Here is a 57,671-nt window from a genome sequence, read left to right as displayed (position 1 = left end):
ATGCTGGGTTCCGCAGGCTTTGATCATCAGCGCGATATCGTGGCGATCACCGTTAACCGTTGGTCGCACGGCTATTCCTACTTCCTCAACGGGTTGTTTGACGACGAGGACGAGGCGAAGAAAATCATTGAAACGGCACGTAAGCCGATCGGCAAAATCGTGATTGCCAACTCGGATTCCGACTGGAGCCCATACGCCAACTCGGCGATCGACCAAGCGTGGCGTGCGGTTAATGAACTGGCTTTCGGCCATGTTCCCGCTGCCGCCAAGGAGGGAGCATGAGCATGCGTTCACTGTATTTACTGACCTTACTGGCGGCGGGGGGCTCGGCGCAGGCGATGTCGGCCGGGGAATATGTCGCCAGGGCTGGTGACTGTACCGCCTGCCATACCACACCGGGTGGCGCGCTGTTTGCCGGTGGCATGAAGTTCCCTACGCCGCTTGGCAATATTTACGCCACCAACATTACGCCGGACAAACAGCAGGGCATCGGTGCCTATTCCTTTGACGAGTTTGACCGTGCGATGCGCCAGGGGATCGCCAAAGATGGCCATCGACTGTATCCGGCGATGCCGTACACCTCTTACGCCAAAATGAACGCGGAAGATATGCGCGCGCTGTACGACTATCTGATGAAGGAAGTTCCGGCGCAGAACACCGCCAACCGCGCCAGTGATATCAGTTGGCCGCTGTCGATGCGTTGGCCGTTGGCAATATGGAACCAGCTGTTCCATGAGGATACGCCTTATCAACCGGACAGCAGCCAGAGTAGCGAGTGGAACCGTGGTGCCTATTTGGTGCAAGGGGCGGGGCACTGCGGCAGTTGCCATACGCCGCGCGGCTGGGCGATGCAGGAGAAAGGGCTGGACAGCAAGGATCCGGCCTTCCTGAGCGGTGCCGAACTCGATGGCTGGTACGCTTCAGGATTGCGCGGGCTTAAACAGGGTGAAGTGGTAGCCTTGCTGAAAAGCGGGCGTAGCCAACATGCGGCAGTCGCAGGGCCGATGAGTGAAGTGGTTAGCAACAGCACGCAATATCTTACCGACGGCGATTTGAGCGCCATTGCCACTTACCTGCACAGTCTGGCGGCAGAGAAACCGCCGGTGGAGAAACCCGTTGCCATGGCGGTCGACAATTGGCAAGCGGGGCAACGCACCTATGCCATGTACTGTTCAACCTGCCACGGTAACAAAGGCGAGGGCAGCGACAACACCATTCCGGCACTGGCCGGTAACGCAACGGTCACGGCGGAGAACCCGTTAACCGCGCTGCGCGTGGTGTTGGAAGGAGCACATACGCCGATCACCCAGCATGCAACTGCGCTCGCCATGCCGGGTTACGCCTGGACCTTGAACGACCAGCAGGCTGCCGATCTGATGAGTTATTTACGGGGAAGCTGGGGCAACCAGGCGGCACCGGTCACGGCGCAGCAGGTAAAAGAGACACGCAAGCTGGCGGAGAAATAACGAAAGGGCGCGGTAACAGGCCGCGCCCTTTCAATTACATGACCTTGTGCGGCCCGAAGCATTCATAGTGGATGCGATCGGCCTCTACGCCCATCTCCAGCAGTTGGCTGGCCACAGACTGCATAAACGGCAGCGGCCCACAGAAGTAGTAATGCATCTGCGGCGTGGCAAGCGTTTCGCGCAGAGCACTGAGGTTCATCAGGCCACGGCTCTGGTAGTCGCGGCCTGCCACATCATCGGCGCCCGGTTGGTTGTACCACACGTGACGGCTCAGATTCGGCATGCGGCCGGCAATATCCGCCACTTCATCGGCAAAAGCGTGAACGCTGCCGTTTTCCGCTGCGTGCAGCCAGTGCACATCCGCCGGGTGTTGGTTATCGTGCAGAGTGTGGAGCATGCCAAGCATCGGCGTTTGGCCGACACCGGCGGAGATCAGTGCCACCGGGGTTTCCGGCTGCGCTTCGAGGAAGAAATCCCCGTGCGGCGGGGCGATATAAATTACGTCGCCTTCTTTGGCCTGCTGGTGCAGGAAGTTCGAAACTTTACCCTGCTCCTCTCGTTTCACCGCAATGCGATAGTATTCGCCGTTCGGTGAGGTGGTCAGTGAGTATTGGCGAATTTCCTGATTTTCCATGCTGTCGTGCTTGATGTAGACCGCCAGGTATTGGCCAGGTTTGAAGTCGATGACCTTGCCACCGTCAACCGGCGCCAATACGAAACTGCAAATCACTTCGCTCTGTGGCTGTTTTTTGACGATGCGGAATGCTCGTCGATCGCGCCAGCCACCCTCGGCAGTTTCGCTGGCCTGGTAAATCTGACCTTCGCGCTGGATAAATACGTCCGCCAACACCCCGTAGGCTTTGCCCCAGGCGTCCAGCACTTCCTGGCCCGGGCTGAACATTTCATCCAGTGTGGCAATCAGATGGCTGCCGACAATTCGATACTGATCCGGGCGAATATTCAGGCTGGTATGCTTTTGGGCGATGCGTTCCACCGCAGGCAACAGCGCCGCCAGATTCTCGATATTCACGGCATAGGCGCAGATGGCATCGAACAGGGCCTGACGCTGATCGCCATTGCGCTGGTTGTTCATGTTGAACACATCTTTTAACTCGGGATTATGCTCGAACATGCGATCGTAGAAGTGGGCGGTCAGCTTTGGCCCGGTAGCGGCCAGCAGGGGAATGGTAGATTTTACGGTGGCGATGGTTTGGCTATCCAGCATGGTGGCGCTCCTTGGTCGGACATTATTGGAATATTGTAATGATGTATTTAAAATGCATCTTTGTGTTTGAACGCATCCTAACGGTTTCTGCCGAGGCTGTAAATACCCCTGTTTTTCTTGCGGAGTCGGCTAGCGGCGATCCCGCTCACAGAACATGAAAAAACCGCATCCTCAGCATGAGTAAAAGTCGGTTGTCTAATGGGGTGCTTTATCGGATCAAAGCCTTGCCGCGCCTAATGCCAATCGTTTGCGTAAAAACCTCTGTCAAGACCTATCCTCGGTGGGGCGAAACAGTTTACACTGTGGCCCAGAACCCGAACGGGTAGTTATTTGGTGATTTTTTAGTTAGCTGATTTAGTCAGGAGAAGCCGGATGTTAAAGCGTGAAATGAACATTGCTGATTACGATGCCGAACTGTGGCGTGCAATGGAGCAAGAAGTTGTGCGTCAGGAAGAGCACATTGAGCTGATTGCGTCTGAGAACTACACCAGCCCGCGCGTAATGCAGGCTCAGGGCTCCCAGTTGACCAACAAATACGCTGAAGGTTATCCGGGCAAGCGTTATTACGGCGGCTGCGAATATGTGGATATCGTTGAGCAACTGGCCATCGACCGCGCAAAAGAGCTGTTCGGCGCAGATTATGCCAACGTCCAGCCGCACTCAGGTTCCCAGGCGAACTTCGCCGTCTATACCGCGCTGCTGCAGCCGGGCGACACCATTCTGGGCATGAACCTGGCGCACGGCGGCCACCTGACCCACGGTTCACCGGTCAACCTGTCTGGCAAGCTGTATAACGTGGTGCCTTACGGCATCGACGAAAAAGGTCAAATCGATTACGAAGATCTGGCGAAACAGGCCCAGACTCATAAACCAAAAATGATCATCGGTGGCTTCTCTGCCTTCTCCGGTATCGTTGATTGGGCAAAAATGCGCGAAATCGCTGACAGCATCGGCGCTTACCTGTTCGTTGACATGGCGCACGTAGCGGGCCTGATCGCCGCCGGCGTTTATCCGAACCCGGTCCCTCACGCACACATCGTGACCACCACCACCCACAAAACCCTGGCAGGTCCGCGCGGCGGCCTGATCCTGGCGAAAGGCGGTGATGAAGATCTGTATAAAAAGCTGAACTCCGCTGTGTTCCCTGGCGGCCAGGGCGGCCCGCTGATGCACGTGATCGCCGGTAAAGCGGTGGCGCTGAAAGAAGCGATGGAGCCTGAGTTCAAAATTTACCAGCAGCAAGTGGCCGATAACGCCAAAGCTATGGTGGAAGTGGTGCTGGAGCGCGGCTACAAAGTGGTTTCCGGCGGTACCCATAACCATCTGTTCCTGCTGGATCTGGTGGATAAGAACCTGACCGGTAAAGAAGCTGACGCTGCCCTGGGCCGCGCCAACATCACCGTGAACAAAAACAGCGTGCCAAACGATCCCAAGAGCCCGTTCGTCACCTCCGGTGTGCGTATCGGTACTCCGGCAGTGACCCGTCGCGGCTTCAAAGAAGCTGATGTGCGTGAACTGGCCGGCTGGATCTGTGACGTGTTGGACAACATCAACGATGAAGCCACCATCGAACGCACCAAGAAGAAAGTACTGGATATCTGCGCCCGCCTGCCGGTTTACGCATAATTTCCATTGCTGTAAAAAACGCTGAGGCGTCAGGCCGGTCACTTGGGTGACCGGCTTTTTTTATCTTTTTGCGAGGGTTATAGACCGAAAGTCGTATATATGTTTCTGCCCTTAATATTGGATATTAATATGTTTAATAAAAACAGGTTGTGATACTTATCGACTTTTAATTAATTGCAGATTTTTGAGAGCCTGTTATGTGATGTGAGTCTATATGATTGTTATTTACTCTCATGGTATACCTTAATAAAGGACGGTTATTATACTATGGAGTGTCGTATGACGCAGGTGATTCACTTTATCCTCTCTTGTCTGTTAGTGACGGTAATGGCCTTGCTGGTAAGCCATAACCGAAAGTTAATTAAAGTCCGCTATATTATTCAGCTGTTGGTGATAGAGGTATTACTTGCCTGGCTGTTCCTGCGTTCTGATATTGGCACCGGATTTACCGCCCAGGTCTCTACGGTGTTCAACGGGTTGATGCTGTTTGCCGGTGAAGGCACTGACTTTTTATTCGGTGGAATGCGGGCGCAAGGATTGGCATTCTTCTTTCTTAATGTGTTATGCCCCATTATTTTTATTTCTGCATTAATCGGTATTATTCAGCACATCAATTTATTGCCGGTTATCATTCGGGTGGTGGGGACGGTATTATCCAAAGTCAATGGCATGGGCAAGCTGGAGTCTTTTAATGCCGTCAGCGCATTATTACTGGGGCAGTCAGAGAACTTTATCGTTTATAAAGACGTGCTGGGCAAGATGTCCGAAAACCGTATCTACACTATGGCTGCCACCGCGATGTCAACCGTCTCGGTTTTTATGGTCGGTGCCTATATTAATATGGTCGATGCCCGCTATGTCGTAGTGTCATTGATTCTGAATATGTTTAGCACCTTTATCGTGCTTTCACTGATTAATCCTTATCGTGTCGATTTGGAGGAAGAGGTTCAGATGCAGGATCTGCATCGTGGACAAAGCCTGTTTGAAATGCTGGGTGAATATATTCTTGCCGGCTTTAAGGTTGCAGTAATCATTGCGGCCATGCTGCTGGGCTTTATTGCCCTGATTGCCGCCATCAACGCGTTGTTTAGCAGCCTGTTCGGCATCAGCTTTCAGGGGCTGCTGGGCTATCTGCTTTATCCTTTTGCCTGGGTTCTTGGCGTGCCGGCCCATGAGGCGCAGCAGGTCGGCAGTATCATGGCGACCAAGATTGTCGCCAACGAGTTCGTTGCCATGACTGACCTGCAACAGATTAAAGCCGCGTTGTCGCCACGTGCCGAAGGGATCCTGTCGGTCTTCCTGATCTCCTTCGCCAACTTCACTTCGGTGGGCATTGTGGCGGGGGCGATTAAAGCGCTGAACGAGGAGCAGGGCAATGTGGTTTCCCGTTTCAGTCTGAAACTTTTGTATGGCTCAACGTTGGTGAGTTTCTTATCAGCAGCAGTAGCGGGATTAGTCATTTAAACCCTCTGTAAAACTCGATTGAGGAAAATTGATTCCCGGCGGAATTTAAAATTAACCGACATAAGGAAGTGTTGTAATGAAGATTTTGTTTATTGGTGAGTCATGGCATATTCACATGATCCATTCCAAAGGCTTTGACAGTTTTACCTCGAGTAAATATGAAGAGGGGGCAGACTATCTGTTGTCCTGCTTACGCAGTTCTGGTATTTCCATCGACTACATGCCGGCGCATACCGTACAAACCGCCTTTCCACAAACGTTGGACGAACTGCTAATTTATGATGCTGTGGTGATTAGCGATATCGGTAGCAACACCTTCTTATTACAAAATAAAACCTTTTATCGAATGGAGGTAATGGCCAATGCCCTGTCGCTGATAAAAGACTATGTCGCCATGGGGGGCGGGGCGTTAATGATAGGCGGTTATCTTTCCTTTACCGGCATAGAAGCAAAGGCAAATTATAAAAACACTATTCTTGCCGAAGTATTACCGGTTGAAATGTTAGACCACGACGACCGCGTTGAATTACCACAAGGCTGTAAACCTCTCACTCTTAACAAGAGTCACGAGATCACTCATGGGCTAAATGAATGGCCGCCTTTACTAGGCTATAACAAATTTACGGCCAAGCCCGGCAGCGAAACCCTGGCGGAGATTAACGGCGATCCTTTGTTGGTGGTTGGTAAATATCAGAAAGGCCATGTTGCCTGTTTTGCCAGTGACTGTTCCCCCCATTGGGGCGGGCCGCAATTTATGCAATGGGAGAACTATAGCGGCTTCTGGTGCAATTTAATGAATTCAATCAAAAGGAGAAATTGAAATGGATGACAAAGTCAGGATCCAGGAAATGATCGCTGTCGCCTCTCAGGCCAGGGCGTTTTCCTATGCGCCTTATTCCAACTTTACCGTGGGCGCGGCATTAATCACCAAGAGCGGCAAGGTGTTCACCGGGTGTAATGTCGAATCCGTCTCTTATTCGCCCACCACCTGTGCAGAACGCGTTGCTATCCTGAAAGCGGTCTCCGAAGGTGAGCGCAGTTTTGAGATGATTGTGGTGATCGGCGGCCCCAGAGTGGGTGAAAGCAAGGCTAAAGGCTATTCCGGGCCCTGTGGCGTATGTCGCCAAATGATTTATGAGTTCGGCAAGGATACCCAGATCATTATCGCCAACAGCCTGGATGAGTACTATGTGCATGATATCTCAGAGCTGTTACCGTTAGGATTCGGTCCGGATCATTTACTGGGTTAGCCGGAAGATTTTCCGTCGTCAGGGCGCTGTAAGTGAACTGCGCCCTGATTGTGAGGCTCAAACTGTGAGCTGCTTTGCAGTCTATCCCTTTGAACATGAATGAACATTGCTAGCCAGTGTGAGCTCTGTCAAAGTATCGCCCTCACACCGGAGGGATCATGGTTCTGCAATCTACGCGTTGGCTAGCTCTCAGTTATTTCACCTACTTCTTTTCTTACGGCATCTTCTTACCCTTTTGGGGCGTTTGGTTAAAAGGTGAGGGCATACCGCCTGAAACCATCGGTATTTTGCTTGGTGCCGGTCTGGTTGCACGTTTCCTCGGTAGTTTGTTGATTGCTCCCCGGGTAAAAGATCCCTCTCATCTGGTGACGGCACTGCGCCTGTTAGCGTTGCTGACGTTGGCTTTTGCCATTGGGTTCTGTTTCGGCAACGGCTGGGGCTGGCTAATGCTGGTGATCGCCGGCTTCAACCTGTTCTTCTCGCCGCTGGTCCCGCTCACCGATGCGTTGGCCGGCACCTGGCAAAAACAAATCACCCTGGATTACGGCCGGGTCCGGTTATGGGGCTCGCTGGCGTTTGTGATTGGTTCGGCGTTGACCGGCCAAATGGTTTCCGTCTGGGGCCATAACGCTATCCTCTACAGCCTGATAGTCAGCATACTGGCGATGCTGTTGGGCATGATGCTCAAACCGAGCGTGATGCCGCAGGGGGAAGCGCGCACCCACAACGAAACCGAGCGTTCTTTGTGGGAGATGCTTAAGGAAGGGCCAGTCTGGCGCTTCCTGCTGTGCGTAACGCTGTTGCAGGGCGCGCATGCCGGCTATTACAGTTTCGGTTCTATCTACTGGCAGGAGGCGGGCTACTCGGCTGCGACCATTGGCTACTTGTGGTCGCTGGGCGTGGTGGCGGAAGTGATTATTTTCGCCAGCAGTAATTTCCTGTTCCGTCGCTGGAATGCGCGCAATCTGCTGCTGCTCTCTGCCTGCTGCGGAATACTGCGCTGGAGCCTGATGGCCAGTAGCACCGAGTTAGGGTGGCTGCTGGTGATCCAAATTCTGCACTGTGGCACCTTTACCGTTTGCCACCTGGCAGCGATGCGTTTTATCGCCGCGCGCAAGGGGCCGGAAGTGATCAGGCTGCAGGCAGTTTATTCAGCGCTGGCGATGGGCGGCGGCATTGCGATTATGACGGTGATTGCCGGCTTCCTGTTTGAGCATCTGCAAGGCGGGGTGTTCTGGGTGATGGCGGCAGTGGCATTGCCGGCGTTGTTTATCCGCCCGCCGGCCGTGGCGGTCAATAATAACCGTTAAGAGGTTTCCAGCAGCGCACGGATGGCTTTGCGCTGCTGGCGCTCTAGCGGTAACTCGGTATAAATCAGCGGCGGCTGCGGCGCACCGTGCTCCATGGCATAAGGGGTGATCACCAGGGTGACCCCCTGTGGCGCGCCAGAATGCAGATAGTCGCGCAGCGGCAAATACTTGATATTCAGCGGCAATAGCGTTAATTCGCGGATCTGATATTCCACTTCTTCTTCCAATTGCGGGTTGTCCAGCGTCAGCAATAACACCTGCTTTTCCTGCAACGCATTGCCCTGCATCAACCAGGCACCGAAACTGATGGCGACCAGCCCGGCTTCCTCGCTGGAGAAATGAATACCGTATTCCTGTTCGAGTGGTTCCAGTGCCTCCTGAGCGGTGCGCATCAGGCGTGGATACTTGCGTTCAACTTCTTCCAGCAAGGTGTTATCGATACCAATCTCAAAGCGACAGCGTTCAACCGCGGGGGCCAGATGGGCGAACAGCTGGCTGATCAAATCCTCTTTACTGCTGAAAGTCATGCCGGAAATCTGTTGAAAGCGCTCGACCATATTTTCAATCGCTGCCATCAATCGCAGATCTTCCGCTGAGTCATTGCTGTGGTAGCTGTGATTTTTCAACAGGGTGAACATCAGCAGCAGAAAATCGCTTTCGCTGGCTTCGGGGCGAAGGGCAAACAGCTGATTCAAGGATTGATGCAGCAAACCCACCGCCTGATGCTCCGGTTTCTGATGCAGCCAGTCACGTTGGACGGGGCTGAATGTCGGGTGCCGCTGGCGCTGTGTCTCCCATGCGCAGTAGCGCAAGAAGTGCTGGAGGAACTGGCGATCACGCCGATCAAAGCTGCAGTTGATCAGCGTTTCATACTCTCTGATGCACTGTTCCAACTGTGGTGTCAGGTCGGTGCTCACTCCCAGAGCCTGCTGTAGCCAGCGAGAAAAATGTTGATCGATAAAGTCCGGGCTGCAGCGCAGGGCTCTTCGCAGCCAATGGAGCAGGCAGAGGCGTTGATTGAGTGCGCTGCCCCTGATCCGGTAACCCTCATCGGGGTTACCGTCGATCTCCAGATGGTGGAAACGCTGGATTTCACTGGCAACCTCGGCTATATCTTGCCGGGTAACCGGGGGGGAAACGCCATTAATTTGGCTGATAGTCTCCAGTTGTACTGCGGGCACCGGCGCATACAACATCAATAACAGATGGCAGCGTCGTTGTTGACCGGAGAGCTCAGGCACGGGGGCAGTGTCCAGGCTCATATCACCTTCGGGCAGGTAACGTTTAAATTATGAATAAGCATAGCAAAAGGTGATGCGCGGCGCGGCAACGGCACCCGGTTTTACTTCGGCTTACAACTTTCGTCACAATTATTGGGCGGAAACGCGGTGGTTGAGGAACGGTTGATGTTACTTTATAACAATAATGAGTATCGTTTGATGATGAAGTTACGTTTTATTCTGGCCGGTTTTTTAATGCTTTTCAGCGTCGGCGCTACCGCACACCCGCACAGTTTTATTGATATGAACACCACCTTTGTGGCGAAGGATCAACAGCTGGTCGGTTTGAAAATGGTTTGGGTTATGGATGAAATCACCTCGGCAGATCTGCTCTACGATGCAGAAAATGCCAAACAAGACTCGGAAATATGGAAAAAGCTGGCGGCGCAAGTGATGGCCAATGTCCTGGGTCAACACTATTTCACGGATGTCTATCGCGACGGCAAGCCGGTGAAATACCTGAATCTGCCAACGGAATACCACCTGTCGCGCCAGGGGCATCAGGCGGTACTGGAGTTTGTCCTGCCGCTGGCCGAGCCGCAGCCGCTGGCGGGCAAGCCGTTTGAGATCTCCACCTACGATCCCACCTATTTTGTAGATATGACCTATAAAGATAAAACGGCACTGCATCTGCCGCCGGAGATGGCTTCGCAGTGCCAATTCAAACTGATGACGCCCAAGCCAGACTCCTCTTTACAGGCTTACGCATTGTCCCTCGATAAAAACGATTTACCCGGCGAAGATATGGCGCTGGGGCAGCAGTTCGCCCAGCGGGTCAGCCTGCAATGTCAATAAACCTCAGCCAACACAGGCCGCGTAAGCGACACTGGGCTTTCAGCCTGTGGCCGTTACTGCTGTTTGCGCTGTTACTGGCGCTGAGCGCGCAGTTGGCGTGGCACTATTGGCCGCAATTACTGATGCAAAGCGTGGTGTGGCAGAAAGGGCTGCACCTGCAGTTGGCGGGCCTGTTGCAGCAGGTAAAAGCGGCACCGCAGCAGGCCGGACTGGCGCTGATGTTGTTCAGCCTGAGTTATGGCGTGCTGCATGCCCTTGGCCCCGGCCACGGTAAAGTGGTGATTGCCACCTACCTGGCCACCCATCCGGCGCGGTTGAAAAGCAGCCTGAAACTGACCTTTGCGGCGTCGTTGGTGCAGGGACTGGTAGCGATCGCGCTGGTGACGTTGATGCTGGTGGTACTGCAACTGTCGTCCCGGCAACTGCATCAGAGCAGTTTCTGGCTGGAGAAGGGCAGTTTTATTCTGGTGATGCTGCTCGGGGTGTTGCTGAGCTGGCGAGCGCTGAAGCGTTTGTATTATGCGGTGAGAGCCATGCGTCCGTCGCCAGCGCTGCGAATCAACAGCCTGCAACCGCTGCCGGCGGATCACGTTCACAGTGAGCATTGCGGCTGTGGTCACCGCCATATGCCGAGCGACAGCGAACTGCAGGCGGGCAGTGACTGGCGTACACAGACTGCCATCGTGTTGGCGATGGGAATGCGGCCGTGCTCGGGCGCAATACTGGTGTTGCTGTTTTCCAAAGTGATTGGCGTGTTTGTCTGGGGCGTTTTCTCGGCGTTGGCCATGGCGCTGGGCACCTCACTGACCATCTCATTGTTGGCCCTGATGGTGCACTACAGTCGCCGATTGGCGGTACGTCTCAGCCAATCACGTGCACCTGCGGCCTGGAGCGCGGTGGCCTGGGGTTCGCTGGCGCTGGCCGGTGGCATGATTCTGCTGTTCGCCGGGTTGCTGCTGTATCTCACTGCCCAGTCGGAGTTTATCGGCGGCATCCGGCCTTTCTCCCGCTGACAGGCATAAAAAAAACGCTGCAATAAATTGCAGCGCTTTTTCTTTATTCATTCACTTCGCGATATTAACGCTTCAGCGCTTCGCTCAGTTCTTCACGCATGGTGGAAAGCATGGCTTTCACTACGCGCGGGTTGCCGGCTACCACGTTGCCGGAGCTGAAGTGGTTATGGCCGCCAACAAAGTCGGTCACCAGGCCGCCAGATTCACGCACCAGCAGTTCACCTGCGGCGAAATCCCATGGCTTCAGGCCAATTTCGAAGAAACCGTCAACGCGACCGGCGGCCACATAGGCCAGATCCAGCGCGGCAGAGCCGGTACGACGGAAGTCGGCACACTGGGTGAACAGTTTGCCAACCACATTAATGTAGGGAGTTGCGTGCTGCTTAACCTTGAACGGGAAGCCGGTCGCCAGGATGGTGCCATCGAGATCTTTGGCATTGGTGCCGCGCAGACGGTAACCGTTGAGCTGTGCGCCCTGGCCGCGGGTGGCGGTGAACAGTTCGTTACGCATTGGATCGTAAACCACAGCCACTTCAGTACGGCCTTTAATGCGTACGGCGATGGAAACTGAGAAGTGTGGGAAACGTTTGATGAAGTTTGATGTGCCATCCAGTGGATCGATCACCCATTGTACATCTTTGTCTTCGCCGGCCAATTCGCCGCGTTCTTCGGTAACAATAGTATGTTGCGGATAGGACTTGCGAATGACGTCGATGATCAGATGCTCTGCATCGCGATCGACGTTAGTGACAAAGTCATTGGTCCCTTTCTGGCTCGCTTCTACAGCGTCCGGGGTTTCGTAGTTTTTGGCAATCAGGTTACCGGCCTTGCGCGCAGCGCGCACGGCGATCGTCAGCATCGGATGCATGGGTATCTTCCAACTAGGATGTTAAAGAACAGGAAACGGCGCGAAGTATAGCAGGTGTTCGGCAAAATGCCTATGGCTGTGTTAAGCTGCTGTGATTTTCCGCTACGCTCAGAGTTTGTATGCTGCATAACATCCGCATTGTTCTGGTAGAAACCTCTCATACCGGTAACATGGGCTCGACCGCCAGAGCCATGAAAACCATGGGGTTAACCAACCTTTATTTGGTTAATCCGCTGATAAAACCTGATTCTCAGGCGATCGCCCTGGCCGCTGGTGCCAGCGATGTGATCGGCAACGCCACTATCGTAGACACCCTGGATGACGCCATTGCCGGCTGCAGTCTGGTCGTGGGCACCAGTGCGCGTTCACGCACCTTGCCGTGGCCGATGCTGGAACCGCGTGAATGCGGCATCCGCGCCGTGCACGAAGGTGAACATGCGCCGGTAGCGCTGGTGTTCGGCCGTGAACGTGTCGGCCTGACCAATGATGAGCTGCAAAAGTGCCATTACCATGTCGCCATTCCTGCCAACCCGGATTACAGCTCGCTGAATCTGGCGATGGCGGTGCAAATTCTGGCGTATGAAGTGCGTGTGGCTTACCTCGATCGTCAGCAGGTCGGCGCGCCGCAACTGGAAGAAACGCCGTATCCGTTGGTGGACGACCTGGAACGCTTCTATCAGCATCTTGAACAAACGCTGCAGCAGAGTGGCTTTATCCGCCCCTCTCATCCGGGGCAGGTCATGAGCCGTTTGCGTCGTTTATTCACCCGTGCGCGGCCGGAAGCTCAAGAGCTGAATATCCTGCGCGGTATGCTGACGTCGATCGAGAAACAGGACAAACATCAAGGTAATTAATTTGATGTGAAATGGCGGCTTGCGGTAATAGTATTAGTTATCTAATGGTTATAATGTGTATTTTATATGCATATTATCTGGCTTAGTCCAAAACGTGCTAATACTTGAGTAAATTACTAGGTTAAATAGTTGACTGATTTACTCAGGAATGTCAGACTTTCGGCCATGTTTGACCAACAGGTAACCACTTAGCTATGAGACTGACATCCAAAGGCCGTTATGCCGTAACCGCTATGCTTGACGTGGCATTGCACTCCCAGGAAGGGCCCGTTCCTCTGGCGGATATTTCTGAGCGCCAGGGTATCTCGCTCTCTTATCTGGAACAATTATTCTCCCGTCTGCGTAAGAATGGCCTGGTGGCCAGCGTACGTGGACCGGGCGGTGGTTATCTGCTGGGCAAAGACGCGAGTGAGATTGCCGTAGGTGCAGTCATCACTGCTGTCGATGAATCGGTAGACGCAACCCGTTGCCAGGGTAAAGAAGGCTGTCAGGGTGGCGATCGCTGCCTGACCCATACCCTGTGGCGCGATCTGAGCGAGCGCATCAGCGGGTTCCTGAACAACATTACGCTGGCTGAACTGGTGAACAACCAGGACGTGCTGGTGGTGGCGGACCGTCAAAACAACGATACCCGTCGCACGGCCAACGGTCGTCAGCAAGAAACTATCAACGTTAATCTGCGCGCATAAGCAGCTGGCGATATTTTTTTAGTTTTTGGAAGTGATGTACGGAGCACAAGAGCAATGAAATTACCGATTTATCTGGATTACTCAGCAACGACGCCGGTTGACCCGCGTGTTGCTGAGAAAATGATGCAATTTTTGACTCTGGACGGGACTTTTGGTAACCCGGCTTCCCGTTCCCACCGTTTCGGTTGGCAGGCGGAAGAGGCGGTAGATATCGCCCGTAACCAAATTGCTGAACTGGTTGGCGCTGACCCGCGCGAAATCGTGTTTACTTCCGGAGCCACCGAATCCGACAACCTGGCGATCAAAGGCGCTGCCAATTTCTATCAAAAGAAAGGCAAGCACATTATCACCAGCAAAACCGAACACAAGGCCGTGCTGGACACCTGTCGCCAGCTCGAGCGTGAAGGCTTTGAAGTGACCTATCTGGCACCGCAGAGCAACGGTATTATCAGCCTGCAGGCCCTCGAAGCTGCGATGCGCGAAGACACCATTCTGGTTTCTATCATGCACGTGAACAACGAAATTGGCGTGGTGCAGGATATCGAAGCTATCGGCGAAATGTGCCGTGCGCGCGGTATCATTTATCACGTTGATGCAACCCAGAGCGTGGGCAAACTGCCTATCGACCTGAGCAAGCTGAAAGTTGATCTGATGTCATTCTCCGGCCACAAAATTTATGGCCCGAAAGGCATTGGTGCACTGTACGTGCGTCGTAAGCCACGTATTCGTATCGAAGCCCAGATCCACGGCGGTGGCCATGAGCGCGGCATGCGTTCCGGTACCCTGCCTGTCCATCAGATCGCCGGTATGGGCGAAGCCTATCGTATCGCCAAAGAAGAAATGGCGTCGGAAATGGCACGTCTGCGCACGCTGCGCGATCGTCTGTGGAACGGCGTGAAAGATATGGAAGAAGTGTATCTGAACGGCTCGCTGGAGAACGGGGTGCCTAACATCCTGAACGTCAGCTTCAACTATGTTGAAGGCGAGTCGCTGATCATGGCGCTGAAAGACCTGGCCGTATCCTCGGGTTCTGCCTGTACCTCCGCCAGCCTTGAGCCATCTTACGTGCTGCGCGCGTTGGGCATGACTGACGAGTTGGCGCATAGCTCGATCCGTTTCTCTCTGGGGCGTTTCACCACAGAAGAAGAGATCGATTACACCATTCAACTGGTGCGTAAATCCATTGGCCGTCTGCGTGACCTGTCTCCACTGTGGGATATGTTCAAGCAGGGCGTGGATATCAACAGCATCGAATGGGCACATCATTAATTCTCAGGATTCAGGAGCAAGGTCATGGCTTACAGCGAAAAAGTAATCGATCACTATGAAAACCCGCGTAACGTGGGTTCTTTCGACAACGAAGATCCTAGCGTTGGCAGCGGCATGGTGGGTGCACCGGCCTGTGGCGACGTGATGAAGTTGCAGATCAAAGTCAACAATGAAGGTATCATTGAAGACGCCCGTTTCAAGACTTACGGCTGCGGTTCCGCCATCGCCTCCAGTTCGCTGGTGACCGAATGGATGAAAGGCAAGTCTCTTGATCAGGCCGAAGCGATCAAAAACACTCAGATCGCCGAAGAACTGGAATTACCGCCGGTAAAAATTCACTGCTCAATCCTGGCCGAAGACGCCATTAAAGCAGCGATTGCCGACTACAAGAGCAAACACAGCGCCAAGTAATTATTGTGTAGGGGCGCTGCATGCCGCGCCCGCGTTGGTCGGGGCGAATATATTCGCCCCCTACACCGGTTAGCACCCCAATACCGGTTTTGCTATAGGTTGGGGATATTGAGTATGAGGTTGTGATGTCAATTACCATGAGCGACAGCGCTGCACAGCGCGTTCAGGCATTTATGAATAACCGTGGCAAAGGCCTTGGCCTGCGTCTGGGGGTGAGAACCTCTGGCTGCTCCGGGATGGCGTACGTGCTGGAATTTGTTGACGATATGAACGATGACGACATCGTTTTTGAAAACAAAGGCGTTAAGGTGATCATTGACGGCAAGAGCCTGGTCTACCTTGACGGCACCGAGCTTGATTTCGTTAAGGAAGGCCTGAACGAAGGCTTCAAGTTCAACAACCCCAATGTCTCAAGCGAGTGCGGCTGCGGCGAAAGTTTCAACGTCTGACAGTCCATCGTGCTCCCCCGCCTGGTGCGGGGGAACTTCATCCGATAACGCCCAGAGCACGCTATGGATTACTTTACTTTATTCGGGCTGCCAGTTCGCTATCCCGTGGACGGCAGCCTGCTTGCCTCTCGCTATCAGGATCTGCAGCGCCAATTCCATCCCGATCGTTTTGCCAGTCAGCCAGAACGCGAACGCCTGATGGCGTTGCAACAGGCAGCGACTATCAATGAAGCCTACCAAACGCTGAAGCACCCATTAAAACGCGCGGAGTATATGTTATCTTTGCACGGCTTTGATTTGGGCAACGAGCAGCACACTATGCGTGATACCGCGTTCCTGATGGAACAGTTGGAACTGCGCGAAGAGCTTGATGCCATTGAGCGCAAAGCAGATGCACAAACCCAGTTGGCCAGTTTTGGCGCGCGGGTGAACGAGACGGTGAAACAGCGCAGCGCTTTGATGATTCAGCAACTCGAGAGCCAGCAGTGGATTGATGCGGCTGACACCGTGCGTAAGCTGCGCTTTTTGGACAAACTCCAGCAACAGGTTGAACAACTCGAAGAAAAATTGCTGGGTTTTGAGTAACACATTTTTGCTTGTGGAAGCTTCAATATGGCCTTATTACAAATTAGTGAGCCTGGCCTCAGCGCCGCGCCACACCAGCGCCGTCTGGCTGCCGGTATTGATTTAGGCACCACCAATTCACTGGTCGCCACGGTGCGCAGCGGGCAGGCGGAAACGCTGGCCGATGCCGAAGGGCGCGATTTACTGCCCTCGGTGGTGCATTACCAGGCTGACACACTGCGTGTCGGCTGGGATGCGCGCCGGCAGGCAGCAGAGGATCCCGCCAATACCATCAGTTCAATCAAACGCATGATGGGCCGCTCATTGGCCGACGTACTTGCGCGTTACCCGAACCTGCCGTATCAGTTTCAGGCCAGTGACAACGGCTTGCCGATGATCGTCACTGCCGCCGGTGCGGTTAACCCGGTAGGGGTTTCTGCCGATATCCTCAGAGCCCTTGCCGAGCGCGCGAAAACCGCGCTGGAAGGGGATCTGGACGGCGTGGTGATCACCGTTCCTGCCTATTTTGATGATGCACAACGTCAGGGCACCAAAGACGCTGCGCGTCTGGCCGGGTTGCACGTGCTGCGTTTGCTGAACGAACCGACGGCGGCGGCGATTGCCTATGGCCTGGATTCCGGGCAGGAAGGCATTATCGCGGTGTACGATTTGGGCGGCGGTACCTTTGATATTTCCATTCTGCGGCTGAGCCGTGGGGTGTTCGAAGTGTTGGCCACCGGCGGGGATTCCGCGCTGGGGGGCGACGATTTTGACCATCTGCTGGCCGACTGGCTGCGTGAACAGGCCGGTGTGGCTGACCGTAGCGATCACGGTGTACAGCGCCAACTGCTGGATGCGGCCATCGCGGCCAAAATTGCACTGAGCGCTGCCGACAGCACTGTCGTTGAGATTGCCGGCTGGCAGGGCGAAGTGACCCGGGCACAGTTTGATGCACTCATCGCTACTCTGGTGAAACGTACCCTGATGGCCTGCCGCCGCGCGTTGAAAGACGCGGGCGTGAGTGCCGAAGAAGTGCTGGAAGTGGTCATGGTTGGCGGTTCCACCCGCGTGCCTTTGGTGCGTGAGCAGGTGGGCACGTTCTTCGGCCGCACGCCGTTAACTTCGATCGATCCGGATAAAGTGGTCGCTATTGGCGCTGCTATCCAGGCGGACATTTTGGTGGGTAACAAGCCGGACAGTGACATGCTGCTGCTGGATGTGATCCCACTTTCGCTAGGTCTGGAAACCATGGGCGGTCTGGTAGAGAAAGTGATCCCGCGTAACACCACCATTCCGGTGGCGCGTGCGCAGGAGTTCACCACTTTTAAAGACGGCCAAAGCGCGATGATGATCCATGTGCTGCAGGGCGAACGCGAATTGGTGCAGGATTGCCGCTCGCTGGCGCGCTTCTCGCTGCGAGGCTTACCGCCGCTGCCTGCCGGTGGCGCGCATATTCGCGTAACCTTCCAGGTGGATGCCGATGGCCTGTTGAGCGTCACCGCGATGGAGAAATCCACCGGCGTTGAGGCTTCAATTCAGGTTAAACCGTCGTATGGTCTGTCCGATGCCGAAATTGCCGGGATGATCAAAGATTCGATGGCTAATGCGCAGAGCGATGTTGGCGCACGCATGCTGGCGGAACAGCGGGTTGAGGCGTCACGGGTGCTGGAAAGCCTGCAGGGCGCACTGACCAGCGACGCCGCATTGCTGAGCGAAGCAGAAAGCACCGCGATCCCCGCAGCGGTAGAAGCTTTGCAACAGGCGACGCAGGGCACCGATCCGGCCGCTATTGAAGCCGCAATAAAAACATTAGATGCACAAACGCAAGACTTTGCCGCGCGCCGTATGGATGCTTCCATTCGCCGCGCGCTGGCTGGCCATTCTGTGGATGAGGTTTAATCATGCCTAAAATTGTTTTCCTGCCCCATCAAGATTTATGCCCGGAGGGGGCAGTACTGGAAGCCGAACAAGGGGAATCAATCCTCAACGTTGCGCTGCGCAACGGCATCGAGATTGAACATGCCTGTGAGAAATCCTGCGCCTGCACCACCTGTCACTGCATCGTGCGCGAAGGTTTCGACTCTCTCGAAGAGAGCAGCGAACTGGAAGACGACATGCTGGACAAGGCCTGGGGTCTGGAGCCGGAAAGCCGGCTGAGCTGTCAGGCACTGGTGGCCGACGAAGATTTGGTGGTTGAAATGCCGCGTTATACCGTCAACCACGCGCGTGAAGGGTAAGGGAGCCGTAGAATGGGACTGAAGTGGACCGACAGCCGTGAAATCGGCGAAGCTCTGTACGACCAATACCCGGATACCGATCCGAAAACCGTACGTTTTACCGACCTGCATCAGTGGATTTGCGATCTGGAAGATTTTGACGATGATCCACAGGCTTCCAACGAAAAAATACTGGAAGCTGTTCTGCTGGTCTGGTTAGATGAAGCGGAGTAAATAGCGTAACGGGCTGCCATAGGCGGCCCGTTTATTTTGTATCCGACACGATTAATAAAAGAATAATCCGGAGTAAGAAGGCTATGACAACTGAATTCATGCTGGTAACGCTGTCGAACCAACCTGCTGACGCTCGCTGGGGCGAGAAAGCGCTGCTGAGCACCGGTACAGAAGGGATGACTATCCACCTGACCGGCAAAGATAAACTGGGCAGCATTCAACGTGCGGCTCGTAAGATTGACGGCCAGGGCATCAAAAACGTCAAACTGGCCGGTGACGACTGGGATCTGGAAAACAGTTGGGCATTCTGGCAGGGCTTCCGTGGGCCGAAAGGCAAACGCAGCGTCGAATGGGCACCATTGCCGGAAGCGGAAAGCAAAGAGCTGGAACAGCGCCTGAAGATTGTTGACTGGGTGCGTGACACCATCAACATGTCCGCGGAAGAGTTGGGGCCGGAGCAACTGGCTACCCGCGCGGTTGATCTGATGTGTGACATCGGCTGTGAAGCCGTCAGCTACCGGATTACCAAAGGTGAAGATCTGCGTGAGCAAAACTACGCCGGTATCCACACCGTGGGCCGTGGGTCAGATCGTTCACCAGTGCTGTTGGCACTGGATTTCAACCCGACCGGCAACCCGGAAGCGCCGGTATTTGCCTGCCTGGTGGGCAAGGGTATCACCTTTGACACCGGTGGCTACAGCCTGAAACAAAGCGCCTTTATGGACTCCATGAAAGCGGATATGGGCGGTGCAGCCACCATTACCGGCGCATTGGCGCTGGCGGCGGCTCGCGGCCTGAAGCAACGTGTGAAACTGTACCTGTGCTGTGCCGACAACATGGTCAGCGGCAACGCTTTCAAACTGGGCGACATCATCCGTTACCGCAACGGCAAAACCGTAGAGGTGATGAATACCGATGCGGAAGGGCGTCTGGTATTGGCCGATGGCCTGATCGATGCGTCCGCGCAGAATCCTCAGTTGATCATCGACTGCGCCACCCTGACCGGTGCGGCCAAAACGGCGGTGGGTAATGACTACCATGCGCTGTTCAGCTTCGATGACGCTCTGGCGCAAGAGCTGCTGGCCAGTGCGGCTGCAGAACAAGAGCCATTCTGGCGTCTGCCGCTGGCTGAATTCCACCGCAGCCAACTGCCGTCCAACTTTGCCGAACTGAACAACGTAGCCGGTCCGGCCTACACGGCGGGAGCCAGCACCGCGGCTGCCTTCCTGTCGCATTTTGTGACTAACTACCAGCAGGGCTGGCTGCACATTGACTGTTCCGCGACTTACCGCAAAGGTGCAGTAGATCAATGGTCAGCAGGCGCGACCGGTCTGGGTGTCCGTGCTCTGGCCAACCTGCTGCTGAGTAAAGCCAAATAATTGAACGCTCACCCAGGTGGGCGCTAGAATGTCATTTACCCTCGGGGCCCAGCATGCTGGGCCCCGTTATTTGATTGCTGGAGTTTGTCATGAGTTCTCACCATCACGAAGCCGCCGCAGGCGAAAACGAACTTGAACGCCTGTTGAAACTGGCGGTGACGGAGCCGGCCCATCGTCCGGCATTCTTCCGTGAACTGCTCGACGCTACGGTGTTGATCCTCGGTGACAGCGAACAGGTGCAACTCGGCGGTGACATCACGCTAAATGCCGATACACCGGTGAATATCCAGCACTGGGAAAAGCAGGACGGCGGCAGCATCATCCCATTCTTTACCTCGGTAGAAGCGTTGCAAAAGGCCGTTGAGGATGAACAGCCGTTCATCGCTATGCCGGCACGCGTCTTATTCGAGATTACGCAGGGTGCGGATCTGTTCCTCAACCCGAAGGCCGAGTACGGCAAAGAGTTTTATCCTGAAGAGGTGGCAATGCTGTTGGCGACTGGCGGTGTCAGCAAACCGGCAGAACGCTATATCGACAAGGATACTCAGATCCTGTTGGGCCAGCCGGAAGAATATCCGTCGGCGATGGTCGATGCCTTGACCACATTGTTCAGCCAGCGCAAGCCGGTTCGCCGCGCGTTTCTGGCGCTGATGCACGATCAGGCGGTCGACGAAAAACCCAATCTGCTGGTCGGGCTGGAAGTGGATGGCGAACAAGGTGATGTCGAGGCGCTGATCAATGAAGCGGGCAGCGTGGCCAGCGAAACCGCGCCTAACGACGAACCGGTGGATTTTTGTCTGGTATCGGAAAAGGAACGTGGCGTCAGTCATTACCTGATCACCCATACCCAACCCTTCTACCAGCGCCGCTGGGGCAGTTGGTTGCGCAATATCATTCCTTCGACCGATAAAACCCAGTAACACCGTGTTTTCTGTTTTGTGGCGAACGGCTTGTTGTATCGGGGCATAAATAAAAGAGCGGCCAGCCCGAAAGGCTGGCCGGATACAACAATGGGCGCCGGAAAACCACTGCGTCACACCAAAACAGGCGGGGCGAACCCCGCCTTCAGGTTGCCATTTAACGTTTAACGTTACAGGACAACACTGCCGCTACCTCCGTATTTCCCTGCCTGAATGTTAACTCGCAAACCGAGCCACGTATAAGCCAGATGAATACCAAGAATGTTACACAACCAACTGTAAATCCTGGTAAAAACAGTTTTCGCGACATGTCAGCCCTCCGTTGCATTTCTGCGGTTAAGAGGCTACCATGCTGGTGTTGATGCAGTATGGTGAAGCCTCATTCTGATTAAGAGTCAGTTTGGGGCTTTCTTCTTTCTGCTTCCCACCCAGGGCCTGAAGCAGAAAGCTTCAAGCGCCCATCCGCAGTCTAACAGAAGCTTTAATTTCAAAGCTATACCGTCAGGTCGTGGTAAATTTACTCAATCATTTCCGCCAGATATCGTTCAACAAAAAGACCCCGATTGGGGCCTTTCATACGCCGGTGATTGTGGTTCAGGGTTTTAGTCGGGCGAGCCCCGCGATGGCCTGTTCAAGATACTGCCGCGGGCAGCCGAGGTTGATGCGAATAAACCCTTTTCCCTGCTCGCCAAAGCTGATGCCCATCGAGGCGGCAATTTTTGACTGGTGGATCAACGCCTGCTGCAGGGCGTTATCATCCAGGCCTAAAGCGCGACAATCCAGCCAGGCAAGGTAGGTGCCCTCGGCCCGGGCCATTTTGCACCAGGGCGCGGCATAGGCTAATGCCTGCTCAAACCAACGCCGGTTGTCGGCCAGATAGCCTTGTAAATCGTCAAGCCAGGCTTCTCCCTGTTGATAAGCTGCTGTTGCGGCGGTCATCGACAGCGCATTAAAGACATCCAACCCATGAGCATTAAGGCGTTCGATGAACGCATTGCGGGTGCGAACATTGGGGATCAGGAAATTTGAGATCCTCAGCGACGACAAGCCAAAGCTCTTGCTGGCCGAGGTCGCCGAAATCAGCTGGTCATGCCAGGCTTCATCCAGGTGCAGCACCGAGGTGAAGGTTTCGCCGGGCAGCGTCAGGTCGGCCCAAATCTCATCGGAAATGACCGTCACGCCATAGCGGCTGCATAGCGTCATCAACTGCGTCAGTTCATCGCGGCTCCAGCATCGTCCGGTGGGATTATGTGGGTTGCACAGCAATAGCAATGGCGGTTTTCGTTGCTCGAAGCAAGCCTCCAGATGCTCGAAATCGAATTGATAGCCCTGCACGCTTTCCGTCAGCGGATTTTCGAGGACTTCTCGGCCATTCATGGTGATTATCTTGGCAAAAGATCCATAGTATGGCCCCTGGATCACTACCGGATCGCCAGGCTGGCTGAGCAGTTGGATCAGCATCGCCAGGCCGGGCACCACCCCTTCAATGGAGGTGAACCATTCGCGCTGCAAAGGCAGGTTGTGCCGGCTTGAGAACCAATCCATCGCCGCCTGATAATACTGGTCATCACGTTCGCTGTAGCCAAATACGCCGTGATCAACCCGGTGATGCAGTGCCTGTCGAACTTCTGCCGGGCACTGGAAGTCAAAATCAGAGACCCACATCGGCAAAAGGTCGGTTTCATCGAGATGCAGATAGCGATCAATAAAGTCCCATTTCACCGAACCGGTATGATGGCGGTCGACTATCTGATTAAAATCGGTCTGTTTCACGTCAGGCTTCCTCACGCTGTAAGTCATTTTGTGGCTGTATTCTGGCAATCCCAAACCCGGTAAAGCCATAAATCAGGGCGAATACCACGGCGGCGTAGCATTGGATGGCCCACGGCAGGAGATCCAGCGTACTGACCCCCAGAGTGGTTGCCATATAGATGCCTGCGGCGGTCCAGGGGATCAAAGGTTCGATGACGGTGCCCGCATCTTCTACGGTTCGCGACAGGTTTTTATTGTCTAACCCCATGCGACGGTAGGCGCCCTTAAACAGCTCGGCAGGAATGAGCAGCGCCAGCTTGCCGTCGCTGGTGGCGCCGGTCACCAGGATGGTGGTCGCGACCGTTGCGGCAATCAGTTGGCCGGTGGTATGCACCACTTTCAGCAAGCGGTTGATGATAACGGTCAGCGCGCCGGTCAGCGTTAAGGCTCCGGCAAAGGAAAACGCGCAAAATACCAGCAGGATAGTGCTCATCATCGAGAACATGCCGCCGCGGTTGAGCAGGCGCGGAACATCCGCGACGATGCCAGTAATGTTGTGCCCCTGAGCCGTAAACATTGAAAGATTAAAGCCATCCATCAATGCATTTAAGCCTTGCTGCAGGTTGAACCCCTGCAGGAATACGCCGATGGCGATGGCCAGGGTACAGGCTGCCAGCATGACGGGGATCACCGGTCGTTTGGTGACAGCCCCCCACAGAACCAACACCGGCGGAAGGATCAGCAGCAGGTTAAAGTGATACATGCCTTCCAGGGCGGTCACGATTTCAGTGACTTTTTCCGGCGTGGCTACGCTGCCGACGGCGCTGGTGTGCCCGGCAATCAGGTACACCAGCGCAGCTAAAACGAAGCTCGGCAATGTGGTGTACATCAGGTGCTGGATATGACTGTAGAGATCGGTATCCGCGACGATGGCCGCGAAATTGGTGGAGTCGGACAGCGGGGAGATCTTGTCACCAAAGTAGGCGCCGGAAACCACGGCACCGGCAGCGGCAGCCAGAGGCACATCCAGACCGGCGGCGACGCCCATCAGTGCGACACCCACGGTGCCAGCCGCGCCCCAGGAGGTGCCGGTACAAACGGAGATCACGCTGGTAATAAAGAACGCGGCGATCAGGATATATTGCGGGCTGATCAGTTTTAAGCCCCAGTACACCATGTAAGGAATGGTGCCGCTGAACATCCAGGTGCCAATCAACCCGCCGACGCAGATCAGTATCATGATCACCGGCATCGCCTTGGCCAGTTTGGCGACGATGGAATCGATAATGTCGTTCCAGCGGTAACCTTGCCAGTAGGCCAGTACGGCGGCAATGGCGGCCGAGGCCAGCAACAACGGCTCGATCCGCAGCCCAAGCTGGCCGTAGCCAATGATGAGCAGCAATAGCATTGCCACAATGGGCAGCATTGCCAATCCCAGGTTGAGTTTCTTTTTGTTATTCATTAACAACTCCGGTTAAGGATAAGGGTGTGACGCAAGCCTAATGAATTCGTTTTGATTGGGATGTGAGCGTGGGCAACTGTCCATGTAATCGGTTTCATGAGTAGGTGTTATGTGCGTTGCCTCTCATTTTTCAGCCTTGTTTTCTTGATTTGAGGGTTTTTTGTCGAGGGAGGCGACCGAGTCTCGCAGGACCAATTCAGCGGAAAACATATTATTCTGTGGCGCCACAGTGGCAGAAGAGTTCAGTTGCAGCGCCAAAGTAGCCGCGCGCCGTGCCATTTTCTCTACCGGATAATGCACGGTGGTCAATGCCGGGTGAAGATATTTTGCCAGGGCCACGTCATCAAAGCCGACAATCGAGATATCTTCCGGCAAGTTCATTTGGCGTTGGCGAAAGGTTCGCATCATACCGGCGGCCATCACGTCATTAAACGTCAGTGCGGCGGTAAAATGCTGATCGCTGGCCAGGATCCTTTCTGCCGCCAATTCGCCCCCTTGTTCATTGAAGGGAACGCTGATGATCCAGCTACCCGGCACAGAGATCCCGGCATCGGCCATTGCGGTTCGATAGCCTTCCAGGCGTTGTTTTCTGTCATCAATCGGCAAGTCTGTGGTGATACAGGCGATATTCCGGTGCCCGTGCCGAATCAGCATCTGGGTGGCGGCCCGGGAGGCGCTGACGTTATCGAGCCAGATGCAGCGATTGGCGATGGCGGGCAAATAGCGATTGATCACCACCATCGCCGGGGTGTGGGCGGCGTAGCGTAAAACGTCGGCATCACTCATCCGGGTCACGTGGGCCACGATGGCTTCGCAGCCCTGGTTGATCAGAAAATCGAGGCCGTTTTTCTCCAGTTCGGCCTGATGGCCGCCGCTGCAGACCATTAACTTTACGCCGCCTTTGCGCGTGATATCTTCGACTCCCCGCGCCAGCCGCGAGAAAAAAGGGTCGTCGAGATTACCGGTCAACAGCCCCAGCATATTGCCGCTTCTTTTGGCCAGCGCCAGTGCCGCGGCATTGCGGTGATAGTTAAATTCGCGCATGGCCTTTTCAACCCGTTCGCGGGTGACCGGCTCAACATAGGCGGTGTTATTGATTACCCGGCTGACGGTAGCCGTCGATACGCCTGCTCGCCGGGCAACATCTTTCATGGTGGCCATATCATTTCCTGCTTCAGGCTGATTACCCTTTCGGTTAAAGGGGAGAAAATTGGGCTGGGTCTGATGCTAACAGCACTGCTATTATTCATCCATATTTGGATATTGCGCGACGGGTGTCGTCGCGTAAAGGCTGCCAGGGAGTTAAACGATGAAACCATGCCGTTCAGGGGCATTTGCATCAGGCAAGAAACTTTGTCAGGGGATCGCATTGGCGGGAGGCCTGCTGTTGCTGGCCGCCTGTGATGACGGTGGTAAAAAGCCCACCGCAGCGCAGGCCGATGCCCAGGCCAGCAGTGTCACGCAGGCTAAATGGCCGGATGCTGCCGCGCTGGCGGCGATGGCGAAACGCGACGCCGGTAAGTCGCTGACGCTGCTTGATGCCTCCGAACTGCAACTCGACGGCGCCAGTGCCATGGTGTTGACGTTTTCTTTGCCGCTGGATCCGAATCAGGATTTTGCCGCGCGAGCGCATCTGGTCGACAGCGTTAGCGGTAAAATCGACGGTGCCTGGGAGCTGTCCGATAACCTGATGGAACTGCGGCTGCGTCATCTGCAACCCAACCGCAAGCTGGTGTTGACCCTCGAGAGCGGCCTGAAAGCGGTCAACGGTGCCGAACTGGGCAAACAGCAAGAACAGACTATTACCACCCGCGACATCAAACCGAGCGTCGGCTTTGCCGGCAAAGGCTCGCTGCTGCCGACCAAGCTGGCGCAGGGGCTGCCGGTGATGGCGTTAAACGTCGATAACGTCGACGTTAACTTCTTCCGGGTGAAGGCCGATGCCTTACCGGCATTCCTGGCCAACTGGGAATATCGCAATTCTCTCTCTAGCTGGGAGTCGGAAGAACTGCTGAAAATGGCCGGTCTGGTCTACAGCGGCCGTTTCGATCTCAACCCGCAGCGCAACACCCGCGAACGCCTGTTGTTGCCACTGAGTGGCATCGAAGCCTTGCAGCAGCCGGGAGTCTACCTGGCGGTGATGCAGCAGGCCGGGCATTACGGTTATACCAACCCGGCGACCCTGTTCACCCTTAGTGATATCGGCGTTTCACTGCACAGCTACCACGACCGTCTGGACGTGTTTACTCAGGCGCTGGACGGCGGCGCGGCATTGGGTGCGGTTGAACTGCGCCTGCTGGATGAAAAAGGTCAAACGCTGACCCAGGGCACCACCGATAAGCAAGGGCACGCCCAGTTGGTTAAAAGCGCCAAGGCGCGGTTGTTGCTGGCGACCCAACAGGGCCAGACCAGCATGATTGATCTGTCGACGCCGGCGCTGGATTTGGCCGAGTTCGATATTGCCGGGCCGGAAGGCTACAGCAAGCAATTTTTCGCCTTCGGTCCGCGTGATTTATATCGCCCTGGCGAAACGCTGATTGTTAACGGCCTGCTGCGTGACGCCGACGGCAAACCGCTGCCGGCCCAGCCGGTGAAGGTGGATATCATCAAACCGGACGATCAGGTGGCGCGCAGCTTTGTCTGGCAGCCGCAGGATGGCTTGTATCAATATCAGTATCAAATCCCCGAGGGCGGACCGACCGGTAACTGGTCGCTGCGTTTCAACTTGGGCGATAACCAGCCGCGGCTTTACAGCTTCAAGGTCGAGGATTTCCTGCCGGAACGCATGGCGCTCGACATTACCGCAGAGAAAACCCCGCTGCGCCCGGACGCACAGCTGGTATTCGACGTCAGCGGCCGCTACCTCTACGGTGCTCCGGCTTCGGGGAACCGCCTGCAGGGGCAGGTGTTCCTGCGGCCGCAGCGTGAGGCGGTCAGCAGCCTGCCGGGCTATGAATTTGGTTCGGTAACGGAAGAAAGCCTGTCGCGCAATATGGATGAATTCGATCAGGCGCTGGATAACGCCGGTAAGGCGCAGGTCGCGGTGGACAGCAGTTGGGCGGAAGTGAAATCCCCACTGAAGGCTATTTTGCAGGCCAGCCTGCTGGAGTCCGGTGGCCGCCCGGTGACGCGCCGCGCCGAACAGGCGATCTGGCCTGCCGATGCGCTGCCCGGCATTCGACCGCTGTTCAACAAACAACAGATTTATGATTATCGTAGCAACAGCTACCAGGCCCAGCCGGTGGTGGATGAAAACACCCAGGCCGGGTTTGATATCGTTTATGCCAATGCTGCCGGTGAAAAACTGGCCATCAGCGGGTTGAAGGCCCGTCTGGTACGTGAGCGTCGCGACTACTACTGGCAGTGGTCAGAAGGCGAAGGCTGGCAGTCGTTGTACGACAAGAAAGACTTGCCACTGGCGGAACAGACTATCGATATCGCCGCCAACGGCAGCGCCAAGGTCAGTTTCCCGGTGGAGTGGGGCGCGTATCGCATCGAGGTAGTGGATCCACAGAGCAATCTGATCAGCAGCCTGCGTTTCTGGGCGGGTTACAGCTGGCAGGACAACACTAATGGCAGCGGGGCGGTACGTCCGGATCAGGTGAAGCTGAAGCTGGATAAACCGGCCTACCAGCCGGGTGAGAAAGTGAAGCTGCATATCGAAGCTCCGGCGGCCGGCAAGGGTTACCTGCTGGTGGAATCCAGCGACGGCCCGCTGTGGTGGCAGGAACTGGACGTCCCGGCCAAGGGCGTTGATGTTGAAGTGCCTATCAATCAGGAGTGGAAACGCCATGATCTGTACCTCAGCGCATTGGTGATCCGCCCGGGTGACAAGCAACAGCAGTCGACGCCGAAGCGGGCGGTGGGGCTGTTGCATCTGCCGCTGGTGGATGAAGGGCGTAAGCTGGCGTTAGAGCTTGTTGCACCGCAGCGTATGCGACCGAACCAAATGCTGACGGTAAAAGTGAAGGCCGCTCACAGTAGCGGTAAAACGCCACAGCAAATCAACGTGCTGCTTTCCGCAGTGGACAGCGGCATCCTCAATATTACCAATTACACGACGCCGGATCCGTATCAGGCGTTCTTTGGCCGCAAGCGTTACAGCGCCGATCAGTACGATGTTTATGGTCAACTGATTGAAGGCAAAGGGCGTCTGGCCAACCTGCGCTACGGCGGCGACGGCGATGACGAAGACGCGTTGTCACGCGGCGGTAAAAAGCCGATCACTGCAGTCACCATTGTTGCCCAGCAGGCGCAGCCGGTTAAGCTGGATGCCAACGGCGAAGGCGAAATTCAGATTGCCATTCCTGACTTCAACGGTGAATTACGACTGATGGCGCAGGCGTGGAGCGATGAAGACTTCGGCAAGGCGGAAGCCAAGACCGTGGTGGCCGCTCCGGTAGTGGCAGAGCTGGCGACGCCGCGCTTCCTGGCCGGGGGCGACAGCACCCAATTGGCGCTGGATGTCAGCAATCTGTCAGGTCAGCCGCAAACATTAACCGTGAAGCTGGCTGCCAGCGGGTTAGTGGCGCTGCAAGGGGCAGCCGAACAACAGGTCAGCCTGGCCAACGGCGAACGCACCACGCTGCAAATCCCGGTGCAGGCGCTGGCGGGCTTTGGTCAGGGCGAGGTCGCGCTAACGGTCAGCGGCCTGGTGCTGCCTGGGGAAACGCTCAAAGACTATCAGCACAGCTGGAAGATTGGCGTGCGGCCGGCCTATCCGGCGCAAACCCGTCAGTTTGCCAGCGTGATCCACGCCGGTGAAAGTTGGGGCCTGCCGGCCGATGCCGCCGCCGGGCTGGTGCAGGCGACGACCGAAGGGCAATGGCTGTTGACCAGCCGTCCGCCAATCAACCTGGCGCGCTATATCAGCGAACTTTACGCCTATCCTTACGGTTGTCTGGAGCAGACTACCAGCGGGCTGTACCCGTCGCTGTATACCAACCGGGCGCAGCTCAGCGCGCTCGGGATCAAATCCGGCACTGATGAAAGCCGCCGCAACAGTATCGACGTCGGTATCGAGCACCTGCTCAGCATGCAGCGTTATAACGGCGGTTTTGGTCTGTGGAGCCGTGACAGTCAGGAAGAGTTCTGGCTGACGGCCTACGCGACCGACTTCCTGTTCCGTGCCAGTGAGCAGAACTACAGCGTCCCGGCGGATGCGTTGACGGCGGCCAACAATCGTCTGCAGCGCTATTTGCAGGACCGCAGCCAGATTGACGTTGCTTCCACCCAATATCCGGACCATACCCGCTTTGCGGTGCAGGCCTACGCCGGCTTGGTACTGGCACGTCAGCAACAGGCACCGCTCGGGGCATTGCGACAGCTGTTTGAGCGTCGTGCCGATGCTCGTTCGGGCTTGCCGCTGGTGCAGCTTGGCGTAGCGCTGAAGCTGATGGGCGATATGCCGCGTGCCAATCAGGCTATTGAGCAAGGGCTGGCAACGCAGCGTAATGCCAAGGATTACTGGCTGGAAGATTACGGCAGCCCGTTGCGTGATGACGCGATGATCCTGGCGCTGCTGACCGAAAATAACCTGTTGCCGGCCGCGCGCGATCAGCGGTTGCTGACCTTGTCTGAACGTCTCAACGGCGAACGGTATCTGTCTACGCAGGAGAGTAATGCTCTGTTCCTGGCCGCGCGCAATCTGATTGGCAGTGCAGAAACGCCATGGCAGGCGCAAACGGCGCAGGGCAAGACGCTGTCCGGCAGCCAGGCGCTGACGCAAAACCTGTCCGCTGAGCAGTTGGCTACCGGGTTACAGCTCACTAATACCGGCAGCGGCACGCTGTACAGCCGGGTCGATTTGGTCGGTTATCCGCAGCAGGCACCGCAACCGCAGAACAACGTGCTGAACATCCGCCGTGAATTCCTGGGGCTGGACGGTAAGCCGGTGGATCTGACCCAACTGAAAAGCGGTCAGCTGATCCTGGTGCATCTGGATGTCTGGGCCGATAACCAGGTGCCGGATGCGCTGGTGGTGGATCTGCTGCCGGCCGGGCTGGAGCTGGAGAACCAAAATCTGGGGGACAGCAGTGCCAGCCTGGGTGAAAGTGCCAGCAGCGTGACCGAATTGCTGCAGGATATGCAGCAGGCCGACATCAAACATCAGGAGTTCCGTGACGATCGCTATGTGGCAGCGGTGAATATCGACGGCTACCGTCATACCACGCTGCTGTATCTGGCACGGGCCGTGACGCCGGGGAGTTATCTGGTTCCGGCACCGCAGGTTGAGTCGATGTATGTGCCTGCCTGGCGGGCGCTGGGCGCGACGCCACAGCGGCTTGAAATCGCCAAATGATCCTCCTTGCTCCGCCCCGGTGATTTAGCCGGTGGCGGGGCAAGGGAGTGACGCCTTCCTGATGAATCGACTTCTCACCCATTTACGTCGCCGTGCAGCTCTCTGGCTGCTGGCGATTTTGCTGCCGCCCGCTTTATTGTGGCTGGCGGATCGGCTGTGGCCGTTACCGCTGAAAGATGCCGAGATGGCGCGGGTGGTGGTGGCGGAAGACGGGACTCCGCTGTGGCGCTATGCCGACAGCGACGGCGTATGGCGCTATCCGGTCAGTCTGCAGCAGGTCTCGCCCTATTATTTGCAGGCGCTGCTGACCTATGAAGACCGCTGGTTCTATCGGCATCCCGGTATTAACCCGTTGTCGTTGGCCCGTGCCGCCTGGCAAGATCTGCGCAACGGGCAGATTGTTTCCGGCGGCAGCACGCTGTCGATGCAGGTGGCACGCCTGATTGATCCCCATCCGCGTACGCTGGGTGGCAAACTGAGGCAGGTATGGCGTACTGCCCAGTTGGAATGGCATCTATCCAAGGATCAAATCCTCGAAATCTACCTTAACCGGGCACCTTACGGCGGCACGCTACAGGGGATTGGTGCGGCCAGCTGGACTTATCTGGGCAAACCGCCTTCGGCGCTAACGCGTGGAGAAGCGGCGCTGCTGGCGGTGTTGCCGCAGGCTCCCAGCCGCTTGCGGCCGGATCGCTACCCGGAACGGGCGCAGGCCGCGCGTGACAAGGTGCTGGAACGGCTGGCGTATTATCAGGTTTGGCCGGCGCAACAGGTGGCTGAAATTCGTCAGGAAGCGTTGTGGCTAGCCCCGCGTCAGGTGCCGCAGTTGGCCCCGTTACTGGCGAGACGGATGACACAGGGCAATCGTAGCCAGGTGGTGACCACCACGCTGGACGCCACTTTGCAACGGCGGCTGGAAGAGCTGGCGCGCGGCTGGAAGAGCCAACTGCCGGAAAAAACCTCGGTCGGCGTATTGGTGGTTGATCACACCAATATGAAAGTACGTGCCTACCTGGGCTCGCTGGATTTGAACGATAACAGCCGTTTTGGCCATGTCGATATGGTCGCTGCCTGGCGTTCGCCGGGCTCGACGCTAAAACCTTTTTTGTATGGCCTGGCGCTGGACGACGGCCTGATCCACGCCGAATCGCTGTTGCAGGACGTGCCGCGCCGTTTCGGGGATTATCGGCCGGGCAATTTTGATACCGGTTTTCATGGCCCGGTTAGCGCCAGTGAAGCGTTGTCGCGTTCGCTTAATTTACCGGCGGTACAACTGCTGGAGGCCTATGGGCCGAAGCGCTTTGCCGCCAATCTGCGTAACGTCGGCGTTGAACTGCGGCTGCCGGCACATGCCGAGCCGAGCCTGGCGCTGATCCTGGGTGGGGCCGGTGCGCGGCTGGATCAATTGGTCTCCGGCTTTAGTGCTCTGGCTCGGCAGGGCCGGGTGGCGCCGCTGCGCTTTACGCCTCAGCAAGGGATTTACGATCGTCAGTTAATGTCGCCAGGTGCCGCCTGGATTGTACGGCGAATACTGGCGGGAGAGGCACGTCCATTGCCGGATGACGCGTTACCTGCCAGCGTGCCGCTGGCGTGGAAGACCGGCACCAGTTACGGCTACCGCGATGCCTGGGCCATTGGCGTTAACGCGCGCTATACGATAGGTATTTGGGTGGGGCGCCCGGACGGAACTCCGGTGGCCGGGCAGTTCGGCTTTGCTACGGCGGTGCCTCTGCTCAATCAGGTCAATAATCTGCTGCTGACCTCTTTACGCCAGCGTGGGGAAGGGATCCCGGCCGATCCGCGCCCTGCCAGTGTCAGCCGTGCGGTAATCTGCTGGCCGGGCGGTCAGCCGCTCCCCGCCGGTGACAGCAATTGCCGCCAACGACGCCTGAGCTGGACTCTCGACGGGACTCTCCCGCCGACGCTGCCCGCGCCGGGGCAGGAAAGCGTGCTGGGCAGTCAGCCGCTCATCTGGCTGAATGCGCGAGGATTGCGGGTGGCGGCGGATTGCCCGGGGGCGACGCCACGTCGGCTGGCACTTTGGCCAACGCCGCTGGAGCCCTGGTTGCCTCCGGCGGAGCGTCGTGCCCAGCGCATGCCGGCTATTGATCCGCAGTGCCCGCCGTTGCAGCAGCAAGAAGCCCCGCCGTTGTTAATGCTGGGTGTGCGTGACGGCGCGATACTGCGTCGCCTGCCGGGCAACAATGCGCTTGATTTGCGGGTCAGCGCCCAGGGTGGTGGTGGGCAGCGCTGGTGGTTCCTCAACGGCCAGTTGGTGGGGGAAGGGGAGTCGCTGTTGCAGACGCTGACCCAACCGGGGCGTTACCAGCTTAGCGTGCTGGACGAGAGTGGGCAGGTGGCATTGCGCGAATTCAGCCTCGATTAGGCTGAGTTTGCACAACCTGTGCTCTGGGCCGCAAAGTGAAGAATAAAGATAATGATTTTTTAATGAAATGTTGATTTTCCCGTAGGCAAGCGTTTCCGGCGCACATATAATCTGCGCCACTTGAGAAGGCCGGCATCCTGTTTACAGACCGGCCTGTTTTGGAAGCTATACAGAGGCCATCATGACCCTAGAACGTACCTTTTCCATCATTAAACCAAACGCTGTAGCTAACAACGACATCGGCGCTATCTATGCTCGCTTTGAGCGTGCCGGTTTCAAAATCATCGCATCCAAAATGCTGCGTCTGACTCGCGAACAAGCCGAAGGCTTCTACGCTGAGCACAAAGGTCGTCCATTCTTCGACGGCCTGGTTGAATTCATGACCTCTGGCCCGATCGTGGTTCAGGTTCTGGAAGCGGAAAATGCAGTACAGCGTAACCGTGACATCATGGGCGCGACCAACCCGGACAACGCACTGGCCGGTACCCTGCGTGCTGACTACGCAGACAGCTTCACTGCCAACGCCGTACACGGTTCTGACGCAGTAGAGTCTGCACAGCGCGAAATCGCGTATTTCTTTAACGAAAGCGAAATCTGCTCACGTTAATCTGCCCGTCGCCAGGGGGCGGATATATTCGCCCCGATTGGCACAGGCCTGGTATGCAGCGCTCCTACTCGAATATTTCATTCATCGGCTGAAACAATAAAAATGCCCTGAATGTCTTTCAGACGTGGAAAGCGGCTACTAAAATTTGTACAATGCCGCGCCCCTGATGAGGCTTCTTGTCAGGGGCGCGCTTTTAGCGCCGTCACCGCAATTGATGCGGGTTGAACGACGCACTTACTTTCCACTCTTTCGCGCCGTAACGTGTAACAACGAGGCCAGAGATCAATTATGTTAGAACCCATCACGTCCGAGCACATCGTGTCTGAAAATAATTCGCTGACTACTCAATCCGTTAACGCGGAACAACCGGCTGTGGCCAAAATTAACCTGCTGGATTTGAACCGTCAGCAATTGCGTGAGTTTTTCGCCAAAATGGGCGAGAAACCCTTCCGTGCCGATCAGGTCATGAAGTGGATGTACCACTATTGCTGCGATGACTTTGAGCAGATGACCGACATTAACAAGGTCCTGCGCAATAAATTGCAGAGCGTCGCCGAGATCCGTGCGCCAGAAGTGGCGGAAGAACAACGCTCAGCCGATGGCACCATTAAATGGGCGATCAAAGTGGGCGATCAGCAGGTTGAAACCGTGTATATCCCGGACGGCGACCGTGCGACCCTGTGCGTTTCCTCCCAGGTGGGTTGTGCACTGGAATGCAAATTCTGTTCGACCGCTCAGCAAGGTTTTAACCGCAACCTGCGCGTGTCGGAAATCATCGGTCAGGTGTGGCGTGCGGCGAAAATTATCGGCGCACTGAAAGTGACCGGCGAACGCCCAATCACCAACGTGGTGATGATGGGGATGGGTGAGCCGTTGCTCAACCTGAACAACGTGGTACCGGCGATGGAAATCATGCTGGACGACTTCGGTTTTGGCCTGTCCAAGCGCCGCGTGACCCTGTCTACCTCCGGCGTGGTGCCGGCACTGGACAAGTTGGGCGATATGATCGACGTTGCGCTGGCGATCTCGCTGCATGCGCCGAACGACAAGATCCGCGACGACATCGTGCCGATCAACCGTAAATACAATATCGAGACCTTCCTGGCGGCGGTACGTCGCTACCTGGCAAAATCCAATGCCAACCAGGGCCGGGTAACGGTTGAGTACGTGATGCTGGACCACATCAACGACAGCACCGACGACGCGCACCAGCTGGCAGAAGTCCTCAAAGACACGCCATGCAAGATCAACCTGATCCCATGGAACCCCTTCCCGGGCGCACCTTACGGCCGCAGCTCCAATAGCCGGGTGGATCGTTTTTCCAAAGTGTTGATGGAATACGGCTTTACGACTATTGTTCGTAAAACCCGTGGTGATGATATCGATGCCGCCTGCGGGCAACTGGCGGGTGAAGTGATCGACCGTACCAAGCGTACCCTGAAAAAGAAAATGGCCGGGGAACCTATCTCAGTACGTGCGGTCTGAACCCTATAGCATGATTTTTTTGTTATCTTACAGTCTGTTATGTAATCAGACGCTTAGGTAACATCTGACAAGGAAATGAATGCAGGCATGAAGCTGACTCTGTGGGGAACGTTGCTGGCGGCCGGCTTACTGGCCGGCTGTTCTGGTTCAACGCCGGAAGAAAAAGACGTACAGTCGCAAGCGGGCCAGACGCGTTTGCAACTGGGTCTGGAATATCTCAAGCAGGGCGATTTACCCGCCGCGCGACAGAATCTGGAGAAAGCGGCAGACGCTGCCCCACAGGATTACCATACCCAATTGGGTATGGCGCTTTATGAGCAGCGGATGGGCGAAAATAGCGCGGCCGAACAGCGTTATCAGCAAGCGCTCAAACTTGCGCCGAACAATGGCACCGTGCTGAATAATTACGGTGCGTTTCTTTGCAGTTTAGGGCAGTATGTACCGGCACAACAGCAGTTTAGCGCTGCGGCAGTAGCACCGGATTACGGTCAGGTTGCCGACAGCCTGGAAAACGCAGGTTACTGTTTTCTCAAGGCCGGACAGAACGATGAAGCACGTACCTTGTTAACGCGTGCGATGAAGATCGATCCGGACAAAGGCACTCCACTGTTGGTGGAGGCAGAAAAGCAATTTGGAGAAGGGAAGCGCGCGCAGTCGCAACTTTTACTCGATAGTTATCAGCATGTTTTGCCGGCTAGCGCCGACAGCTTATGGTTACAAATTCGTTTCGCCGCGTTAGCCGGGCGCCAGGATAGCGTGCAACGCTATGGCAAGCAGTTATCGCGAAGTTTTCCACAATCCAAACAGTACCAGCAGTTCTTAGCTAATGAATACTGAAGCCTCCCAAGATAAAACTGTATCAATGACGACAGGCGAACGTCTGCGTCAGGCCCGTGAACAACTCGGGTTGAGTCAACAGGCCGTTGCAGAACGCCTGTGCCTCAAAATGTCTACCGTGCGCGATATCGAAGAAGACAATCTGTCCGCAGATTTGGCTTCAACCTTCGTGCGGGGTTATATCCGTTCCTATGCCAAGCTGGTGCGTTTGCCAGAGGATGAACTGCTGCCGATGCTGGCCAAGCAGGCTCCGCTGAAGGTAGCGAAAGTTGCCCCAATGCAGAGTTTCTCATTGGGCAAGCGCCGCAAAAAACGCGACGGCTGGTTGATGAGCTTCACCTGGTTGATCGTTTTCGTGGTGGTTGGCCTGACCGGCGCCTGGTGGTGGCAAAACCACAAGGCCCAGCAGGAAGAGATCGCCACTATGGCCGATCAATCCTCTGCCCAGCTTTCACAAAACAATGAAGGCCAGTCTGTGCCGTTGACCGACAGCAATGCCGACAACAGTGCGCCTCTGGCTGACAATGGTTCCACGCCGGTTGATACCGGCGTTGCTCCACAGCAGTCCCAGACTCCGGCCGTGACCGGCAGTGCAACCGCGCAGCAACCTGCGGTGGTTTCACCAAGCCAGACAACGCTGCCTGAGACCACGCCTGCGGCTCCCACTGCGCCGTTGCCAACCGCTGATGCGGGCGTGGCAGCAGCAGCGGTTGATCCTAACGCGCTGGTCATGGAGTTCTCCGCCGACTGTTGGCTGCAGGTGAGTGATGCCAGCGGTAAAACGTTGTACAGCGGTAGCCAGAAAAGCGGCGGCAAGCTGAGCCTGGCGGGTACCGCGCCGTACAAACTGACCATTGGCGCACCGGCCGCAGTACAGATTCAATATCAAGGTAAGCCGGTTGATTTAAGCCGGTTTGTTAAGTCAAACCGTGTTGCTCGTCTGACCGTTGCCGCGCAGTAATTGCGCGGCCATTGTCGTTGAGTCAGGGCAACAATGGAGAGTAAGTAATGCATAACCAATCGCCCATCATCCGTCGAAAATCAACGCGAATTTACGTCGGCAATGTGCCTATTGGTGATGGTGCGCCGATTGCCGTGCAGTCGATGACTAACACCCGTACCACTGATGTTGAAGCAACGGTTAATCAGATCAAAGCGCTGGAGCGCGTGGGCGTTGATATTGTCCGCGTTTCAGTCCCCACCATGGATGCCGCCGAGGCGTTCAAACTGATCAAGCAGCAGGTTAACGTGCCGCTGGTCGCCGATATCCACTTCGATTACCGTATCGCGCTGCAGGTTGCCGAGTATGGCGTAGACTGCCTGCGCATCAACCCGGGCAATATCGGTAACGAGTCGCGTATCCGTTCGGTCGTAGACTGCGCGCGCGATAAAAACATCCCAATCCGTATCGGGGTGAATGGTGGTTCGCTGGAAAAAGACATCCAGGAAAAATACGGTGAACCTACGCCGGAAGCGCTGCTCGAATCTGCCATGCGCCACGTTGATATCCTTGATCGTCTCAACTTCGACCAGTTCAAAGTGAGCGTCAAGGCATCCGATGTGTTCCTGGCGGTGCAATCCTATCGTCTGCTGGCTGCGCGTATCGATCAGCCGTTGCATCTGGGCATTACCGAAGCCGGTGGCGCACGCAGTGGTTCAGTGAAGTCGGCGATTGGTTTGGGGCTGCTGCTGTCGGAAGGCATTGGCGATACCCTGCGCATCTCATTGGCAGCCGATCCGGTGGAAGAGGTTAAGGTCGGTTTCGACATTCTGAAATCGCTGCGCATCCGCGCCCGCGGCATTAACTTTATCGCGTGCCCGACCTGTTCACGTCAGGAGTTTGACGTGATCGGCACGGTCAACGCGTTGGAACAGCGTCTGGAAGACATCATCACGCCGATGGACATTTCGATTATCGGCTGTGTGGTCAATGGGCCGGGCGAAGCGCTGGTTTCCACGCTGGGCGTGACCGGTGGCCATAAAAAGAGCGGTTTCTACGAAGACGGCGTGCGCCAGAAAGAACGTTTCGACAACGAGCAGATGATTGACCAGCTGGAAGCCAAGATCCGCGCCAAGGCGTCGATGATGGATGAAAGCAATCGCATCGCGGTCAACCTGCTGGAAAAATAAGCATTACACCGATACGGCGGGCTTTTTAGCCCGCTTGTTTATGAACCCGGGAGCAGAACTCGGTATTCGCGTTGAATACGGGGCGGCAAAGTCCCTATAATCGGGTTCATTTTTATAGACAACGGACAGAGAACTCACGTGGCAAAGAACATTCAAGCCATTCGCGGCATGAACGACTACCTGCCGGAAGAAACGGCATTATGGCAGCGTATTGAAGGCATCCTCAAGCAGGTGCTTAGCGGCTACGGTTACAGCGAAATCCGCTTGCCGATTGTAGAGCAGACCCCGTTATTCAAACGCGCGATCGGCGAAGTGACCGACGTCGTGGAAAAAGAGATGTATACCTTCGACGATCGCAACGGCGAAAGCCTGACGCTGCGTCCGGAAGGCACCGCTGGTTGCGTTCGCGCCGGCATCGAACATGGTCTGCTGTACAATCAGGAGCAGCGTCTGTGGTACGTCGGTCCGATGTTCCGCTACGAGCGCCCGCAAAAAGGCCGCTATCGCCAGTTCCATCAACTGGGGGCTGAAGTGTTTGGCCTGCAGGGCCCGGATATCGACGCTGAGCTGATCCTGCTGAGCGCCCGCTGGTGGAAAGCGCTGGGGATCTCCGAGCACGTCAAGCTGGAGCTGAACTCCATCGGTTCACTGGAAGCGCGCGCCAACTACCGCGATGCTCTGGTGGCCTTCCTGGAACAGCATCAAGAGAAGCTGGACGAAGATTGCAAACGCCGTATGTACAGCAACCCGCTGCGCGTCCTGGACTCGAAAAACCCGGAAGTGCAGGCGCTGTTGAACGACGCGCCCCGCCTGTCCGAGTATCTGGATGAAGATTCCAAAGCCCACTTCGAAGGTCTGTGTGAACTTTTGGCGCAGGCAGGCATCCCATATACCATCAATGAACGCCTGGTGCGCGGTCTGGACTACTACAACCGCACGGTATTCGAATGGGTAACCACCAGTCTGGGTGCTCAGGGGACGGTGTGTGCCGGCGGTCGTTATGACGGCCTGGTAGAGCAACTGGGCGGGCGTGCAACGCCGGCGGTCGGTTTCGCCATGGGCCTGGAGCGCCTGGTGCTGCTGGTTCAGGCGGTTAACCCGGAGTTCAAGGCCGCGGCGACCATCGACGTGTACGTGATTTCCTCCGGTGCCGGTACTCAGAGTGCAGCAATGCAGCTGGCGGAGCGCGTGCGTGATGCGGCGCCACAGCTCAAACTGATGACCAACTACGGCGGTGGTAACTTTAAGAAGCAGATCACCCGTGCGGATAAGTGGGGCGCGCGCGTCGCCCTGATCCTGGGTGAGAACGAAGTCGCAGCCCAGCAGGTGGTGGTTAAGGACCTGCGCAGTGGTGAACAAGAAACGCTGGCGCAAAGCGAAGTCGCAGTGCGCCTGGCTCTGATGTTAGGTTAAGGAGAAGGACACCGTGGAAGTCTATACCACTGAAAACGAACAAGTCGACGCCGTGCGTCGGTTCTTTGCCGAGAATGGCAAAGCGCTGGCAGTGGGCGTGGTGCTCGGAATTGGTGCCCTGGTCGGCTGGCGTTACTGGCAGAGCCACGAAAACTCCAACATGATGGCTGCGTCCCAATCTTATCAGGAAGCCAGCGATCGTCTGGCTGTCGGTAAGCCGGATGATGTCGCCGCCGCGGAGAAGTTTGCCCAGGCCAACAGCAACAGCTACGGCGTGCTGGCCTCTCTGGAGCTGGCGAAGCATTTTGTTGAGCAGAATGACTTTGCCAAGGCAGATAAACAATTGGTGTTGGCGCAGGGCCAGACCAAAGATGAAAACATGCTTTCGATGATTAACCTGCGTCTGGCGCGTGTCCAGTTGCAGGAGAAAAAGCTGGATGACGCGCTGAAAACGCTGGATGGCGTGAAAGGCGAAGGCTGGGCGGCGATGGCGCAAGATACGCGCGGCGACGTACTGTTGGCGAAAGGTGACGCCAAAGGTGCACGCGAAGCTTACAGTAAAGGCATTGAGTCTAACGCTTCTCAGGCGCTGCAGGTTCTGCTGCGCATGAAATTGAATAACTTGTCCAGCTAAGGGGAATTCCCATGCAATTGCGTAAAACACTCTTGGTCGGACTGGTTTCCGTTGCCTTGCTGAGTGGTTGCTCACTGTTCAACAGTGAAGAAGACGTGGTTACCATGTCGCCGCTGCCGAAAGTTGAAAATCAGTTCACGCCGAACAAGGCGTGGAGTACCTCGGTCGGTGACGGTGTCGGTGAGTTCTATTCTCACCTGCGTCCTGCTTTCCAGGACAACACTATTTACGCCGCCGATCGTCATGGCATCGTGAAAGCACTGGATGCCGACAACGGTAACGAAAAGTGGAAGGTTGATCTCTCTGAGAAAACCGGCTTCTTCTCCAGCAACCTGCCGGCACTGCTGTCGGGCGGTATGGCGGTAGCGGGTGACAAGGCTTACGTTGGCAGTGAGAAAGCCGTGGTTTACGCGCTCAATACCTCAGACGGTACTGTAGCCTGGCAAACCAAGGTGGCCGGCGAAGCGATTTCACGTCCGGTGATCAGCGACGGTATGGTACTGATCCACACCTCCAACGGTTTGCTGCAGGCGTTGAACGAATCTGACGGCGCGGTGAAGTGGACGGTTAACCTGGACATGCCTTCACTGTCGTTGCGCGGTGAATCCGCACCAGCCGTTGCCTTTGGCGCAGCCATTGTTGGCGGTGATAACGGTCGCGTAAATGCCGTGCTGATGCAGCAAGGTCAGCTGATTTGGCAGCAACGTATTTCCCAGCCGAGCGGCGCGACCGAAATCGATCGTTTGAACGATGTCGACACTACGCCGGTGATTGTTGAGGGCGTTGTCTACGCATTAGGTTACAATGGCAACCTGACGGCGTTGGATCTGCGTTCCGGCCAGGTCATGTGGAAGCGTGAACTGGGCTCGGTGAACGACTTTATCGTTGATGCAGGTCGCATCTACCTTATCGATCAGAACGATCGCGTGGTGGCGTTGAGCACCGAAGGTGGCGTGACCGTATGGACGCAGAGCGATTTGCTGCACCGCAACCTGACTCCGCCGGTGATGTACAATGGTTTCCTGGTGACCGGTGACTCTGAAGGTTACCTGCACTGGATTAACACCACGGACGGCCGTTTTGTTGCTCAGCAGGAAGTGGATAGCTCCGGCTTCCTGTCTGCGCCGGTGGTAGCAGGCGATAAGCTGGTCATCCAGGCGAAGGGCGGAAAAGTTTACGCTTTCACCCGCTAACGCCGATCGTCGCACGGATTGCCAACGGCTCCTGAATGTTCAGGGGCCGTTTCGTATTTTTATAAGCTGCACTTCTGGTGTCTATCCATAGTGTAGTAACGCATTGATTATTAAGTAATGAGGCTTCACAATGATACCTGTCGTCGCGCTAGTAGGGCGCCCGAATGTGGGTAAATCCACCTTGTTTAACCGTTTAACCCATACGCGCGATGCGCTGGTGGCGGATTTCCCCGGGCTAACGCGAGACCGCAAGTATGGTCGTGCTGAGGTTGAGGGTAATGAATTCATTATCGTCGATACCGGGGGCATTGACGGCACCGAAGACGGCGTTGAAACACGCATGGCCGGTCAGTCGCTGCTGGCGATCGAAGAAGCAGACATTGTGCTGTTTATGGTCGATGCTCGCGCCGGTCTGATGCCGGCCGATCTGGGCATTGCCCAGCATCTGCGCAACCGCCAGAAAGCCACTTTCCTGGTCGCCAACAAAACCGACGGTATGGATCCAGACATGGCCGCCGCCGATTTCTATTCGCTGGGCCTGGGCGACGTGCATCCAATCGCGGCTTCCCACGGTCGTGGCGTAGCGCAGTTGATCGAGCACGTACTGGTGCCGTTCGTTGGTGAAAAGCCGGAAGAAGTCGAGCTGACCGAAGAAGAGGCTAACGCCGCTTATTGGGCCGAGCAAGAAGGTGAAACCCTCGAAGGCGCAGAAGAAGAGCCGGAAGACGACTTCAACCCGCAGGATCTGCCAATCAAACTGGCTATTGTGGGTCGTCCTAACGTAGGTAAGTCCACACTGACTAACCGCATCCTCGGCGAAGATCGTGTCGTGGTATACGACATGCCGGGCACGACCCGTGACAGCATCTATATCCCGATGGTCCGCGACGAGCGCGAATACGTGCTGATTGACACCGCCGGGGTACGTAAGCGCGGCAAGGTGACGGAAACCGTAGAGAAGTTCTCGGTAATCAAAACCCTGCAGGCGATCGAAGACGCCAACGTGGTGTTGCTGGTGGTGGATGCACGCGAAGGCATTTCCGATCAGGATCTCTCGCTGCTCGGCTTTATCCTCAATAGTGGGCGCTCACTGGTGATTGTCGTCAACAAGTGGGACGGCATGAGCGAGGAAGATCGCGATCACGTGAAAGAGATGCTCGATCTGCGTCTGGGCTTTGTCGATTTCGCCCGCATTCACTTTATCTCTGCCCTGCATGGCAGCGGCGTTGGTAACTTGTTCGTTTCGGTACTGGAAGCTTACGAGTGTGCGACCCGCCGCGTAAACACCTCCATGCTGACCAAAATCATGCAGATGGCTGCCGACGATCACCAACCGCCGTTGGTACGTGGCCGCCGCGTGAAGCTGAAATATGCGCACGCCGGTGGGTATAACCCACCGATTGTGGTGATCCACGGCAACCAGGTGACCGATCTGTCCGATTCGTACAAACGCTACCTGATGAACTACTTCCGTCGTTCTCTGAAGGTAATGGGTACGCCAATCCGCATCCAGTTCAAAGAGGGTGAGAACCCGTTTGCCGGCAAGCGCAACCTGCTGACGCCGAACCAGATGCGTAAGCGTAAACGCCTGATGAGCCACCTGAAAAAAGGCTAATAATCAGTATTAGGGGCGCGGTATGATTACCGCGCCCTTTTTTATTGGATCGAAATCGTTTTATTATCTGACTATTACCGCCGTTAGCCTGAAGGAACATCATGTCCTGGGAAACCTGGAGTTTTGCATTCAACGTCACCGTACCCAATCTGTTAATGATGTTGCTGGGCATATTGCTGCGCCATTGGCGCTTGATGGACGACCGTTTTATCGACGGCGCCACCAAACTGGTGTTTAACCTGGCGCTGCCCTGTCTGTTGTTTTTCAGCATCGCTACCAACCACCCACAGCTGCTGGATAACCTGCCGCTGGTGATCTTCGGCGCTATCGGTACTCTCGCCACCTTTTTGTTGCTGGAAGTGGCTGCCGTCTGGCTGGTCAAAGAGCCGCGTGAGCGTGGTGTCTTTGTGCAGGGGGGCTTCCGCGCCAATACCGCCATTGTCGGCCTGGCCTATGCCATGACCGCTTACGGCAGTGAGGGTGTGGCGTTAGGATCGTTGTACCTGACGGTGACGGTGATCCTGTTTAACATACTGTCAGTGATTACCCTCACGCGCAGCCTGCAGGGCGGACAGGGCAAGCGGATCAGCCGTCTGTCGCTGTTGCGCAGTATCGTCACCAATCCGCTGATTATCGGCTTGGTGTGCGGGCTGGCTTATGCGCAGACCGGTCTGGGGATACCTCAGGTGATCAGGCAGACGGGCAGCTATATCTCCGCACTGTCGTTGCCGCTGGCATTGCTGTGCACCGGGGCCAGTTTGGATCTGCGCGCCATGTTTCGCTCGTCCAACGTGGCAGCGCTGTCCTCTTCGGCCAAGTTGTTTGTCGTGCCGGTGATAATGACGCTGAGTGGCTGGCTGTGCGGTTTTCACGGCGCGGCGTTGGGGATTATCTTCCTGTTCTCGGCTACGCCTACGGCTTCTGGCAGCTATGTGATGACGCGTGCGATGGGGGGCAATGCCACGCTGGCGGCGAATATTATCGCCATCACCACCGTCGGCTCTTTTTTCACTACCGCGCTGGGCATCTATTTCTTACGCTCATGGGGCGTGATTTAACCAGGGAGTGACTATGGAAGCGCAGTGTCCGCAATGCGAACAAACAATGGAGTGGGTGAATGGTCACTACCATTGCGCCGCTTGTAACAGTGATTATCAGCAGTTGGCCCACTGCCCGGATTGCGGGCAGCCGTTACAAGAGCTTAAGGCCTGCGGCGCGGTGGACTACCTGTGCCAGAACGGCCATGGGTTGATATCCAAAAAGCGGGTGTTATTCAGTTATCAACCGTTGTAAGCATTCACTCATCTACCTGACCGGTTTTCCACAGGTCGACCAACGCCTGCGGGGCGCTGGTTTCCGGGATCAGCAGTACGATTTCACTGCACAGGGCCTGACTGTAGTAGCTGATCTGCACGCGAAAATAACGTTGGTCACCGCAGCCGGGTGAGTCCGGTTGCCCCTCTTCCTGGGCGTAGGGCAGCGCCTGGTTCAACAGTTGATTCAGGCGCTGCCGTTGCTCTGGCGTAATGTCGGCCAGCGCAATGCGCCGCTGGCCCGCCAGTTTGGGAATAAAGGCGAAGCCGCCTTCACGCGCCAGCTCAATGACCGTATCCTGATTGAGTGCCGGCAAGGGTTTCATTACTCCACCCCCACCTGGTGCCAGGCCTGCTGCACCTTGTCCGCCACCGCACTGTCGAAGCGCTGCTTGGCATGTTTCACCGTGGTACGGGCAAAGGTAGCGAAGTCAGCGTCCTGCGGCAGTGCCTTGTCGCAAAGAGTGTCGTACCAGATGTAACCGGCTTTCTCCCAGGCAAAGCCGCCCAGAGCGGTGGCCGCCAGATAGAAGGCGCGGTTGGGAATGCCGGAGTTGAGGTGGACGCCGCCGTTATCCTCTTTGGTCTGAATGTAGTGTTTCATGTCGGCTGGTTGCGGATCTTTCCCCAACAGCGGATCGTCGTAGGCGGTACCGGGCGCCGACATCGAACGCAGGCCCTTGCCGTTGATGCCTTTCGCCAGCAGGCCTTCGCCAATCAGCCAGTCAGCCTTATCCGCGGTTTGCTTGAGATGGAACTGCTTGACCAAAGAACCAAAGACGTCAGACAGCGACTCATTCAGCGCACCGGCCTGCTGGAAGTAAATTAGCCCGGCTTCGCTTTCGGTCACGCCGTGCGCCAGTTCGTGGCCGACTACGTCGATGGCGATGGTAAAGCGGTTAAAGATTTCGCCGTCACCGTCGCCGAAGACCATTTGCTGGCCGTTCCAAAAGGCGTTCTGGTATTCCTTGCCGTAATGCACGCTGCCGGTCAGCGGCAGGCCCCGGTTGTCCAGCGAGTTGCGTTTGAATGCCTGCCAGAAGAAATCGTAGGTGACGCCGAGATAGTCATAGGCTTCATCCACCGCCACGTCATGATTACTGGCCTGGCCCTCATTACGCACCTGCTTACCCGGCAGTTGGGTGCCGTTTTCGGCATCAAAAATATCGCGGATGACTTCACCACCGGTCGAGGTTTTCGCTCCGGGGGCGCGCAGTGGCTTGTTGCCGAGCAGGCTTTGAACGTGGTTTAGAGTGTGTAATGCGCAGTCGCGCTGCGGCAGGCTGCCGTGCTCGATGATCCGGCGCAGCATATAAGGGGGGATGACCGATCGTGCGGTTAGGGTCGGCATAGTGGCTCTCCTTAGGCAAAAAATTTTACCCGTCATCTTTCAAGCTACAGGGTATCTATAAGGATTCAGCCACTAAGTGTAGTTCAGACATCGTAAAGGCGGTGATCATGAGTGCTGACCGCCGGGTTGGTTTTATGGGGGCTGACGCGTTTGACCGAGGCGCGAACCGCCAGCTTGCCGTGCAGCAGCAGGTTGCACGGGGGCGCATCGGCACGCAGCATGCGGCGCTGCAGGAGTTGAATGGCCTCATAGCCCAGCTCATCGCGCGGCACATGCACCGAGGTGAGCGGCACATCATGAATTTCCGCCAGATTAAAACCGTCGGTGCTCATTACCGAAATATCACCGGGTACGCTCAATTGCAATTTGTTGAGTGCCTTGACCGCGCCGACCGCCATATAGTCGCCACCGGCAAGAATGGCCGTCGGCAGTTGCGAGCGCTGACTGACCCGGTTGATAAAGGTGGTGAGTGCCTGCTCGGCCTCTTCACTACCGAAACCGGAGGTGGTGACCAGATGGCGGCCCTCGTCGAAGGCGATATTGTGCCGCGCATAGGCTTGTTTAATGCCCGCCAGCCGCAGCTCCATAGTGTGCCGACGCAGGCACTGCAGGTTCAGAATATGGCTGTGGCCCTGCTGGAACAGGTAATTGGCGGAGAATTCGCCAATCAGTTGATGGTCGGGTGACACGCTATCGAGCCGCATTTGCCGGTCGCTGCAGTTAATCAGTACGCAGGGTTTATTCAGATCGGCGGCTAACTGGTGGATATGCTCGTCATCGATACCGATAATCAGCGCCGCCTGGGTCTGCGGATCGCTCATCTTTTCCAGAAACAGCGCGCCGTCGCTGTGCAGTTCTTCAAGCCCGCAATAGCGAATACGCACTTCATGCTCCGCCAGCGCGGCGGTAATGCCCTGGATCACTTTGTAGTAAAAAATATCGGTACGTACGTCAAAGGCGCGTTGTGGCGCGAAGACCATCACGCTGTTCAGCATCAGTCGGCCACTGGAAATTCCCTGCAGGATCCCTTTCTGTTGGGCGCAGGCCAGCACCTTCTGGCGGGCTTCGGCACTGGTATTGGATTTGCCGGCTAAAACGCGTGAAACGGTGCTGATCGACAACCCGGTTTGGTGGGCAATTTCCTGTATTTTCAGCTTTCCGTTCATTCTGTGATCTCCTTCAAATTTGGCGATGAAAATATTTTCACTGCATTTTTTCAGCGTACTGTCAGGCTTTGATCGCCATTATGGCGAGCTTTTATCCTTTGCATGAAAACTTTTGCAAAAAACCACGTTTCGCTCACGCTTCCGGCTGGCTAGTCTGAATTGGTATGCCAACTTTATAGATTTATCAGTCCAATTAGTGGACTGAATTATAAATAAAATGAAAATAAATCATGTGGTTGTGAAGGTGAGGCGCCTGCTTCTGGGAAGCACAATGCAATTTAATACCCCCCATACCTTCGCTAGCCAAACGTACCCTACCAAAAAACGCGCTGTGTCACCGGGCAGCCGTCGTGGAGAGAAGACAGATGAGTGTGGAAATTAATCAGACGGTCGTCGCCAGCGGCCGGCGTAAATTTAAATCACTGCGCTGGTGGATGCTGGCGCTGTTTCTGCTGGGTGTCACGGTTAACTACATCACTCGCAACTCGCTGGGTATCCTGGCGCCGGAGCTGAAAACCAGCCTCAACATGACCACCGAGCAGTATTCCTGGGTGGTGGCGTCGTTCCAATTGGCCTATACGGTATTTCAGCCGATCTGCGGCTGGCTGATTGATGTGATTGGCCTGAAGATGGGGTTCCTGATCTGCGCCAGCATCTGGGCGGTGGTTTGCATGATGCATGCCGGGGCCGGCACCTGGGTGCAGCTGGCGATCCTGCGCTTCTTTATGGGCGGGGCAGAAGCAGCGGCCACGCCGGCCAACGCCAAAGCGATTTCCGACTGGTTCCCGAAAAAGGAACGGCCCATCGCCGCCGGTTGGGCGGGCGTCGGATTTTCTATCGGCGCCATGCTGGCACCACCGATCATCGTCATTGCCCACGTCTCCTTTGGCTGGCAGGGCGCTTTCCTGTTTTCCGGTGCGCTGGCATTGCTCTGGGTGGTGCTGTGGTGGCGGTTCTACCACTCGCCGCAGCAGCACCCCAATCTGAGCCAGCAGGAGCTGGATCTGATCCGCGAAGACAACGAGCCGGAGTTACCCCGACTGCCTTTCTTCAAGTCGTTGGCCATTCTTTGCCGTAACAAAAAGTTTTACGGCATTGCCATTCCGGCCTTTCTCGCCGAACCGGCCTGGGCGGTATTCAGTTTCTGGGTGCCGCTGTATTTGGCTACCGAACGCGGTATGGATTTAAAACACATCGCCATGTTTGCCTGGCTACCGTTTTTGGCGGCGGACATCGGCAGCGTCGCCAGCGGCTATCTCACCACGTTGTACCGTAAATGGTTTGGCTGCAGCCGCGTCAACTCGGTGGTGGCCAGCTCGGTCACCGGCGCATTCATGATGGTCTCGCTGGCGTTCGTCGCGATCACCAAAGATCCCTACGTGGCGATCGCTCTGATCTCGATCGGCGGTTTCGGCCATCAGGTGATCTCCTGCATGCTCAGCGCGCTGGTGGTGGAATCCTTCGATAAAAATCAGGTAGCGACGGTCAACGGTATGCGCGGCTCCAGCGCCTGGATCGCCAGCTTCCTGTTCACGCTGCTGATCGGCGCGGTCTCCGATACCGTCGGTTTCAATCCGCTGTTTATCGCCATGGGCTTCTTCGACCTGATCGGTGCCGTATTCCTGATTGCCTTAATCGCCGAACGCGGCGGTAAAAAAACACTCAATAGTTAAGTTGGATACCTATGAAAACCTTAAAAAACTGGATGTTGACCGGTCAGTACGCCGATCGCATTGAGCTGTTGGTCGACGAACGTCACCTGTTCTGCCTGTACGTGCTGGAAAACGACCTGTTCCGCGTGTTGATTAAACGCAATGGCGAATTGGCGCTGGATCGTACCTGGAGCATCGCACCGCAGACGGATGTGCCCTGGGAAGGGCGTGACCGCTTGAGCGTGGCCGGCTTCGGCCTGCCGGGTTATCAGTTGCAGCAACATGACGATCGCCTGGTGGTGACGACGTCTGCACTGCGCGTGACCGTGCATCAGCCGCTGTGGCTGGAATGGGAGCACTGCAACGCCGCCGGTGAATGGCGCCCGCTGGCCGCCGATCGGCCAACCAGCGCTTACCTGTTGAACCCGCATGGCGACGGCGTGGCCCACTATCAGCGCCGTCAGGCTAGTGAGCGTTATTACGGCCTGGGTGAGAAGGCCGGTGATTTGGAGCGCAGCGGTCGTCGCTTTGAAATGCGCAACCTGGACGCCATGGGCTACAACGCCGCCAGCACCGATCCGTTGTACAAGCACATTCCGTTCACTATTACCCGCGGGGAAGAGGCCAGTTTCGGGCTGTTTTACGACAACCTGAGCAGTTGCTGGCTGGATCTGGGCAATGAGATCGACAACTACCATCTGGCCTATCGCCGCTATCAGGCCGAAGCGGGGGATCTGGATTATTACCTGTTCCTCGGCCCCAAGGTGCTGGACGTGACCAAGGCGTTTGTGCGCCTGACCGGCAAGAGTCACTTTGGACCGAAATGGAGCCTGGGCTACAGCGGCTCCACCATGCATTACACCGATGCGCCGGACGCGCAGCAGCAGCTACAGCAGTTTATTCAGCTCTGCCGCCAGCATGATATTCCCTGCGACTCCTTCCAGCTGTCATCGGGTTATACCTCTATCGGCAATAAGCGCTACGTGTTCAACTGGAACTACGACAAGGTGCCACAGCCCAAACAGCTGAGTCAGGCGTTTCACGATGCCGGGTTAAAGCTGGCGGCCAACATCAAGCCGTGCCTATTGCAGGATCATCCGCAGTATCAGCAGGCGGCGGATCAGGGGCTGTTTATCCGGGATTCCGAAAGCGACCGGCCGGAACGCTCCAGCTTTTGGGATGACGAGGGCTCGCACCTCGACTTCACCAATCCGGCGGCAGTGCAATGGTGGCAGCAGGGCGTGACGCAGCAGCTGCTGGAGATGGGCATCGATTCCACCTGGAATGACAATAACGAATACGAAGTCTGGGACGGAGAAGCGCGTTGCCACGGCTTTGGCACACCTATCGCCATCAAGCACATTCGCCCGGTGATGCCGCTACTGATGATGCGCGCTTCAATGGAGGCTCAGCAACGCTTTGCTCCCGAACTGCGGCCTTACCTGATCTCGCGTTCCGGTTGCGCCGGCATGCAGCGTTATGTGCAGACCTGGAGCGGTGACAACCGCACCAACTGGCAGACTTTGCGTTACAACATCCGCATGGGGTTGGGCATGAGCCTGTCCGGCTTGTATAACCTGGGGCACGACGTCGGCGGTTTTTCCGGTGACAAGCCGGACGCCGAACTCCTGGTGCGCTGGGTGCAAAACGGTGTGATGCATCCGCGTTTTACCATTCACTCCTGGAATGACGACGCCACGGTTAACGAACCCTGGATGTATCCGGCCGCCACCCCGGCGGTACGCGAGGCGATTAACCTGCGTTACCGACTGATGCCGTATTTCTATACCCTGTTGTGGCAGGCCAGTGCCGACGACGAGCCAATGCTGCGCCCGACCTTCCTCGACCATGAGCATGACGAGCAGACTCTGAAAGAAACCGATGATTTTATGATTGGTCGCGATCTGCTGGTGGCCAGCGTAGTGGAGCAGGGACAACGCCAGCGGCCGGTGTATCTGCCGGATAACGGCGATGGCTGGTATTGCTTCTACAGCGGCCAGTGGTTCAGTGGCGGCCAGACGGTGGTGCTGGAAGCCCCGCTGGAGCGCTTGCCGCTGCTGGTGCGTGCCGGTGCGGCATTGCCATTGTCATCCCGCCTGGCGCATGTTGACGTAATGGCAGATGATCGACGTGAGCTTAAGTTGTTCCCGCAAAAAGGCTGTGGCAGCGCTTCTGGGCTGTTATTCGAAGATGACGGGGAAAGTTATGGCTGGCAGCAGGGCGACGCGCTGTGGCTGCGCTGGGAGATGCTCAGTGACAATCAGCGCATCACGCTGAACATCACCACCGAGGGCCGCTTTAAACCGGCATGGCGAACCCTGACCTTCAGCTTGCCTGCCGGAGAAGCCCGCGAGTTGTGGATCAACGGCGCGCCCGGCGACAGTTTTACGCTGGAATAAGCGGAATTATTCAGCCGCGCGCTTTTTGCGCGGCTTTTTGGCCAGGGTGATGGTTTTGACTTCACTTTCCACCCAGCCATCCTGCAAACGGGTTTTCAGCAGTTCACCTACCTGCGCCTGTTTGGTGGTTTTGAGCAGTTCGCCGCGTGGGGTTTGCGTCACGCTGTAGCCACGCGCCAGCGTTGCCAGTGGGCTGACTGCCTCAAGCTGGCTGCAGGCTACGCCAAAGCGCTGACGCCAGGCATTGAGCTGCCGTTCCAGCGCTTGCTGCAGTCGGTATTCCTGCTGCTGTACGCGTTGCTGGTAACGATGAATGCGTGCCTGTGGCTGCATTTGCGCCAAGCGCTGTTGCGCCCGCTCGCTGCGGCGTGAAGAGACCCGCAGTTGGTTCTGCATGCCATCTTCCAACCGCCGCTGCAGTTTGAACAACAGCGTCTGCTGACGCGCCAGGCGCAGGTGTGGATGCTGTTGCTGCAAGCGGTGGTTGATGCGGGTGAACTGTTGCTGACGCTGGGCCAGATAGTAATCCATCGCCATTTCCATCCGCTGCTGCTGGGACTGCAACTGGCGCAGCAGCTCCAGCTGATTGCGGCTGACCAGTTCGGCGGCGGCGGAAGGGGTTGGCGCACGCAGGTCGGCGACAAAGTCGGCAATGGTGACGTCGGTTTCATGGCCGACGGCGCTGACGATCGGAATGCGGCTGGAGAAAATTGCCCGCGCCACGCGTTCGTCATTAAAACTCCACAGATCTTCCAGCGAACCGCCACCACGGCCGACGATCAGCACGTCACACTCGTCGCGGCGGTTAGCCGTTTCGATGGCGCGCACAATCTGCAATGGCGCTTCTGCACCCTGCACCGAAGTAGGATAAATAATGATAGGCAGTGAAGGATCACGCCGTTGCAGCACCTGCAACACATCGTGCAGCGCCGCACCGCTGGCGGAGGTAATGACCCCGACGCGTTTGGCCGGGCTGGGCAGGGGTTGTTTGAACTGTTGGTCGAACAGGCCTTCGGCGCTCAGGCGCTGTTTCAACTGGTCGAACTGCTGTTGCAACAGGCCGTCACCGGCAGGCTGCATGCTTTCGGCAATCAGCTGGTAGTCGCCGCGGGGTTCATACAGCGTAATGCTGGCGCGAACCAGGACCTGTTGGCCATTCTGCGGACGGAAAGTGGTGCGGCGGTTAGTGTTGCGGAACATCGCGCAACGGACCTGCGCACGATCGTCTTTCAGCGTGAAATACCAGTGGCCGGAAGAGGGTTGGGAGAAGTTGGAAATTTCTGCGGAGAGCCAAATCTGGCCCATTTCCATTTCCAGCAGCTGTCGAACCGTCTGATTCAGGCGGCTTACGGTAAAAATAGACGGCGAAACAGGTAGCGACATGTGACCCAGATCAAATTTCAAAACAAGCACTTAATTGGTCGATACTACATGGCTGAAAAAGGTAATCAAGAGTTTTTGTGAGAAAGTGCTGGAGGCAACCGATTACGCTCTGTATAATGCCGCGGCAATATTTTATCTTTTTCACAGCCCACTCTGGTGAGATATTGCCCATGCTACGCATCGCAAAAGAAGCACTGACATTCGACGACGTTCTCCTGGTTCCAGCTCACTCTACGGTTCTGCCTAATACCGCTGAGCTCGGCACCCAATTGACCAAAACCATCCACCTGAACATCCCTATGCTGTCCGCAGCCATGGATACCGTTACCGAAGCCAATCTGGCTATCGCGCTGGCGCAGGAAGGCGGTTTAGGCTTCATCCACAAAAACATGTCCATCGAGCGTCAGGCTGAAGAAGTCCGCCGCGTGAAAAAACATGAAAGCGGCGTGGTCACTGACCCACAGTCCGTAACGCCGACCACCACCCTGAAAGAAGTGAAAGAACTGACCGCGCGTAACGGCTTTGCCGGCTACCCGGTCGTGACCGAAGAAAACGAGCTGGTCGGCATCATTACCGGCCGTGACGTTCGCTTCGTTACCGATCTGAACCAGCCTGTTACCGCCGTGATGACGCCGAAAGAGCGCCTGGTCACGGTGAAAGAAGGTGAAGCGCGTGAAGTCGTGCTGCAGAGAATGCACGAAAAACGCGTTGAGAAAGCGCTGGTGGTAGACGACCAGTTCCATCTGCTGGGCATGATCACCGTCAAAGACTTCCAAAAAGCGGAACGCAAGCCAAACGCCTGTAAAGACGAGCATGGCCGTCTGCGCGTTGGTGCTGCGGTTGGCGCTGGTGCAGGTAACGAAGAGCGTGTTGATGCGCTGGTCGCTGCCGGTGTTGACGTCCTGCTGATTGACTCCTCCCACGGCCATTCCGAAGGCGTATTGCAGCGCATTCGTGAAACCCGCGCCAAATACCCGGACCTGCAGATCGTTGGTGGCAACGTCGCGACCGCTTCAGGCGCCAAAGCACTGGCTGATGCCGGCGTTAGCGCAGTGAAAGTGGGTATCGGCCCTGGTTCTATCTGTACCACTCGTATCGTTACCGGCGTTGGTGTCCCGCAGATCACCGCTATCGCCGACGCGGTTGAAGCGCTGGAAGGTACCGGTATCCCGGTTATCGCCGACGGCGGCATCCGTTTCTCCGGTGACATCGCCAAAGCTATCGCGGCAGGTGCAGCCTGTGTGATGGTCGGCTCCATGCTGGCGGGTACCGAAGAATCTCCGGGCGAAATCGAGCTGTATCAGGGGCGTTCGTTCAAATCCTATCGCGGTATGGGTTCACTGGGGGCGATGTCCAAAGGCTCTTCCGACCGTTACTTCCAGACCGATAACGCCGCTGACAAACTGGTGCCGGAAGGTATCGAAGGCCGCGTGGCTTACAAAGGCATGCTGAAAGCCATCGTTCACCAGCAAATGGGCGGTCTGCGCTCTTGTATGGGCCTGACCGGTTGCGGCACCATCGACGAGCTGCGCACCAAGGCTGAATTTGTGCGTATCAGCGGCGCCGGCATTCAGGAAAGCCACGTGCATGACGTGACCATCACCAAAGAGTCACCGAACTACCGCATGGGTTAATGCTTTAACTTCTCCTGCGGGAGAAGCCGGGGTGGGGCGTAACGCTTCACCCCGAAAACACTATTTTCGCTCTTTTTCTCTGTTGCTGGAATTCGCCTCACATGACAAAAAATATCCATAAGCATCGCATCCTTATTCTGGATTTTGGTTCGCAATACACTCAACTGGTAGCCCGCCGCGTGCGCGAAATCGGCGTTTACTGTGAGCTGTGGGCCTGGGACGTTAGCGAAGAGCAAATCCGCGAATTCAATCCAAGCGGCATCATCCTGTCCGGCGGCCCGGAAAGCACCACCGAGGCCAACAGTCCGCGCGCGCCAGAATACGTGTTCACTGCCGGTGTCCCGGTGCTGGGCGTATGCTACGGCATGCAGACCATGGCGATGCAGTTGGGTGGCCAGGTAGAAGGTTCCAACGAGCGTGAGTTCGGTTATGCCCAGGTGGAAATCACCACCGAAAGCGCTTTGGTGCGCGACATCGAAGACGCCCTGAGCCCGGCCGGCAAACCACTGCTGGACGTGTGGATGAGCCACGGCGACAAAGTGACCGCTATCCCGGCTGACTTTGTGACCGTTGCCAGCACCGATACCTGCCCGTTTGCCATTATGGCCAACGAAGAAAAACGCTTCTACGGCGTGCAGTTCCACCCGGAAGTGACCCACACCCGTCAGGGCCAGCGCATGCTGGAGCGTTTCGTGCTGGATATCTGCCAGTGTGAAGCCCTGTGGACCCCGGCCACCATCATTGAAGATGCGGTAGAGCGCATTCGTCAGCAGGTGGGTGAAGACCACGTGATCCTCGGCCTGTCCGGTGGCGTAGACTCTTCCGTTACCGCCATGCTGCTGCACCGCGCCATTGGCAAACGCCTGACCTGCGTGTTTGTCGACAACGGCCTGCTGCGCCTGAACGAAGCCGACCAGGTACTGGAAATGTTTGGCGACCACTTCGGCCTGAACATCGTTCACGTAGCGGCAGAAGATCGCTTCCTGAACGCCCTGGCCGGTGTTGACGAGCCGGAAGCCAAGCGCAAAATCATTGGTCGCGTGTTCGTTGAGCTGTTTGACGAAGAAGCCTGCAAACAGGCCGACGTGAAATGGCTGGCGCAAGGCACCATCTACCCGGACGTGATCGAATCCGCCGCTTCTGCCACCGGCAAAGCGCACGTGATCAAGTCGCACCACAACGTGGGCGGCCTGCCGAAAGAGATGAAGCTGGGTCTGGTCGAACCGCTGAAAGAATTGTTCAAAGATGAAGTGCGAAAAATTGGTCTGGAACTGGGCCTGCCGTACGACATGCTGTTCCGCCACCCGTTCCCGGGGCCAGGTCTGGGCGTGCGCGTGCTGGGCGAAGTGAAGAAAGAGTATTGCGACCTGCTGCGCCGTGCCGATGCCATCTTTATCGAAGAACTGCACAAGGCCGATCTGTATAACAAGGTCAGCCAGGCATTCACCGTGTTCCTGCCGGTACGCTCGGTGGGCGTGATGGGCGATGGCCGTAAATACGACTGGGTTGTTTCACTGCGCGCAGTGGAAACCATCGACTTTATGACCGCGCATTGGGCGCACCTGCCGTACGATTTCCTCGGCCGCGTGTCCAACCGCATCATCAACGAAGTGAACGGTATTTCCCGTGTAGTTTATGACATCAGTGGCAAGCCACCGGCTACCATTGAGTGGGAATGATTTAGTGGCCGGCCTAGGCTGGCGCTAAATAACAGCAATCACATCTAATCCCGCGTAACTGCGGGATTTTTTTATTATGTGAGGGGCTATTTATCACTGGGGAATTGAGGCTGCCAACCTCAATTGTCATCCTGTTGGCTTTGCTCATCATATTTTCTCTGGCAGTCCTGAATCGTCTCCATATTCCCCAGCGTCCAATTGAACAGGATTGCAAACGGCTCCTGTAACGATTGGCCGAGTGGGGTCAGTGAATACTCCACGCCCAGTACCCGCCCATCCAGAACTCTGCGTTTCACCATGCCGTTGCGCTCAAGCTTGCGCAGTGTCTGGGTCAGTACGCGCTGAGTGACGCCGTCAAGGCGGCGCTTAATCGCGTTGAAACGCCGTGGCTCACGAAGCACTTCCAGCACCATCATCGACCATTTATCTGCGATCTGGTCGAGAATGATTCGGCTTGGGCAGTCGGCCCGGTAGACAGGATCGGTCTCGTTCATCGGTATCCTCCAGCATCCCTGGGATGTTTAAAGTGCGTAATTGACCCTAGGTATGCAAAGTATACCATGTGGTGAACAGCACCCAAACCCGGTGCTCATTTCTTCCCAACCACCCAGGAAATTGACATGACTGATACTGATTTCGGCAGGCTGAGTATTTCCCATGACCATGGCGTATCGACGATTACGATCGACAATCCCCCGGTAAATGTTCTTGATGTGTCCTTGATGTCGGAGATCAGCCGCTTTCTTGTGGCTGTTCGCCACGATCCCAAGGTGAAAGTGTTGGTATTCCAGAGCGCAAATCCCGAGTTTTTTATTGCTCATGTCGACATGACCTTAATCGATGAGCCGCACGCTTTCGATGAGCTTGCACGCCATGCGCCTGAAGGCCTTAATCCGTTCCAGGCGTTTGGCGAGCTTTTGCGGGAGCAGCCGCAGGTCACGATCGTCAAACTTGCCGGGCTGGCACGTGGCGGTGGTGCCGAGTTTGTCGCGGCGGCCGATATGGCGTTTGCCGCCGAGGGGCTGGCGGGGCTGGCTCAGTGTGAGGCCTTGATGGGCATCACGCCCGGCGGTGGGGCTACCCAATATCTGACCAGCCGGATGACGCGTGGTCGTGCGCTTGAAGTGATCCTGGGTGCCGATTTGACCGATGCGGCTACGGCAGAACGTTACGGATGGATCAATCGTGCATTACCTGCCGCTGAACTCGATGACTTCGTCGATCGGCTGGCTCGCAATATCGCGGCATTGCCCGAGGGCGTTATCGCAGCAGCCAAACAGGCGATGCCTGTACCGGATTTGCGGGAAGGCTTTTATCGTGAGCACGATGCCTGGGCAGGGCTGTTCGCACGCCCCGCAGCAGAAAAACTTATTCGCGGTGGGCTTAAGGCAGGTGCCCAGACCCGGACTGGCGAGCGAAACCTTGAAGGCCTGCTGCGCGGTCTTGAGATCTAAAGGGATGCTTCTTCTGAAGTCGGACCCATGCGGAAGCGAAATTCCGGCATGGGTTCACCGGTATAAAGCCTCCTGGCTAACAGGAGGATGCCCATTGCGACAGCAATGCATAGAGCTTTGCGGGTTCCAGCGGTTTTCGCAGTACCAGATAACCATCCTGCTCGGCCTCTTGCAAAGTGGGGGAGTTAAATTCCCCGCTGACCATGGCACCGCTGGTATCCGGCAGGCGTTCAAACAGCGCTTTCAATATATCGAACCCGCTCTCGCCAGAACGGAGCCGTTGATCGCACAGCACGGCAAAAGGGCTGAAGCCTTCATCGATAATCGCAAACGCCTCCTCTGCACAGGCCGCACAACGTACGGTGAGGCCCCAGGTGCTCATCAAACTCGACCAGGCGGAAGTCACCAGCGGGTCATCGTCCACCACTAGGCAGGAACCGTATAACGGCGCATAGCGGATGGGAGTAATGGTATTTGAGTAACTGTTTGCGCTTTCAGGTAGCTCGCACTCTCCGTTGTAAAGGGCAAAGCGCATCCAGAAAC

General features: G+C 56.3%; 51 protein-coding genes (2 of these 51 only partly in view). 38 read left to right on the top strand and 13 right to left on the bottom strand.

Annotated features, from left to right (window positions below; all coding sequences use genetic code 11):
• Nucleotides 1–282, top strand: the final stretch of a protein-coding gene (locus E5C26_RS18610) for an NAD(P)-binding protein (protein WP_135317620.1). It extends 1,635 nt beyond the left edge of the window; only the last 282 of its 1,917 coding nucleotides appear in the window; the start codon falls outside the window, past its left edge; it ends in the stop codon at nt 280–282.
• Entirely contained in the window at nt 279–1,466 is a 1,188-nt protein-coding gene (locus tag E5C26_RS18605) for a cytochrome c (RefSeq protein WP_135317619.1), read from the top strand. Before E5C26_RS18610 ends, E5C26_RS18605 begins: the two co-directional genes overlap by 4 nt.
• Nucleotides 1,467–1,500: 34 nt before the next feature.
• Here the strand turns inward: E5C26_RS18605 and hmpA are convergent, their stop codons facing one another.
• On the bottom strand, nt 1,501–2,691 hold the full coding sequence (hmpA, locus tag E5C26_RS18600) for an NO-inducible flavohemoprotein (RefSeq protein ID WP_135317618.1): 1,191 nt from the start codon (nt 2,689–2,691) through the stop codon (nt 1,501–1,503).
• Between the two features lie 372 nt (nt 2,692–3,063).
• Here hmpA and glyA point away from each other — a divergent pair, with 372 nt between their 5' ends.
• From glyA to E5C26_RS18575, 5 genes are all read left to right on the top strand, one after another.
• Nucleotides 3,064–4,317 (top strand): serine hydroxymethyltransferase, encoded by a 1,254-nt coding sequence (gene glyA / locus E5C26_RS18595; protein ID WP_135317617.1) that lies wholly within the window; start codon nt 3,064–3,066, stop codon nt 4,315–4,317.
• Nucleotides 4,318–4,596: 279 nt separating this feature from the next.
• Nucleotides 4,597–5,781, top strand: coding sequence for a NupC/NupG family nucleoside CNT transporter (locus E5C26_RS18590; protein ID WP_135317616.1), 1,185 nt, complete (start codon nt 4,597–4,599; stop codon nt 5,779–5,781).
• A gap of 76 nt (nt 5,782–5,857) precedes the next feature.
• Nucleotides 5,858–6,601, top strand: coding sequence for a glutamine amidotransferase (locus E5C26_RS18585; protein ID WP_135317615.1), 744 nt, complete (start codon nt 5,858–5,860; stop codon nt 6,599–6,601).
• Nucleotide 6,602: 1 nt separating this feature from the next.
• Complete coding sequence (gene cdd, locus E5C26_RS18580) at nt 6,603–7,031, top strand: cytidine deaminase (protein ID WP_135317614.1); 429 nt, start codon at nt 6,603–6,605, stop codon at nt 7,029–7,031.
• Nucleotides 7,032–7,189: 158 nt separating this feature from the next.
• Nucleotides 7,190–8,341: a 3-phenylpropionate MFS transporter gene (locus tag E5C26_RS18575; RefSeq protein WP_135317613.1), complete on the top strand. Its 1,152-nt coding sequence runs from the start codon at nt 7,190–7,192 to the stop codon at nt 8,339–8,341.
• Here the strand turns inward: E5C26_RS18575 and csiE are convergent.
• Nucleotides 8,338–9,603 carry a stationary phase inducible protein CsiE gene (gene csiE / locus E5C26_RS18570; RefSeq protein ID WP_135317612.1) on the bottom strand — a complete coding sequence of 422 codons (1,266 nt, stop codon included), beginning with the start codon at nt 9,601–9,603 and terminating at the stop codon, nt 8,338–8,340. The two genes, E5C26_RS18575 and csiE, sit on opposite strands and share 4 nt — an antisense overlap.
• A gap of 144 nt (nt 9,604–9,747) precedes the next feature.
• On the opposite strand from csiE, the gene E5C26_RS18565 reads away from it, so the two are divergent.
• Complete coding sequence (locus E5C26_RS18565; RefSeq protein WP_135317611.1) at nt 9,748–10,416, top strand: DUF1007 family protein; 669 nt, start codon at nt 9,748–9,750, stop codon at nt 10,414–10,416.
• A complete protein-coding gene (locus E5C26_RS18560) occupies nt 10,407–11,429 on the top strand; it encodes a nickel/cobalt transporter (RefSeq protein ID WP_135317610.1) in 1,023 nt (340 codons plus the stop codon). The genes E5C26_RS18565 and E5C26_RS18560 overlap by 10 nt, the downstream gene beginning before the upstream one ends.
• Before the next feature lie 64 nt (nt 11,430–11,493).
• Here the strand turns inward: E5C26_RS18560 and suhB are convergent, their stop codons facing one another.
• Nucleotides 11,494–12,297 (bottom strand): inositol-1-monophosphatase, encoded by an 804-nt coding sequence (gene suhB / locus E5C26_RS18555; protein WP_135317609.1) that lies wholly within the window; start codon nt 12,295–12,297, stop codon nt 11,494–11,496.
• 119 nt (nt 12,298–12,416) lie between these two features.
• Here suhB and trmJ point away from each other — a divergent pair, with 119 nt between their 5' ends.
• From trmJ to sseB, 11 genes are all read left to right on the top strand, one after another.
• The gene (trmJ, locus tag E5C26_RS18550; protein WP_135317608.1) at nt 12,417–13,151 is read left to right on the top strand and encodes a tRNA (cytosine(32)/uridine(32)-2'-O)-methyltransferase TrmJ; all 735 of its coding nucleotides are present in this window, start codon (nt 12,417–12,419) and stop codon (nt 13,149–13,151) included.
• Nucleotides 13,152–13,345: 194 nt separating this feature from the next.
• Entirely contained in the window at nt 13,346–13,840 is a 495-nt protein-coding gene (gene iscR, locus E5C26_RS18545) for a Fe-S cluster assembly transcriptional regulator IscR (RefSeq protein ID WP_085118285.1), read from the top strand.
• 54 nt (nt 13,841–13,894) lie between these two features.
• Nucleotides 13,895–15,109: an IscS subfamily cysteine desulfurase gene (locus E5C26_RS18540; RefSeq protein ID WP_012146334.1), complete on the top strand. Its 1,215-nt coding sequence runs from the start codon at nt 13,895–13,897 to the stop codon at nt 15,107–15,109.
• A 24-nt stretch (nt 15,110–15,133) separates the two neighbouring features.
• Nucleotides 15,134–15,520: a Fe-S cluster assembly scaffold IscU gene (gene iscU / locus E5C26_RS18535; protein WP_012146333.1), complete on the top strand. Its 387-nt coding sequence runs from the start codon at nt 15,134–15,136 to the stop codon at nt 15,518–15,520.
• A 125-nt stretch (nt 15,521–15,645) separates the two neighbouring features.
• Nucleotides 15,646–15,969, top strand: coding sequence for an iron-sulfur cluster assembly protein IscA (iscA, locus tag E5C26_RS18530; protein WP_012146332.1), 324 nt, complete (start codon nt 15,646–15,648; stop codon nt 15,967–15,969).
• A 63-nt stretch (nt 15,970–16,032) separates the two neighbouring features.
• Complete coding sequence (hscB, locus tag E5C26_RS18525; RefSeq protein WP_135317607.1) at nt 16,033–16,554, top strand: co-chaperone HscB; 522 nt, start codon at nt 16,033–16,035, stop codon at nt 16,552–16,554.
• Between the two features lie 27 nt (nt 16,555–16,581).
• The gene (hscA, locus tag E5C26_RS18520) at nt 16,582–18,432 is read left to right on the top strand and encodes a Fe-S protein assembly chaperone HscA (RefSeq protein WP_135317606.1); all 1,851 of its coding nucleotides are present in this window, start codon (nt 16,582–16,584) and stop codon (nt 18,430–18,432) included.
• Nucleotides 18,433–18,434: 2 nt separating this feature from the next.
• On the top strand, nt 18,435–18,770 hold the full coding sequence (gene fdx / locus E5C26_RS18515) for an ISC system 2Fe-2S type ferredoxin (RefSeq protein ID WP_006318184.1): 336 nt from the start codon (nt 18,435–18,437) through the stop codon (nt 18,768–18,770).
• Between the two features lie 12 nt (nt 18,771–18,782).
• Entirely contained in the window at nt 18,783–18,983 is a 201-nt protein-coding gene (gene iscX, locus E5C26_RS18510) for a Fe-S cluster assembly protein IscX (protein WP_085118275.1), read from the top strand.
• 83 nt (nt 18,984–19,066) lie between these two features.
• Complete coding sequence (pepB, locus tag E5C26_RS18505; RefSeq protein WP_167796671.1) at nt 19,067–20,362, top strand: aminopeptidase PepB; 1,296 nt, start codon at nt 19,067–19,069, stop codon at nt 20,360–20,362.
• An 89-nt stretch (nt 20,363–20,451) separates the two neighbouring features.
• On the top strand, nt 20,452–21,282 hold the full coding sequence (gene sseB, locus E5C26_RS18500; RefSeq protein ID WP_135317605.1) for an enhanced serine sensitivity protein SseB: 831 nt from the start codon (nt 20,452–20,454) through the stop codon (nt 21,280–21,282).
• A 157-nt stretch (nt 21,283–21,439) separates the two neighbouring features.
• Here sseB and E5C26_RS18495 read toward each other — a convergent pair whose 3' ends face one another.
• From E5C26_RS18495 to E5C26_RS18480, 4 genes are all read right to left on the bottom strand, one after another.
• Nucleotides 21,440–21,592, bottom strand: coding sequence for a Hok/Gef family protein (locus E5C26_RS18495; RefSeq protein ID WP_135317604.1), 153 nt, complete (start codon nt 21,590–21,592; stop codon nt 21,440–21,442).
• A gap of 284 nt (nt 21,593–21,876) precedes the next feature.
• Nucleotides 21,877–23,055: a MalY/PatB family protein gene (locus E5C26_RS18490; protein WP_135317603.1), complete on the bottom strand. Its 1,179-nt coding sequence runs from the start codon at nt 23,053–23,055 to the stop codon at nt 21,877–21,879.
• Nucleotide 23,056: 1 nt separating this feature from the next.
• Nucleotides 23,057–24,496, bottom strand: coding sequence for a Na+/H+ antiporter NhaC (gene nhaC, locus E5C26_RS18485; protein WP_135317602.1), 1,440 nt, complete (start codon nt 24,494–24,496; stop codon nt 23,057–23,059).
• Nucleotides 24,497–24,619: 123 nt separating this feature from the next.
• The gene (locus tag E5C26_RS18480; protein ID WP_135317601.1) at nt 24,620–25,657 is read right to left on the bottom strand and encodes a LacI family DNA-binding transcriptional regulator; all 1,038 of its coding nucleotides are present in this window, start codon (nt 25,655–25,657) and stop codon (nt 24,620–24,622) included.
• A 148-nt stretch (nt 25,658–25,805) separates the two neighbouring features.
• On the opposite strand from E5C26_RS18480, the gene E5C26_RS18475 reads away from it, so the two are divergent.
• The 13 genes from E5C26_RS18475 (at nt 25,806) to E5C26_RS18415 (ending at nt 44,390) form a co-directional block, all read left to right on the top strand.
• The gene (locus E5C26_RS18475; protein ID WP_135317600.1) at nt 25,806–30,797 is read left to right on the top strand and encodes an alpha-2-macroglobulin family protein; all 4,992 of its coding nucleotides are present in this window, start codon (nt 25,806–25,808) and stop codon (nt 30,795–30,797) included.
• A 61-nt stretch (nt 30,798–30,858) separates the two neighbouring features.
• Nucleotides 30,859–33,183, top strand: coding sequence for a peptidoglycan glycosyltransferase PbpC (gene pbpC, locus E5C26_RS18470; RefSeq protein ID WP_135317599.1), 2,325 nt, complete (start codon nt 30,859–30,861; stop codon nt 33,181–33,183).
• 181 nt (nt 33,184–33,364) lie between these two features.
• Nucleotides 33,365–33,790 carry a nucleoside-diphosphate kinase gene (ndk, locus tag E5C26_RS18465; protein WP_135317598.1) on the top strand — a complete coding sequence of 142 codons (426 nt, stop codon included), beginning with the start codon at nt 33,365–33,367 and terminating at the stop codon, nt 33,788–33,790.
• Between the two features lie 288 nt (nt 33,791–34,078).
• The gene (locus tag E5C26_RS18460) at nt 34,079–35,275 is read left to right on the top strand and encodes a bifunctional tRNA (adenosine(37)-C2)-methyltransferase TrmG/ribosomal RNA large subunit methyltransferase RlmN (protein ID WP_012146320.1); all 1,197 of its coding nucleotides are present in this window, start codon (nt 34,079–34,081) and stop codon (nt 35,273–35,275) included.
• A gap of 87 nt (nt 35,276–35,362) precedes the next feature.
• A complete protein-coding gene (gene pilW / locus E5C26_RS18455) occupies nt 35,363–36,112 on the top strand; it encodes a type IV pilus biogenesis/stability protein PilW (protein WP_135317597.1) in 750 nt (249 codons plus the stop codon).
• Nucleotides 36,102–37,073: a cytoskeleton protein RodZ gene (gene rodZ, locus E5C26_RS18450; RefSeq protein ID WP_135317596.1), complete on the top strand. Its 972-nt coding sequence runs from the start codon at nt 36,102–36,104 to the stop codon at nt 37,071–37,073. The genes pilW and rodZ overlap by 11 nt, the downstream gene beginning before the upstream one ends.
• 47 nt (nt 37,074–37,120) lie before the next feature.
• Nucleotides 37,121–38,242: a flavodoxin-dependent (E)-4-hydroxy-3-methylbut-2-enyl-diphosphate synthase gene (gene ispG, locus E5C26_RS18445; RefSeq protein WP_012146317.1), complete on the top strand. Its 1,122-nt coding sequence runs from the start codon at nt 37,121–37,123 to the stop codon at nt 38,240–38,242.
• A 138-nt stretch (nt 38,243–38,380) separates the two neighbouring features.
• Nucleotides 38,381–39,655, top strand: a complete 1,275-nt coding sequence (gene hisS / locus E5C26_RS18440) for a histidine--tRNA ligase (protein ID WP_135317595.1) — start codon at nt 38,381–38,383, stop codon at nt 39,653–39,655.
• A gap of 13 nt (nt 39,656–39,668) precedes the next feature.
• Nucleotides 39,669–40,289, top strand: coding sequence for a YfgM family protein (locus E5C26_RS18435; RefSeq protein ID WP_135317594.1), 621 nt, complete (start codon nt 39,669–39,671; stop codon nt 40,287–40,289).
• Nucleotides 40,290–40,300: 11 nt separating this feature from the next.
• Complete coding sequence (bamB, locus tag E5C26_RS18430; protein WP_135317593.1) at nt 40,301–41,482, top strand: outer membrane protein assembly factor BamB; 1,182 nt, start codon at nt 40,301–40,303, stop codon at nt 41,480–41,482.
• 130 nt (nt 41,483–41,612) lie between these two features.
• A complete protein-coding gene (der, locus tag E5C26_RS18425) occupies nt 41,613–43,097 on the top strand; it encodes a ribosome biogenesis GTPase Der (RefSeq protein ID WP_012146313.1) in 1,485 nt (494 codons plus the stop codon).
• 101 nt (nt 43,098–43,198) lie between these two features.
• Entirely contained in the window at nt 43,199–44,155 is a 957-nt protein-coding gene (locus E5C26_RS18420; RefSeq protein WP_135317592.1) for an AEC family transporter, read from the top strand.
• Nucleotides 44,156–44,168: 13 nt separating this feature from the next.
• Nucleotides 44,169–44,390, top strand: a complete 222-nt coding sequence (locus E5C26_RS18415; protein WP_135317591.1) for a zinc ribbon domain-containing protein — start codon at nt 44,169–44,171, stop codon at nt 44,388–44,390.
• 4 nt (nt 44,391–44,394) lie between these two features.
• Here E5C26_RS18415 and E5C26_RS18410 read toward each other — a convergent pair whose 3' ends face one another.
• The 3 genes from E5C26_RS18410 to E5C26_RS18400 form a co-directional block, all read right to left on the bottom strand.
• Nucleotides 44,395–44,736: a protealysin inhibitor emfourin gene (locus tag E5C26_RS18410; protein WP_135317590.1), complete on the bottom strand. Its 342-nt coding sequence runs from the start codon at nt 44,734–44,736 to the stop codon at nt 44,395–44,397.
• Nucleotides 44,736–45,761 (bottom strand): M4 family metallopeptidase, encoded by a 1,026-nt coding sequence (locus E5C26_RS18405; RefSeq protein ID WP_135317589.1) that lies wholly within the window; start codon nt 45,759–45,761, stop codon nt 44,736–44,738. Before E5C26_RS18405 ends, E5C26_RS18410 begins: the two co-directional genes overlap by 1 nt.
• An 83-nt stretch (nt 45,762–45,844) precedes the next feature.
• Nucleotides 45,845–46,927: a LacI family DNA-binding transcriptional regulator gene (locus E5C26_RS18400; RefSeq protein WP_135317588.1), complete on the bottom strand. Its 1,083-nt coding sequence runs from the start codon at nt 46,925–46,927 to the stop codon at nt 45,845–45,847.
• Nucleotides 46,928–47,292: 365 nt separating this feature from the next.
• Between E5C26_RS18400 and E5C26_RS18395 the strand changes: the two genes are divergently transcribed.
• Nucleotides 47,293–48,600 carry an MFS transporter gene (locus E5C26_RS18395; RefSeq protein WP_135317587.1) on the top strand — a complete coding sequence of 436 codons (1,308 nt, stop codon included), beginning with the start codon at nt 47,293–47,295 and terminating at the stop codon, nt 48,598–48,600.
• Nucleotides 48,601–48,611: 11 nt separating this feature from the next.
• Nucleotides 48,612–50,978 (top strand): glycoside hydrolase family 31 protein, encoded by a 2,367-nt coding sequence (locus E5C26_RS18390; RefSeq protein WP_135317586.1) that lies wholly within the window; start codon nt 48,612–48,614, stop codon nt 50,976–50,978.
• Between the two features lie 6 nt (nt 50,979–50,984).
• Here E5C26_RS18390 and xseA read toward each other — a convergent pair whose 3' ends face one another.
• On the bottom strand, nt 50,985–52,361 hold the full coding sequence (xseA, locus tag E5C26_RS18385; protein ID WP_135317585.1) for an exodeoxyribonuclease VII large subunit: 1,377 nt from the start codon (nt 52,359–52,361) through the stop codon (nt 50,985–50,987).
• A gap of 170 nt (nt 52,362–52,531) precedes the next feature.
• Here xseA and guaB point away from each other — a divergent pair, with 170 nt between their 5' ends.
• Nucleotides 52,532–53,995, top strand: coding sequence for an IMP dehydrogenase (gene guaB, locus E5C26_RS18375; RefSeq protein ID WP_135317584.1), 1,464 nt, complete (start codon nt 52,532–52,534; stop codon nt 53,993–53,995).
• A 101-nt stretch (nt 53,996–54,096) separates the two neighbouring features.
• A complete protein-coding gene (gene guaA / locus E5C26_RS18370) occupies nt 54,097–55,674 on the top strand; it encodes a glutamine-hydrolyzing GMP synthase (RefSeq protein WP_135317583.1) in 1,578 nt (525 codons plus the stop codon).
• Nucleotides 55,675–55,793: 119 nt separating this feature from the next.
• Here guaA and E5C26_RS18365 read toward each other — a convergent pair whose 3' ends face one another.
• Nucleotides 55,794–56,168 carry a winged helix-turn-helix transcriptional regulator gene (locus tag E5C26_RS18365; RefSeq protein ID WP_135317582.1) on the bottom strand — a complete coding sequence of 125 codons (375 nt, stop codon included), beginning with the start codon at nt 56,166–56,168 and terminating at the stop codon, nt 55,794–55,796.
• Between the two features lie 126 nt (nt 56,169–56,294).
• Here E5C26_RS18365 and E5C26_RS18360 point away from each other — a divergent pair, with 126 nt between their 5' ends.
• Nucleotides 56,295–57,128 carry an enoyl-CoA hydratase/isomerase family protein gene (locus E5C26_RS18360; protein WP_135317581.1) on the top strand — a complete coding sequence of 278 codons (834 nt, stop codon included), beginning with the start codon at nt 56,295–56,297 and terminating at the stop codon, nt 57,126–57,128.
• Between the two features lie 76 nt (nt 57,129–57,204).
• Here the strand turns inward: E5C26_RS18360 and E5C26_RS18355 are convergent, their stop codons facing one another.
• Nucleotides 57,205–57,671: the 3' portion of a hybrid sensor histidine kinase/response regulator gene (locus E5C26_RS18355; protein ID WP_135317580.1), read on the bottom strand. Its footprint extends 1,318 nt past the window's final position; only the last 467 of its 1,785 coding nucleotides appear in the window; its start codon lies beyond the right edge, outside the window; its stop codon occupies nt 57,205–57,207.

Origin of the sequence: Serratia proteamaculans (genome assembly GCF_004684015.1) — a bacterium.
GTDB lineage: Bacteria > Pseudomonadota > Gammaproteobacteria > Enterobacterales > Enterobacteriaceae > Serratia > Serratia proteamaculans_F.
This window is presented reverse-complemented; position numbering and strand designations above follow the sequence as displayed.

Excerpts from the sequence above, each read along its gene's own strand:
- E5C26_RS18460 (WP_012146320.1), top strand. The coding sequence starts at position 34,079 with ATGTTAGAACCCATCACGTCCGAGCACATCGTGTCTGAAAATAATTCG.
- E5C26_RS18410 (WP_135317590.1), bottom strand. The coding sequence starts at position 44,736 with ATGAAACCCTTGCCGGCACTCAATCAGGATACGGTCATTGAGCTGGCG.
- csiE (WP_135317612.1), bottom strand. The coding sequence starts at position 9,603 with ATGAGCCTGGACACTGCCCCCGTGCCTGAGCTCTCCGGTCAACAACGA.
- E5C26_RS18475 (WP_135317600.1), top strand. The coding sequence starts at position 25,806 with ATGAAACCATGCCGTTCAGGGGCATTTGCATCAGGCAAGAAACTTTGT.
- E5C26_RS18365 (WP_135317582.1), bottom strand. The coding sequence starts at position 56,168 with ATGAACGAGACCGATCCTGTCTACCGGGCCGACTGCCCAAGCCGAATC.
- der (WP_012146313.1), top strand. The coding sequence starts at position 41,613 with ATGATACCTGTCGTCGCGCTAGTAGGGCGCCCGAATGTGGGTAAATCC.
- E5C26_RS18495 (WP_135317604.1), bottom strand. The coding sequence starts at position 21,592 with ATGTCGCGAAAACTGTTTTTACCAGGATTTACAGTTGGTTGTGTAACA.
- xseA (WP_135317585.1), bottom strand. The coding sequence starts at position 52,361 with ATGTCGCTACCTGTTTCGCCGTCTATTTTTACCGTAAGCCGCCTGAAT.
- pepB (WP_167796671.1), top strand. The coding sequence starts at position 19,067 with ATGACAACTGAATTCATGCTGGTAACGCTGTCGAACCAACCTGCTGAC.
- iscA (WP_012146332.1), top strand. The coding sequence starts at position 15,646 with ATGTCAATTACCATGAGCGACAGCGCTGCACAGCGCGTTCAGGCATTT.
- E5C26_RS18420 (WP_135317592.1), top strand. The coding sequence starts at position 43,199 with ATGTCCTGGGAAACCTGGAGTTTTGCATTCAACGTCACCGTACCCAAT.
- hscB (WP_135317607.1), top strand. The coding sequence starts at position 16,033 with ATGGATTACTTTACTTTATTCGGGCTGCCAGTTCGCTATCCCGTGGAC.
- E5C26_RS18605 (WP_135317619.1), top strand. The coding sequence starts at position 279 with ATGAGCATGCGTTCACTGTATTTACTGACCTTACTGGCGGCGGGGGGC.
- E5C26_RS18565 (WP_135317611.1), top strand. The coding sequence starts at position 9,748 with ATGTTACTTTATAACAATAATGAGTATCGTTTGATGATGAAGTTACGT.
- pbpC (WP_135317599.1), top strand. The coding sequence starts at position 30,859 with ATGAATCGACTTCTCACCCATTTACGTCGCCGTGCAGCTCTCTGGCTG.
- cdd (WP_135317614.1), top strand. The coding sequence starts at position 6,603 with ATGGATGACAAAGTCAGGATCCAGGAAATGATCGCTGTCGCCTCTCAG.
- guaB (WP_135317584.1), top strand. The coding sequence starts at position 52,532 with ATGCTACGCATCGCAAAAGAAGCACTGACATTCGACGACGTTCTCCTG.
- nhaC (WP_135317602.1), bottom strand. The coding sequence starts at position 24,496 with ATGAATAACAAAAAGAAACTCAACCTGGGATTGGCAATGCTGCCCATT.
- E5C26_RS18360 (WP_135317581.1), top strand. The coding sequence starts at position 56,295 with ATGACTGATACTGATTTCGGCAGGCTGAGTATTTCCCATGACCATGGC.
- E5C26_RS18560 (WP_135317610.1), top strand. The coding sequence starts at position 10,407 with ATGTCAATAAACCTCAGCCAACACAGGCCGCGTAAGCGACACTGGGCT.
- fdx (WP_006318184.1), top strand. The coding sequence starts at position 18,435 with ATGCCTAAAATTGTTTTCCTGCCCCATCAAGATTTATGCCCGGAGGGG.
- E5C26_RS18575 (WP_135317613.1), top strand. The coding sequence starts at position 7,190 with ATGGTTCTGCAATCTACGCGTTGGCTAGCTCTCAGTTATTTCACCTAC.
- E5C26_RS18405 (WP_135317589.1), bottom strand. The coding sequence starts at position 45,761 with ATGCCGACCCTAACCGCACGATCGGTCATCCCCCCTTATATGCTGCGC.
- ispG (WP_012146317.1), top strand. The coding sequence starts at position 37,121 with ATGCATAACCAATCGCCCATCATCCGTCGAAAATCAACGCGAATTTAC.
- guaA (WP_135317583.1), top strand. The coding sequence starts at position 54,097 with ATGACAAAAAATATCCATAAGCATCGCATCCTTATTCTGGATTTTGGT.
- E5C26_RS18590 (WP_135317616.1), top strand. The coding sequence starts at position 4,597 with ATGACGCAGGTGATTCACTTTATCCTCTCTTGTCTGTTAGTGACGGTA.
- pilW (WP_135317597.1), top strand. The coding sequence starts at position 35,363 with ATGAAGCTGACTCTGTGGGGAACGTTGCTGGCGGCCGGCTTACTGGCC.
- E5C26_RS18585 (WP_135317615.1), top strand. The coding sequence starts at position 5,858 with ATGAAGATTTTGTTTATTGGTGAGTCATGGCATATTCACATGATCCAT.
- suhB (WP_135317609.1), bottom strand. The coding sequence starts at position 12,297 with ATGCATCCGATGCTGACGATCGCCGTGCGCGCTGCGCGCAAGGCCGGT.
- E5C26_RS18415 (WP_135317591.1), top strand. The coding sequence starts at position 44,169 with ATGGAAGCGCAGTGTCCGCAATGCGAACAAACAATGGAGTGGGTGAAT.
- hmpA (WP_135317618.1), bottom strand. The coding sequence starts at position 2,691 with ATGCTGGATAGCCAAACCATCGCCACCGTAAAATCTACCATTCCCCTG.
- E5C26_RS18400 (WP_135317588.1), bottom strand. The coding sequence starts at position 46,927 with ATGAACGGAAAGCTGAAAATACAGGAAATTGCCCACCAAACCGGGTTG.
- bamB (WP_135317593.1), top strand. The coding sequence starts at position 40,301 with ATGCAATTGCGTAAAACACTCTTGGTCGGACTGGTTTCCGTTGCCTTG.
- E5C26_RS18395 (WP_135317587.1), top strand. The coding sequence starts at position 47,293 with ATGAGTGTGGAAATTAATCAGACGGTCGTCGCCAGCGGCCGGCGTAAA.
- iscR (WP_085118285.1), top strand. The coding sequence starts at position 13,346 with ATGAGACTGACATCCAAAGGCCGTTATGCCGTAACCGCTATGCTTGAC.
- ndk (WP_135317598.1), top strand. The coding sequence starts at position 33,365 with ATGACCCTAGAACGTACCTTTTCCATCATTAAACCAAACGCTGTAGCT.
- rodZ (WP_135317596.1), top strand. The coding sequence starts at position 36,102 with ATGAATACTGAAGCCTCCCAAGATAAAACTGTATCAATGACGACAGGC.
- trmJ (WP_135317608.1), top strand. The coding sequence starts at position 12,417 with ATGCTGCATAACATCCGCATTGTTCTGGTAGAAACCTCTCATACCGGT.
- iscX (WP_085118275.1), top strand. The coding sequence starts at position 18,783 with ATGGGACTGAAGTGGACCGACAGCCGTGAAATCGGCGAAGCTCTGTAC.
- E5C26_RS18390 (WP_135317586.1), top strand. The coding sequence starts at position 48,612 with ATGAAAACCTTAAAAAACTGGATGTTGACCGGTCAGTACGCCGATCGC.
- sseB (WP_135317605.1), top strand. The coding sequence starts at position 20,452 with ATGAGTTCTCACCATCACGAAGCCGCCGCAGGCGAAAACGAACTTGAA.
- E5C26_RS18540 (WP_012146334.1), top strand. The coding sequence starts at position 13,895 with ATGAAATTACCGATTTATCTGGATTACTCAGCAACGACGCCGGTTGAC.
- iscU (WP_012146333.1), top strand. The coding sequence starts at position 15,134 with ATGGCTTACAGCGAAAAAGTAATCGATCACTATGAAAACCCGCGTAAC.
- E5C26_RS18480 (WP_135317601.1), bottom strand. The coding sequence starts at position 25,657 with ATGGCCACCATGAAAGATGTTGCCCGGCGAGCAGGCGTATCGACGGCT.
- hscA (WP_135317606.1), top strand. The coding sequence starts at position 16,582 with ATGGCCTTATTACAAATTAGTGAGCCTGGCCTCAGCGCCGCGCCACAC.
- glyA (WP_135317617.1), top strand. The coding sequence starts at position 3,064 with ATGTTAAAGCGTGAAATGAACATTGCTGATTACGATGCCGAACTGTGG.